The following is a 56,292-nucleotide window of genomic DNA, read 5'->3' as shown; positions in this document are numbered from 1 at the left end:
TGGATGAGCGCCGTGGCGATCTTGCCTGCCGAGTGCGGTGCCTTCGCGAGCGTGTGGACCGCGGCGGTGACTCCTCACGCGTTGGCGATGACCGCGCCTGCCGCCCGCACCACGCCGTTGATCCAGACCGATGCGCCTTCCCGCTGCCAGCTCACCGTGCGGGAGTGCCCAGCGCCGGGCTCGAGCGCCCAGTCGGCGTAGCGGCAAAGATCGGCACGGGTCGGCGAACAGGCGGTTGCGCATCATTGCCGGAAGCCGAGGCAATCCCGAGGTGTGGTGGATGAGATCACCAACAGTCATCTCGGCATCGGGGACGCTGGGGAGGTAGTGCGCGACCGGCCGCTCGATCTCGAGTGCGAGCCAGGCCGTCGTCCCCACGAGTCCCTTTCGTGGTGCTCCCCCACTCGAGCATCGAAGCGGTGGCGTACGGCCCGCGGGGGTCGCGGGGGTCGCGGACAGTTCGCCAGCCGTGGGCCGTACGAAGACCTGCGCGCCAGCGCCCGGAGCTCTCAAGCGGACTCCGCACCGCGCCCCTCCCTCTGCGAACGGGCCAGAACCCCACCCTCGAAGCACTGCTCGCGATCGCCGGCAGCTTCCCCAAGTCATCATCGGTCGTCTTCTGCATCGGCACCCCAGTCGTCGTGATCGGGGCCGGCCTCGGCGCCAAGTTCGTCCAGAAGACACGGAGGAGCCAGCGCACTCACCAGCGCTGACCTGGCGCCTGGACAGACCGGGGCCCGGCAGCACTCGAATACGCAGCGCTGCGTCATCTGGTCAGACTGGAGGCGCGGTGCCAGCTGGCACCGTGCAACAAGATCCAAGTCGCGTCGGCTCTTCCCGATGCCGACGCGACGGATAGTGCGATGCCGAGAGGCGCGGTCACCAACCGATGCGACGAGCACATGAGTGCGTTCTGGCGCGTTCACACCACGCTTGCTCGCGTCCCGAGGAAGCGCCGGTCCTTCGACACGGTGTCCGGTCACCGATGGGTCACCGGGCACCCTTGACCACGCGCAAGGGCCTAAGTGCTCCGCCATCAAGGTTCCCGGCGGTCAGGTGCCCGTTGACGGGGATCTTGATGCTGAGCGCCGTGATAGCCACGCACACGATGCGTGATCATGCGGCGGCGTCCCGTCGGCGCCGCTAACTGTGGTGTCCAGCGGGGATTGGAGATGTGGATGCGCTGGCAACTGCAATCTGGTGCGATTTACGCAAGACGGGGACGCGGACGGGACTTACCGTTCGGTGCGCACGATCGCGGGCGGGGTCCAGCGCCCGTCGAGGACCTCGTCACCTGGCTCGTACATGCGCAGGACCGGACGGAATCGTCCCGCGGGGCTCGGCAACCAGTTCGCATCGGGCGACTCGGGCTGCTGGTGCGCGATGGTGATCGTGAGTGCACCGTCGGCGTCTTGGGTGACGTCCGGCGTGCGGTCGCCGATCGAGTAGCGGTTGATGGGGTTCGCGACGAGGAAGAAGTCCGGCACTCCGTACATCGTGAGTGACCAGAACGCGCCCACCGGTGGTGGTGGTGCGAGGCGGAAGGTGTACTCGTGCGTGCCGTCGAGCTGGTCGCCGTGATCGTCGACGAACGTCATCACGTAGGCCGCTTCGTAGGCGTGGTTACCCCACAACCCGCCGAGCGCCGCACCGGCACGCTCGGCGTAGCGAAGGGTCGGATCCTCGATGCGGAACCGCTCGTCGTCGAGTGCGCCGACCTCGAAGAAGTCGAGGTTGTAGTCGAACACGTGCAGCGTCATCTTCCAGCCGTTCACCTGCGGGCTGGAGCCGGACTCGAGGATCTGCCGCAGTCGGGCCGAGGCCCCCTCGAGTGCGGACGTCAGGGCCGCCACGGCGTCGTCGGGCAAACCAACGTACGGCGACGCCGGCGAATTCACGCCGAGCCCCGCGAAGGACCGTTGCACTGCGGCGTCACGCGGCGCCGGCGGGAACTGCTGCGACCAGACGCGGAAGCGCTCGAGGAACGCCAGCGCGTCCGACACCTCCGGGTCGGGAACGGCCAGCCCGTGCGGTGCAGCATCAGGCGTGCGGGGAGTCAACGTCGTCGCGTCTTGGAGCGCGTGCACCGCCGGGAGGTCGGTGTCGCCGTCGACTGCCCACCGTCCGACGATGGAGGCAACCGTGGTCGGGAACCTGATGACCGTGTCGTCATCGTCAGGTTCGCCGTCCCAGTCCGGTGGCACGAGCAGGTAGTCGCCTGCGGCGGTGCCGGTGGCGCGGTGTCCGACGTAGGCGAAGTTGTTCGTCCAGGCATCGACGAACTGCAGCACGTAGTACCGCCCCGCCGTGTCGGGCACGTGCAACGCCACCGGCCCGCTGCTGAGGTCCACCTGAGCCATCGAGTAGAGCGTGTCGTTGTTGATCGTCACGAAGGTGTCATCGGGGCCGGCAAGGGTGCGTCCGTGACTGAAGGTGTTGAACGCAGCGGCCGGTACTGCGCCGATGCCGTCCGTCGTGAACCGCAGCACCTGGAGCAGGTTGAACACCAGCGGGAACCCGTAGATGTACGCGTTCGTGACGAGCTGCACGTCGATGTCGCCTGTCAGGGGATCGTTCGATTCGGCCATGCCGCTGAGTCCATCCGCCGAGCCCGCCGAGGTCGCCACCCGAAACAGGTGGTCTTCCGTGCGGCGGCCGCGCCGCTGGTCACAGGGAGCGCGGTGCAGATCACCACTCTCCTTGGGTCGCCGGCCAACGCAGAAGGCGGGGGCGAAGCTCGCCTTTAGAAGCCCCACCCCCCTCGGCACGGCACCTGACCACCACCGTGACAGCGCAAGCGACAGTAGGCGGGCAGCGTGTCAAGCGCGGCGACTGTCCGTCGTCCCTCTCGTGAGAATCGAGCCAGCGCATACCGTCCCGGTAGCCGGTCGGCTACCGAACGCCGCCCGGTCGCTCGTGGGTGTCCCGTAAGCCGATCCTCAACCGGGCGGTCTTTCCAACCTGAGATGGGTAGCCCACATGTCAGCATGAAATCGCGCGATGATGGGCACGTGCGTCGCGTCACCGTCGTTATATTCGGAGTGGTCCTGGCCGTCGTCGTCGCCGGGCTGGTCGTCGTGAACGTTCCCGGGCGCTCCGGTCCGCATGCGCCGCTGCCGTCGTCCGGGGCCTCCGCCCGCATGGTCGCACGGGCGTTCCTCGACGCCGCGGTCCGTCGGGACTGTCAAGGCATGCGGGCGCTCTCGGCCCCGGACGACACGGAATGGTGCCCGGCCAGTCTCTGGACGCAGTGGGCTGGCGAGGGAGACCCGACGATGTACTCCTGGACGACGCTGCGTGGCGCCTCGGGCCGCTCAGATCCGGAGCAGTGCTTCGAGTGCGACATGCAGGAGTCAGGACTCGTCGGAATGGATTCCGGCCGCAATAGCTGGGGGCTGTGCCTGCGTCACCACTTCGGCGGCTGGCGGGTGTCGAGCGAGGGAGTCGGCTGACAGGCGGGGAGTCCTTGCCGGGCGCCAAGCTTTACGTTCCGATAGCCGATCGGCAACCGGACACCGTATGTCGACGTTCCGCGTGCTGGTGGTCCTACGCTGGCCGTGTGGACGAGTGGTGGGATCTGGTTGACGCGGCCGGGGCACCGACGGGTGAGACGGTCCGTCGCGGTGGCGCAGGTTGGCCCGGTGGGGCATTCCATTTGGTGGTCACGGTGTGCGTCTACCGAGTCGACGGAACTGTCCTTCTCACGCAGCGGGCTCCGACGAAAGAGTTCGCCTTCGGATGGGAGTTCCCCGGTGGGAGCGCTCTCGCAGGCGAGGCAGGTCCTGCAGCAGCGTGCCGAGAGCTGCTTGAGGAGGCCAACGTCACAGTCGAGCCCCAGGCTCTATGCCACGTCGGCCGATTCACCGAGAACAAGGCGCTCGTAGACCTCTTCGTCGTGCAGGAGCCCAGTGGGTCACAGGTGCGAGCAGATCCGGCTGAGGTGATGGATTGGCGCTGGGTCTCCATGTCGGAGGTCATCGCGCTTTGCCAGAGTGGGGTGATGGCGGACCCTTGGGGGCCGCGGCTGGATGCGCTGTGGCCAGCGGCGGTCGCGTCGATCCTCGCTGCCGACGACCAACGGAACAACACGCCTCGCTGACCGATCCTCTAGCGGCAGTGGAGGATTCGTCGGGTAACTGCGGCTAGCGCTTCATCCGGCAGGATCGGCTGCTCCGTCACGAACGGGAGCGGGTCCCATCCGAGGTACCACTCGCGCATCTGATCCGGGCTGACCTCGGACGCCAGCGATCGTCCCGCATGCCGTCGCAGGGTCTCCTCAAACGAGAGGTTGAAGGCGTAGAAGCGAGCGTCGGTTGATGTGCTCGATATGCGTTGCAGCATCGTCGCGTAGCGGTCGGACTGGAAGATCCCTTCCAGGACGACGTCCTGGCCAGCCGAGAGGCAATGATTCACTGCGACCTCGAGAAGCGCCGCGTGCTCCATGCAGTCAGCGTGACCGGCGTCCTGACGCTCCTTGTATATCGTCCGCCGGAAGTGGTCTTGTCCAAGCACCGCGGTGGGCCAGCCCAGCTCCTGTTGCAGCTGCGCCGCCAGGGTCGACTTGCCAGAGCCAGAGGCGCCGCGGATCACGATGAGCACGACACAAAGGTTAGGACTTCGTCGGCTATCGGCGCCGGCTCGGCTGTCGATCGATCAGCGGTGAGCGAGGCTGAACGCGTCCCGTTAGCCGGTCGGCTACCGAACGCCGCCCGGTCGCTCGTGGGTGTCCCGTAAGCCGATCGGCTAACGGACGCGGTCAGTCGTACTCTCCGATGGAGTGTCGGAGGCGATCAATCTGCGCCTCGAGGGCTTCGTAGCACTCCTGGTCGGTTGGGGCGTGTCTCAGATCGCGAGCGAGGTCGCTGCGGAACCTGTCGGTCATGTGCCGCACGAGTGGGCTAGCGGCGCGGGGATGATCGACCTCGCCGAGGAAGGCAGCTGCGAGGTTCGCGAGGACGCCGATCATGATGCGACGGTCAGCGAAGGTGACAAGCTCGGGATGATCCATGACGGCCTGCCTACCCTGATCCGGCAGTGTGGGTTGAACCCGATTTCGCCCGCAAGCCGATCGGCCCGCGAGACGCCCAGTTGTCCTCGCGTGGTATCGAGGACGCCTGACTGATTCGCCGCACCGATAGGGTCACTCCATGATCCGGTTGCAGAACGTCACCTACCTCGTGCGGGACCTGGATGATGCGATCCGGTTCTTCTCGACGGGCCTCGGCTTCACCGTCCGCCAAGACGAGACCTTCGTAGGCGGGTGGCGTCGGGTGGTGGTCGGGCCGGCCAAGGGCGGCACGGGGTTCGTTCTGGCTGTCTCTGATGTAGACACGGTCGGATACCAGGCAGGAGGTGACGTCGCTTTCTTCCTTGAAACGGACGACTTCACGGCAGCCTACGACCGCCTCGTGGCTGCTGGCGCTCGGTTCCGCGAACCACCCCGCCGAGAGCCATACGGTACCGTCGCCGTCTTCGAGGACCCGACCTGCATGCCCTGGGACCTCATTGAGCCACCGACGACGGCACCGGTCGAATAAGTCCTCGGAGCTTGAGGAGCTCGACCGGCTTTCGGACGAGCTGGGACTGTCGCTCAACATTCGCGACTGAAGCGAACCTTCCGCTACGGCGACCGCAGCGTGCGGTCCCTGGGCGGGAGTCCGCGCTCCCCACTTCAACACCCGTGCCGATCAACGTGTTCGGATCTCAGGCAACACAGGCACGAGGTCGTGCACGTCTCGAATGCCGATCGGCTGTCGGATTCGAGCCTCAACCGAGTGGGACCTCCATGGTTATCACGCGCTTTGCAGGGGAGAGCGACACTTCCTGTCGCACTGTCGTCTGCACGGTGATCGCGGTGTCCGCGACTCGGCGTGAGGCAGTTGGGAACCATGATCGACCAGACGTGACCAATATCAGGAGACCGTCGACGTCTCCCACGGCAGCGAAGTCCTGCGCGGGTTCGTTTCCGTACGGATGGATCCCCGCTGCCTCGAGCGCGTGAACTGCGTTTGGAACGTCGGGAACGGCTACCCCAAGCTCACTCACACAGACAAGGTCGGCCGCGGTGAAGGAGTGCACGGGGCCATGGCTCAGCGCGCGACGTTCGATCAGCTCAAGGACCTGCTCGTCGGGACCATTGAAGTACAGCGACCGCGAATTCCACGAGGCAGGGCCCTCGAACTCGGTCTGCTCATCCACGGACAGCAACGAGGTCCGCTCTTCGATCCACTGCCGAGCATGGTCAAACGTTCCGGTTGGAATCGTGAAGGCGAGGTGGTGCGCGCCGTCGAACTCGCCTTCGAGAAACACAATGCGACTTCGTCCGATGGTTACGGTCACGCGCGAGGTTTCCCCCTGCACGGCGAAGCCGGCGCGGGCGTAGAACTCGGAAACTTCAGACACTGAGCGTACGGGTAACAGGGCTTCGTTGATCTGCATGCGTCAACCTCACATCATGAACCATGGTTGAGATCCAGAGCTCGGACACCTGCCCGTAAGCCGATCGGCTACCGGACGCCGCCGCGAGCGCTACTCTCCGGCTGCATTGACAAGAGCAATTCCGTCAGCGAGTTCGGTCTAGCACTTGGTGGAGTTGTCGGGCTCAATCCAGCTCGGGGACGAGCTGGTTTCCGGACGGAGGCGAGGACATGACGAAGGCCGCCGACAATGCTGTCGGCGGCCTTCGTGCTGTATGGACTGTCGTACTACCTAACCGAAGTGGTATCCAACTGTTGAGCCAGCTATGCCGTCGATGAGCGCGACGGCTAGGTATGCGGCGCTGAGAACAGCGCCGATGGCCAACACGACTCGATCAACACCTCTGCCGAACCACGCGGGGACGAAGAGCAAGCCAAGGAACACGATTCCCAGGCCCGGGAGCGCGAAGTTGCTCGCCAGCTGTACGAGCAGCACGATCCCGAGGACAAGGGCATGCTTTCCCGTTGCCCGGCCGACCCGGCTCGCGTGCTCTAGTTGCATCAGAATCCCACTCCCTCTCCGGCAGACTGCGACCCGCTCTTAGTGAGCGTTGCGTGCATGCTCCCACCATATGTCGGTCCGATCTTGCCGATGCCGTACCGTATGGTGATCTGCTCGTAGAGGATGTCCTTACCCTTCGGCGAGTAGTTGGCGCACTTGTCGACGGAGATGTTCGGGCCGAAGCTGTAGCTCTCCTTAGTCGTGTCCTTTGTGTTGCACCGGATGTAGCCCTGGTAGCCGCGGTACTTGGTCTTCGACCACGCTGACGCGCCGTCGTAGTACTGCAGGGTCTTCATGGTGCTCTTCCAGATCATCGACCGGCTGTTGATATGCACGGACGCGGTCTTCGAGCGAATCTTGCCAGCGGCGCGAACTACCGCACCACCGGTCGAGGCCGTTGCAGCGCTGTCGGTGCTGTCGAAGATCGCTTCCGGGGTCATGACACCCATTCCGTCGTACGCTGCGGCATCCTGGTCGTCGCTCGGCATCGTGGCGCAGACGTTGAAATCATCCGGCTGCGTCGCAGTCCCCGACTGAGCGTTCTGCTGCAGCAGTGCCTCGGCGCAGTAGTTGTCGATCGGAGTGTCCGACGCGGTGAACTTCCACGGCCCGAACGTCGTATCTGCCGGGACGCCAGCAGAGGTGCCGGTCACCCGAGCAGTCCAGTAGTACGTCTGCCCTGCAGTCAGTGAGCTCGCGGGACGGAAAACGTCAGCAGTCCCCGTGCTGGTCTCGATGGGGTCCGACACGCCGTCCGGGTTGGCCGTCAGGGTGTACTGCGTGGTGACGTCATCGGCGAACGAATCGTTCGTGGCTTTGAGGTACAGACCGGTGTCAGTGGAGGCGTATGCGGTGTCGACCGGGTAGCCGGAGACACCGTTGGTGATCCAGTCACCGCCGAGCGTGAAGAGCACGCTGGTGGTGGTGATGGCGTTGCCCGCCTGATCCACGATGGTCGCGTCCACGCGGTGTTCACCGCCTCGAGCGGCGACGGTTGCCTTCGCGGTCGTCGTCTTGGTGGCCGACAGATCGACAACGCCCGCGTCGGCGCCGTCAACGGTGAGGCCGAGCTGCTGGGCCGTTCCCGTTGCGATCGGGGCAGTGACGGAACAGGTGAAGTCCGCGGCCGGGATCTTGTACGTAGTGGAGCCTGCCGCGTAGGGGCAGGTCACCTTCGGGGCGATCGGGTTGGCGTACCAGCCCTGTACGTCGAACACGTAGTTTGTGGCGGCTCCGACATTGTGTAGGTCGAGCTTGCCGTTTGCTCCGAGCGGCACTGTGATGGTGTTGGTGCGGATGGTGTCGTAGTCGTAGTTGATCGCACTCGTGTTGGGTTCGTCAGCGTCGTCTGCCCAGACGCGGGCGTAGCCACCGTTCTGGCCACCGTGCGCGACGGTGAGGGAGAGCACAATCGCCGAAACACCGGAACCGATGACCGGGACGCCAGCTTGCCCGGCGACCTGGATGGCGCGGGTCTCATTAGCACCCACGATCTTGTTACCGGTTGCACGCGAGTCATAGACGCGGCCGGTGCCCGGGGTGAAGACAGCGCCGCTCTTACCCGCGGCGGTGAAGTAGCCCTGCACGTCGACAACCAGGTTGATGGCGCTGGTGCCGTTGTAGATGTTGATCTTGCCGTCAGCAGAGAGCTGAACCTGGGCCTGCATGCCGGTCGTCGTGCTTCCGGCATAGTTGAACGAGTTCGTTGGGCGAGTCCCGTCGGCCGCATATGGGGTGAGGTAACCCACCTTGTCCGTCGTGTTGATCGCGATCAGGTTCACAATCGCCCCTGAAGCGTCAGCCGGGACGCCGGCCGTACCGGACACCTGGACGGTCACGGTCTTGCCGCCAGCAACGGTGGCCTTGGTCGCGCCCAGTCCGGAACGGGTGTCGACGATACGCTTCCCGTTCAACGGGACGAAGCCCCCGGGCGCGGTGCCGTCAGTGTTCGCCGTGTAGTAACCCTGCACGTCGAGGATCAGACGCACGGAATTCTGCGTCTTGACCTGAATCGTGCCGTCAGCTGCCACTGCGAGCACGGAAGAGAACGACGTGTTGTCGTTGTCAATGCCGCCGTAGATGCCCATCGACGTCGTCGAAGCGTTCGTATCCGGACGACCATAGAGGATCGCCTGCGAGGGGATGTCCGCCACGGTTGCGACGAGTGACACGGAGCCGACGGTTCCGTCGTCGGGGAGACCTGCCATGCCGGCGACCTTCACCGTCCGCCAGGTGTCCGCCGGCATCGGCGTGTTGTACCCCCCGATGTTGTTCTTGGTATCCAGCACACGGCCCGTGGCCGCTACGAAGACACCGCCCGTTCCGGTGTCGCTGAGCGCATGCGCCGGCGTCGCGACGAGCAGCGAACCGAGAAGAGCGAGAGCGCCCAGAGCAGCCGCAGCAACGCTGCGTCCCCTCTGGCGTGAAGCGTGCAGCACTGTGCGCACGAGACCCCCTAGATCTGGAGACAGCCCCGTGCTGTCAACCTCGAAAGAGTAATCTTCAGCGCTTCCATAGCCGCTCCCCCAGAGAGGGGGACGACGTGGCTGCCGATGTCGATGCTCCACCGGCCACCGATCCCTTTCGCAAGGATGAGGACGGCACGCTTTTCGACAGGGCCCATCCAAGGAGAACACAACGCCCGAGCTGCGAACGACGTTCCACGTCACACCCGCCCACCGCGGTCGTCTAGCGCGATGCGGCCGTTACGACTCTCGCTCGGATCACCGCCGCAGTGAGGGTGCCGGTCACCGCGGATATCGAAGCCGGGTACGCAAATGACGCAGGCGGCTTCGAGCGCACGGCCCATGCCGTACTCGAAGCCGGTGCGGTCGAGATCAACATCGAGGACGGAGCCTTTCGCCCGTCCGAACTGGTGGAGCGCATCGGCGCTGCCCGACGCACAGTCGACCGTGCCGGGCTGCCGATGTTCATCAACGCCCGAACGGACGTGTACCTCGCAGGTCTGGTCGCCCCGGAGCAGCTCTTCTCGGAGACCCTCGCCCGCGCGAACCGCTACATCGAAGCAGGAGCAGATGGTGTCTTCGTTCCCGGAGTCACCGACGTCGAGGTGATCAGGGCACTGGCGGAAGCAACCGGTGGTCCACTCAACGTGATGGCCGGGCCTGGTTCCCCGAACATCGCGCAGCTCGCCGGGCTCGGAGTGGCGCGTGTGAGTCTCGGTTCGGGTGTGGCGCAGGCGGCGTACGAGACTGCTCGACGAGCTGCTGACGACCGGCACCTACGAGTCCCTGGCGCAGTCCGTCGACCACAGCGAACTGAACTCCCTGTTCTGACGAATCGACTCAGGCGGACCTGAGCGCCGCCCCAAGGAACGCGCCGCCGACGTACTCGACGTCGGCGGCGCCCGTCTCATTGGCGGATCGTTCATCGGACGCCGAAGACGAAGTCCTTCGGTGACCTGCTTCAGCGGAGTGGTGCAGGGGGCCGGCTCCTCCGAGACGGAGCATCTCCGGTCGCTGTGCGTCGCGGCCCTGGAAACGTCAGCGATCCAGAGTCGCATCGGGGACGACCCGGACGGAGAATGAGACGGTGACCACGCACTCGACGGACGACACGCATGACTGCTGCGCCCCGACGGGCCGTTCACAGCTGTTCGCGGACACCCGGGCGCCGGACGTCTCGGCAGGTGCGCCCGTCGCGGGTCCCGTCGCCACGAACGGCCACACGGTCGAGCAGGTGCACGTTCCGGCGCAGGCTTTTCGTATGGGTGACGGTCACGGTGACGGGAAGTGGGGCGATGGTGAGACGCCGGTGCACCCGGTGATGGTGTCCGCGTTCGACATCGACGCCACAAGCATCACGAACGACGACTTCGCCCGGTTCGTCGATGCGACCGGGTACCGCACCGAGGCCGAGACGTTCGGCTACTCCGCCGTGTTCCACCTCGCCCTCGACGCCGACGACACGGACGTCCTCGGGCAGCCGCCGCAGACACCGTGGTGGTTGGGTGTCCGCGGTGCGGACTGGCGTCATCCCGGCGGCCCGCGTTCCTCCGTCGACGGGTTCGGCGACCACCCGGTGGTGCACGTCTCGTGGAACGACGCCCAGGCGTACTGCCACTGGGCGGACCGTGCGCTCCCCACCGAGGCGCAGTGGGAAGCCGCGTCCCGCGGCGGGCTCGACCAGGCCCGGTACCCGTGGGGCGACGACCTGGGGGCGGCTGACGGCGACGGGCGGAGGTGGCACGTGAACATCTTCCAGGGCACGTTCCCCACCTCGAACACCCTGGACGACGGGTTCCCGACGACCGCGCCGGTCCGCACCTACGAGCCAAACCAGTACGGGCTATGGCAGACGGTCGGGAACGTGTGGGAGTGGTGTGCCGACGTCTTCGACGTCGGCACCTACGCCCGCGATGCCGCTGCCGGCGCGGTCGTCGACCCGGCAGGTCCAGCGACGACCAGTCCCGACGCGCCACGCGTCATGCGTGGCGGCTCGTACCTGTGCCACGACTCGTACTGCAACCGGTACCGGAACGCGGCACGCTCGCAGAACACACCGGACTCGTCCATGGGCAACGCCGGCTTCCGGACCGTCTCCCGCCCAGCCGGGCTCACGACAGCGTCAACCCGGGCCGGGGCCATGTCCTGACCGTCGATACGGAGACCCGTCTCGAGGACCGGTGTGCACGGAAGTCACTCGATCCGGGTGACGTCACGGCGGCTGGCGCATCGTACTTTCCTCACGAGGCCCCGCCTGCCGCGGTCTCATCGACAAGAGGGAGCGCGTGTCACGATGACCGACGCAACAGGTTCTGAGCGGAAGCGACCGGTGGACCGCGACACGTATCCGCGTCCGGAGTACCGGTTCCCGGACGTGGACATCGCGACGTACGCGAAGGACTCCACGGCGGACTTCCCACCGCCGCAGGGCGCTCCGGAGGCAGCGCCGAACGTCGTGGTCGTGCTCATCGACGACGCCGGCTACGGCCTGTCGAGCACGTTCGGTGGACTCATCGAGACCCCGACGTTCGATCGGTTGGCCGATGAGGGGCTCCGCTACTGCCAGTTCCACACGACCGCGCTGTGCGCGCCGACGCGGGCGTCTCTGCTCACCGGTCGCAACCACCACACCGCGGCGAGCGGGGTGATCGGCGAGCAGGCGACGGGGTTCCCCGGTTACACCGGCATCATCCCGAAGAGCTGTGGCACCTTCGTTGAGACGCTGTCGCAGAACGGCTACGCGACCGCGTGGTTCGGGAAGAACCACAACGTCCCCGACAACATGACCAGCCCCGCGGGCCCGTTCGACAACTGGCCGACGAACATGGGCTTCGACTACTTCTACGGGTTCATCGCCGGTGAAACCGACCAGTTCTACCCGCAGCTGGTCCGGAACACGACTCCGGTCGAACCCCCGCGGACACCCGAGGAGGGCTACCACCTCACCGAGGACCTCGCGGACGAGTGTGTCCAGTGGATGAGGACGCAGAAGAGCATCGCCCCGGACCGTCCGTTCTTCGCCTACTTCGCCCCCGGCGCGATGCACGCACCGCACCAGCCGCCTCTCGACCGACGGGGGCGTCACGACGGGCAGTTCGACTTCGGCTGGGACGAGTACCGCGCCCGGGTGTTCCAGCGCCAGCTCGACCTGGGCGTCATCCCGTCCGGCACCGACCTCACCGAACGGCACGCGGAGATCCCGGCGTGGGACGACCACACCGAGGATGAACAGCACCTGTTCCGCCGGCAGTTCGAGAACTTCGCGGACTACCTCGCCGCGACCGACGAACAGGTCGGCCGACTCGTGGACACGCTGGAGGAGCTCGGTGAGCTCGACAACACGCTCTTCCTGTACGTGATGGGCGACAACGGGTCCTCCGCCGAGGGCACCCTCATCGGTACCTTCAACGAGATCCACACGCTGAACGGCTACCAGGAGGACATCGCCGACCTCCTGCCGCACTCCGAGGAGTGGGGCATGCCCGGCAGCTCCCCGCACATGGCCGTGGGGTGGGCGCACGCAGGGGACACCCCGTTCCAGTGGACGAAGCAGATCGCGTCGCACTTCGGCGGCACGCGCAACGGGATGGTCGTGCACTGGCCGGCACGCATCACGGACGCCGGCTCCCGGCGGTTCCAGTTCCACCACGTGATCGACGTCGCTCCGACCGTGCTCGAGGCGGTCGGCATCAGCGAACCGACCATGGTCAACGGTGTCCCGCAGACGCCGATCGATGGCACCTCGTTCGCGTACACGTTCACGGAGGACCCGGCGACGAGCCGGCACCGCACGCAGTACTTCGAGATGTACGGCAACCGCGGGATCTACCACGACGGATGGATGGCCTCCTGCCGGCACGGACGCCTGCCCTGGATCGGAGCCGGATCATTCCCATGGGACGACGACACGTGGGAGCTCTACGACATCGCCGACGACTTCTCCCAGGCGCACGACCTCGCGGCCCAGCACCCGGAGAAGCTTGCCGAGATGCAGGAACTGTTCCTGGTCGAAGCATCGAAGCACAACGTGCTGCCGTTGGACGACCGGTTCGCGGAACGGCTCGACGTCCGACTGCGCCCGAGCTACTTCTTCGGCCGGGAACACGTCTCATTCCCCCCGAGCCTGCGCCGGCTCCCCGAGGGCAGCGGGCCGAAGCTCAACAACGTCGACCACGTCGTATCCGTCCCGGTGACCATCCCGGACGACGGTGCCGAGGGCGTCCTCTTCCACGTGGGCGGCGACGCCGCGGGGTGGGTGCTCTACATCCGCGACGGCAAGCTCGTCTACCACTACAACTTCTTCAACCTCCGCCGGCACACGCTTGAGTCCGACCGGCCCGTGCCGCACGGCGACACCACGCTCGGGTTCCGGTTCACCAGTGCAGACGTCCCCGGCGGCAGCGCCACAGTCGACCTCGTCATCGACGGCGAACCCGCCGGACACCTCGACCTCCCGGAACAGGTACGCGCACGGTTCGGGGTCGAGAGCATGAGCGTCGGCGTGAACACCGGATCCCCCGTCGACGAGTACTACCGGACCCGCGGCGGCTTCCCGTTCACCGGCCGGATCCACCGCGTCGACCTCGACTTCGTCTCGGACGTCGCCGACATCTCACCCGAGGAGAAGGTCCGCCAGCACCTCGGCATGGACTGACCGCCGCACACCGACTACTCCTGACATCCCTCCTTAGAGGTATGCGGCGCTGCCCGTTAGCGGATGGGCTATAGGGCACTGCTAGTTTCCAGAGCACCAGCGGGGAGCGCTAACGGAGGGACGTCAGAGGACCGTGAGTGCAATCAGGTGGACCTGGCGTCGTGAGCATCAGCCCCGGCCCTGTGCTGATTCGAGCGCCACGCACCCCATCGGTGGAGTTCTTGGAAGACGGTTTCGAGACTTCGTCCCTCTGCCGTGATGCGGTAGGTGACCTGCGGCGGGACAGTCGGGGTGACTTCGCGTTCGACGAGGTTGGCTCCGACGAGGCGACGGAGCTCGCCGGAGAGAACTTTCTGTGAGATTCCGTGGACGCGGCGCTGGAGGTCGGCGTACCGACGTTCGCTCTGCAGGAGCTCCCACAGCACGAGCATCGACCACTTCCCTCCGATCAGGTCGGTTGTCCGTCGGACCGTCGACTCGCAGAATCCGCCCTGTCGCTCGCCCGTGTCCATGCGTCCCTTCCTCGAGGTGCGTTCCTAACGGCAAAGTGCCGTCTTCCGGAGCTGGCACTGACTGACGCAAGCTCGTCAGGTCGAACCAACGAAAGGACCGCACCATGCCCATCATTCACGTCGACATCGTCCCCGAACTCATGCGCGGGGACCGACAGGTCCAGTACAAGACCATGGCCGCCGGGATCACGGACGCGTTCGTCGCGAGCACCGGAGCGCCCGTCGAGTCGGTGCACGTCCTCATCACCGAGGTCTCCGACACGAAGTACTCCGTCGGCGGCGTGCTGCTCCACGAGAAGATGGCGTCACCCGGGGTAACCGACTGATCGGCAAACGGGGCGCGCGGCCAACATGTGCGCGCGGCGACCGCCGTCGGGTGGTTCACCCGGCGGAGGTCGGTCGCTCGTCTGAGACGAGTGCGACCAGGATGGTGCCAGAGCGTCTCCTGGACCGTCCCGGTAGCCGGTCGTTTAGCGGACGAGCTTGCTCGAAACTGCCTGGCCGCGTCCGTTACGGTTCCGGTCGCAGGTGAGGCTCCGCTCTCGAACGCCTGCGTTTGAGAGCGGAGCTGAGGGATTAGCGGTTGGGGTGTGCTTGTCGTTCGATGCAGCGGTAGACAGTGGCTCGTCCGATACCGAACAGCTCGGCGAGTTCAGCGACCGAGTGAGTGCCGGCTTGGTGGACCTCAAGGAGGTGGCGTTGTTGCGCGTAGCTGAGTTTGGGTTGCCGGCCGCGGAGATGGCCCTTGGCTTTCGCGATCTGCATCCCTTCCCGTGTTCGGGCTCGGATCAGGTCGGATTCGAACTCGGCCACCATGGCGAGGACGTTGAACAGTAGCCGGCCGACGGGGTCGTTCGGGTCGTGGACGGAACCGCCGATGTTCAGCTTGACGTTCTTCGCAGTGAGCTCGTCGACGATGTCCTTCGCGTCGCGGAGGCTTCGTGCGAGCCGGTCGAGCTTCGCGATTACGAGAGTGTCCCCGTCACGACAAGATGCGAGCGCTTCGCGCAGCCCTGGTCGAGATCTGTTCGTGCCAGTCAGGCCATGATCGGTGTGGATGTTGGGCGGGAGGACTCCAAGCCGTTCAAGCGCGACTCGCTGAGCGGTGAGGTCCTGTTCGTAGGTTGAGACGCGGGCGTACCCGATGAGTAGAGCGTTCATGGCGCGAGGATCCGCCGACTTCCCGAGTCCGCCTCGTCTCGCACCGCGATGCTTAAACGGTCGCTGACCTTGAGTCCGACGGTTGATCGCTCGCACGAAGCGGGCTCAGATTCAGTTGCGACGGGTCCTGTCCACGGGTACTACTCGGAATCGCGCAGCCGAACGATCATTCGGGCCGTTTGGACTGCAACGTCGCCGCAACCTGCTGTAGCTCTGCGAACGTGTCATCGAGTTCGTGGTGCAGGTCGGTCGACCCGGGCGTCCAGCGTCGGATCGCGGTACTGAACGTGTCCATTCCGACACGGGCGCAGAGCAGCGCTTCGCGTTCGGAGATTCCGCGGGCGACCAGGCCGGCCGCGACCAGATCGACCAGTGCTGCGGCCTTCGCGTGCTCGCGTTCGAGGAGTGCAGGGGCGGACCGGATGATCGGCGCACGCAGCTCTGCCAGTGGCCGGTTCCGTTCGATGAGCGGCACGACGTCATGGAACGCGTGTAGCAGTGCCGGCAGTGCCGGCAGGTCGCTCGGCGCCGCGGCGAGGGCCCCCGCGGTGACTTCGCGGAGTTCGTCCTCGGAGGCGAACAACACCTCCCGCTTGTCGGGGAAGTGCCGGAAGTACGTGCGCTCGGTGACGCCTGCCCGCGCCGCGATCTGCTCCGTTGTCGCACCATCGAAACCCCGCTCGCGGAACAGCTCGAGCGCAGCGCGCTGGAGTCGCTCCCGCACGATCCGTCCATCCCGAGGCATGCCCAGATGCTAGCAGGTTGCGTCAGCGACTGACAGACCGTAAAGTCAGCGACTGACGATTCGTTGCGTCAGCCGCTGTCGCAACGCTTGACAGACCAGGAGACTCCGATGACAGACACGATGCGTACCCTGCGGTTCCACGAGTACGGCGAGCCGGAGGCCGTCCTCCGGTTCGAGACGGCGCCGGTACCCGAGCCGGGATCCGGCCGGATCCGTGTACGCGTGCACGCTGCCGGACTCGCACCAGCGGATTGGGCGCTGTGCGGTGGCCTCTTCGCGGGGACCCTGCCCCGGGGCGTCGGCTGCGACGTCGCGGGCACCGTCGATGCCGTCGGCGACGGCGTCGGGGGTGTCGCGGTCGGCGACGTGGTGTTCGGCACCGCCGACTGGGCGAACTCGCCGTCCGCGGGCGCGTCCGACTTCGCGGTGATGAACCGTTGGTTCCCCGTCCCGGAGGGGCTCGACCTCGTGCAGGCCGCGGCGCTGCCGATGACCGTCGACACCGCGTACGCGCACCTGCGCTGGCTCGCACTCGAACCGGGCAAGACGATCCTCGTGCACGGCGCCGGGAGCACGATCGGGTTCGCGGCCGTGCAGATCGCCCTCCTCCGGGGCATTCACGTCATCGCCACCGCGGGCGAGACCTATGCACAGCAGCTGCGCGACCTCGGCGCCACCGTCACCTCGTACGGCGACGGCATGGTGGAGCGCGTCGCGGAACTCGCGGACGGTCCGGTCGACGTCGCCCTCGACACCGCACCGGTCGGCGGCTCGCTGCCGGACCTCATCGGCCTCGTCGGCGGCGACCCGAAGCAGGTCCTGACGATTTCCGATTTCGCGGCGGCCGCCGAGCTCGGCACCCGTTCCTCCGCCACCGAGGACATCACCGACCGCGTCGAGGCCCTGCCGGAGTTCGCCGCACTCGCCGCCGAAGGACGCTTCCGGGTGCCGGTCGCCGCCACATTCCCCCTTGAAGATTGGCAAACCGCGCTCACGATCAGCCGCAGCAGCAACGCCCGCGGCAAGCTCGTCCTCCTCCCCAAGGGCGCGGACGTCGCGTCGTAACCCGCGGGATGCCCTCGAGCGACACATACCGCGTCACTCGAAGGCATCGGCGACAAATCGAGTCTCCAGCCGCTCGTATCTACCGCCCGATAGCCGGTCGTCCTCCGGACGACTCGCGCCGTCCGGTCTCACATAGGTGGTCCGCAGACCCTTTGAATCCGGGGTCCCCTATCCGGACGCCCCCCCCGACAACGACGAGAACGCCCCGCCGGCCAAAGCCAGCGGGGCGTCCTCGTAAGTCAGAGCAGGATCAGAAGTCCCAGTCCTCGTCCTCGGTGCTCTCCGCCTTGCCGATGACGTACGACGAGCCGGACCCCGAGAAGAAGTCGTGGTTCTCGTCAGCATTGGGCGACAGTGCCGACAGGATCGCCGGGTTCACGTCCGTCGTCTCCTTGGGGAACATCGGCTCGTAGCCCAGGTTCATCAGCGCCTTGTTGGCGTTGTAGTGCAGGAACTTCTTGACGTCCTCGGTCAGCCCGACCTGGTCGTAGAGGTCCTGCGTGTACTGGACCTCGTTCTCGTAGAGCTCGAACAGCAGGTTGAACGTGTAGTCCTTGATCTCCTGCTTGCGCTCCTCGGAAAGGCCTTCGAGACCCTTCTGGAACTTGTACCCGATGTAGTACCCGTGGACGGCTTCGTCGCGGATGATCAGGCGGATCAGGTCAGCGGTGTTGGTGAGCTTGGCGCGCGAGGACCAGTACATCGGCAGGTAGAAGCCGGAGTAGAACAGGAACGACTCGAGCAGCGTCGAGGCGACCTTGCGCTTCAGGGGGTCGTCACCCGTGTAGTAGTCGAGGACGATCTGCGCCTTCTTCTGCAGGTTCGGGTTCTCGACCGACCAGCGGAAGGCGTCGTCGATCTCCGGCGTCGACGCGAGCGTCGAGAAGATGGACGAGTAGCTCTTGGCGTGCACCGACTCCATGAACGCGATGTTCGTGTAGACGGCCTCTTCGTGCGGGGTGACGGCGTCGGGGATCAGGCTGATCGCGCCGACGGTGCCCTGGATCGTGTCGAGGAGCGTCAGACCGGTGAAGACGCGCATGGTCAGCGTCTGCTCGGCCGGCGTGAGCGTGTTCCACGACTGCACGTCGTTCGACAGCGGCACCTTCTCGGGCAGCCAGAAGTTGTTGACGAGGCGGTTCCAGACCTCGACGTCCTTCTCGTCCTGGATGCGGTTCCAGTTGATCGCGCTGACCGAACGGATCAGCGGGACGGCTTTGCCGGTGGCGTGGACCGGGTCGGTGAGAGTCATTGCGTTCTTCCGGAATTCGTGGATCGGAACAGGTGTCGGACCGGAGGCGCGGTGCGGGCTGGCACCGCGCCTCCAGTCAGGAGAAGGTCAAGACCAAGGTCACAGCATGCACGACGCCGAAGGCGTCACAGCATGCACGAAACGCAGCCCTCGACCTCGGTGCCCTCGAGCGCGAGCTGGCGCAGACGGATGTAGTAGATCGTCTTGATGCCCTTGCGCCATGCGTAGATCTGCGCCTTGTTGATGTCGCGCGTGGTGGCGGTGTCCTTGAAGAACAGCGTCAGGGACAGGCCCTGGTCCACGTGCTGCGTCGCCGCGGCGTACGTGTCGATGATCTTCTCCGGGCCGATCTCGTACGCGTCCTGGTAGTAGTCCAGGTTCTCGTTCGTCATGAACGGCGCCGGGTAGTAGACGCGACCGAGCTTGCCTTCCTTGCGGATCTCGATCTTCGACGCGATCGGGTGGATCGACGAGGTGGAGTGGTTGATGTACGAGATCGAACCGGTCGGCGGCACGGCCTGCAGGTTCTGGTTGTAGATCCCGTGCTCCTGGATGGACGCCTTCAGCGCCTTCCAGTCGTCCTGCGTCGGGATGGTGATGTTCGCGTTGTCGAAGAGCGAAGCAACACGAGCCGTCGCGGGCGTCCACGCAGCGTCGGTGTACTTGTCGAAGAACTCACCGGACGCGTACTTCGAGTCGCGGAAGCCGTCGAAGGTCTCGCCGGTCTCGATGGCGATGTTGTTCGAGGCGCGCAGGGCGTGGAACAGCACCGTGTAGAAGTAGATGTTCGTGAAGTCGATGCCCTCTTCGGAGCCGTAGTACACGTGCTCACGAGCGAGGTAGCCGTGCAGGTTCATCTGGCCGAGGCCGATGGCGTGCGACTTGTCGTTGCCGTCCTCGACGGAACGCACCGAGTTGATGTGCGACATCTGCGAGACCGAGGTCAGGCCGCGGATCGCCGTCTCGATGGTCTTGCCGAAGTTCGGCGAGTCCATCGTGAGCGCGATGTTCAGCGAGCCGAGGTTGCAGGAGATGTCCTTGCCGATCTCCTTGTACGAGAGGTCCTCGTTGAAGGTGGTCGGGGTGTTGACCTGCAGGATCTCCGAGCACAGGTTGGACATGTTGATCCGGCCCTTGATCGGGTTGGCCTTGTTCACCGTGTCCTCGAACACGATGTACGGGTAACCCGACTCGAACTGGATCTCCGCGATGGTCTGGAAGAACTCGCGGGCCTTGATCTTCGTCTTCTTGATGCGCGAGTCGTCGACCATGGCGCGGTAGTTCTCGGAGATCGGGACGTCACCGAAGGGGACGCCGTAGACCTTCTCGACGTCGTACGGCGAGAAGAGGTACATGTCCTCGTTGTTCTTCGCGAGCTCGAACGTGATGTCCGGCACGACGACACCGAGCGACAGCGTCTTGATGCGGATCTTCTCGTCGGCGTTCTCACGCTTGGTGTCGAGGAACTTCATGATGTCCGGGTGGTGCGCCGACAGGTACACGGCACCGGCACCCTGGCGGGCACCGAGCTGGTTGGCGTACGAGAAGGAGTCTTCCAGCAGCTTCATCACGGGGATGATGCCCGAGGACTGGTTCTCGATCTGCTTGATCGGAGCGCCGGCTTCACGGATGTTGGAGAGCAGCAGGGCCACGCCACCGCCGCGCTTCGAGAGCTGCAGCGAGGAGTTGATCCCGCGAGAGATCGACTCCATGTTGTCCTCGATGCGGAGGAGGAAGCAGGAGACGAGCTCGCCGCGCTGTGCCTTCGCGGTGTTGAGGAACGTCGGGGTCGCGGGCTGGAAGCGCCCGGCGACGATCTCCTCGACGAGGTCGATCGCGAGCTGCTCGTTGCCCTGCGCGAGGCCGAGGGCGGTCATCACGACGCGGTCCTCGAAGCGCTCGAGGTAGCGCTTGCCGTCGAACGTCTTGAGCGTGTAGCTCGTGTAGTACTTGAACGCCCCGAGGAACGTCTGGAACCGGAACTTCTTCGAGTACGCCAGGTCGTTCAGACGCTGGATGAAGTCGAGCGAGTACAGGTCGATCGTCGCCTGCTCGTAGTACTCGTTCTCCACCAGGTAGTCGAGCCGCTCCTTCAGGTTGTGGAAGAAGACGGTGTTCTGGTTGACGTGCTGCAGGAAGAACTGCTTGGCGGCTTCGCGGTCCTTGTCGAACTGGATGTTGCCGTCCGCGTCGTAGAGGTTGAGCATCGCGTTGAGGGAGTGGTAGTCCATCCCCGTCGTCGGCGACGTCAGATCGACGTCTGCAACTGCTGCGTCCAAAATGCATCCAATCCTGAGTTGACCGCGGACACGTCGTCCGGCGTGCCGAAGAGTTCGAAGCGGTAGAGCACGGGCACGTGGCACTTCTGTGAGACCACGTCGCCCGCGAGGCCGTAGGCCTCACCGAAGTTCGTGTTCCCGCCGACGATGACGCCCCGGATCAGTGACCGGTTGTGTTCGTCGTTCAGGAACTTGATGACCTGCTTGGGGACCGCTCCCTCGCCGTTCCCGCCACCGTAGGTGGGCAGGACGAGGACGTACGGTTCGTCCACGTGCAGGAACGGTTCGCCCGGGTAGAGCGGGATCCGGTCCGCGTCGCGGCCGAGCTTCTCCACGAAGCGTGCGGTGTACCCGGACACGCTGGAGAAGTAGACGAGTCGGCTCATGCTGCGCTCCTCGACAGAAGGTGCGGACTGACGGACCGGAGGGGTGTCCGTGGGCGGTGAGTCGAGCCTCCTGATCGAGTTCGAGTCACCGCCCACCGGACGGGAGACGCCTTACGCCAGTTCGGCGCTGAGCGTCGCGATCTTGTCGGGGCGGAAGCCCGACCAGTGGTCGTCGTCGGTCACGACGACGGGGGCCTGGAGGTAGCCGAGGCTCTTGACGTGCTCGAGCGCGGCTTCGTCCGTGGAGACGTCGTGCACCTCGTACTGGATGCCCTTGTTGTCGAGGGCCCGGTACGTCGCGGTGCACTGGACGCAGGACGGCTTGGTGTAGACGGTGACGGCCATGTTTACCCCTGGTTCTGGGCCTGATTCCAGGTCCGAAGTTCGTGTGCTGTGCTGAGCACGACGCTACTACATGTAGTGCTCGATCGCGGTAGTGACCACAAGAGGAAGTGTTACACCCCTGTAGTTCTCCACAACACCCTCCACAGTCTGTGGATTCCCCACAGCCCCGGATTTCCGCCAGTCTCGCACCGGCCACCGACACTCCCAACAGGCTGTGGAGGCGGTTCTCCAGAGGTGTGGAAACCGGACGTTCGTACCCCTGCATCGGCGTGTCTGAGAACCGCGTTCCGGACCCCCTCCCCCGGAGTGGTCACACGGCCCGCGCCGTGCCCCGTCCGGTCCGTACACTCGGAGCGTGAGCGCGTACGGCAACCTCCTGAAGACCCCCGGCGTGGGTCGTGTGATCGCCGCGCAGCTCACCGCGAGGTTCCCCTTCGGGATGCTCTCGCTGGCGTACCTGCTGCACGTCGAGCACGTCTTCCACTCGTACGGATCCGCCGGGCTCGTGCTCGCCACCACCAGCGTCGGCCAGGCCATCGCCGGCCCGCTCACCAGCCGCTGGATGGGCAGCTGGGGCATGCGCCCCGTCCTCATCCTGACCAGCCTGATCGCGCTCGTGAGCATGGGCGTGATCGCGTTCGCCACCATGCCCCTGTGGGCGTACGTGGTCGTCGGGTTCCTCGGCGGCCTTGCGGTCCCGCCCGTCCAGCCCGCCGTGCGCACCATCTACCCGAAGATGGTCACCTCGACGCAGCTGACACCCCTCTTCTCCCTCGACGCCAGCGCGCAGGAACTGATCTGGGTCGCCGGACCCGTCATCACGACGTTCGTCGCGACGCAGATCGGCACCGTCGAGGCGATCGTCCTCGCGATGGCGTTCCTCGTCATCGGCGGCGTCTGGTTCATCGCCTCCCCCGAGCTCGGCCGCGTCCGCATCCCCCGCTCCAAGCGCGCGTTCGGCGTCGTGCTGCAGCGCCCGTCCGTGGTCGTCGCGACCCTCACCGGCATGCTCCTCATCGGAGCGTGCGCCGCGGTGGAGGCCGGGGTCACCAGCGCCTTCGGCGAGGGCAGCCCGAACGCCGGCATCGTCCTGGCGATCTTCGCGGTCGGTTCGCTGGTCGGTGGCCTGGCCTTCGGCCACCGACCGATCTCGCCGAACACCCTGTGGACGCGGATGCTCATCGTCTTCATCGGCCTGGGGCTCGCCACGTTCGGCACCGGGTTCTGGTGGCTCGCGTTCGCGCTGCTCATCGCGGGCGGCGGGATCGCGCCGGCCCTCGCCGTGATGTTCGGGTCGGTCTCCGCCACCGTGAAGTTCTCCGACACGGCAGAGGCCTACGGCTGGATGGGCACCGGCCAGCTCATCGGTGCCGCGCTCGGTTCCGCGGTCGCCGGCTTCCTCATCGACATGCACGGTGCGACGGGCGGCATGGTCGTCGGCGCAGCCGCCGCCTTCGTCGGTGTGCTGCTGCCGCTGGTCGCGAAGCGTTGGCTCCCCGACCTGCGCGGCCGCGACGCGAGCCCCATTCCCGACACCGAGCCGGTGAACATCCCCACATAGGCGCCGGGTCGCGGGTCGCGGGGCCCCGCCGGGTCGTCCTCGCTGGCCCGTCCCCCGCCCCGCCTCCGCCGGGTCGTCCCGCGCGTAGGAGGTCGAATCGCGCGTAGGTGGTCGATTCTTCCGACCCCCTACGCGCGATTCGACTTTCCAGTGCGGGCGCGATGGGTGAGAACGGGCCTCCTCCACAACTCGGAGCGCGCGCCCGGTTGTGCACAGATCGGACGGGAGGCCCGACTCGACTCCGCCAGGACCGGCAGGATGGTCTGCATGGTCACCTCCATCCCCCTCCGCGACGGTCGGTCCGTCCCCGCCATCGGCTTCGGCGTGTACAAGGTCGACGACGCGGAAGCAGCGGTCGCGGTCGGAACCGCACTCGACGCCGGGTACCGCCACGTGGACACAGCCGAGATGTACGGCAACGAAACCGGTGTCGGGAAGGCGATCCGAGCCTCCGGACTGGATCGTGACGACGTCTTCGTGACCACGAAGGTGTGGAACACCAACCAGGGACGCGACGAGACCCTGCGGGCGTTCGACGCCAGTCTCGACCGACTCGGGCTCGACGCGGTCGACCTCTACCTGATCCACTGGCCGGCCGCTGCGAACGACCGCTACGTCGACACCTGGCGCGCGCTGGTGGAACTGCGGGAGTCCGGTCGTGCGCGCAGCGTGGGCGTCTCGAACTTCCAGGTGCCGCACCTCGAGCGGATCATCGCCGAGACGGGCCAGGTGCCCGCCGTGAACCAGGTCGAGCGGCACCCCTGGCTCCCCCAGCGCGAACTCATGGACTTCCACCGGCGGCACGACATCATGACGGAAGCGTGGTCACCGCTCGGTCGCGGGCGGCTCATCGAGGACCCGGTGCTCGTCGGGATCGCGGATGCCCACGGGGTGAGCGTGGCGCAGGTCCTCGTGCGGTGGAACGTTCAGCAGGGGGTCGTGGTGCTGCCGAAGTCGGTCACACCGTCGCGGATCCGGTCGAACATCGACGTCGACGGCTTCGCGCTGACGGACGACGAGCTCACGGCGATCGCTGCGCTCGAGTCCGGCCAGCGCACGGGGTCGCACCCCGATTCGGTGTCCTAGCGCCCGCTAGCCGCGTCGGTCGTCCTCGGACTGCCACGGCAGGTGGAGGTCCTCCGGCGCGGGCTCCACGTCGCCCGCGTCGTCGGCGCCGCCCGTGCCCGGAGCCGCGGTGATCTTCGACGGGTCGATGCCGTCCTCGCGCAGGTCGTCGTCGTCGCGCTGCTCGGTCTGCGACGAGACGCTCTCCCGCTCGCTCGACGGGCTGTAGGAGGTGTCCGCGGCACGCTGCTGACGCTCGCTCGCGCCCGCCACGTCGTCGCTGTGCGCGGCGGCGCGCAGTGCGTCGTTCCGGTCCCGGTCGTCCGCGTGCTCGGGTCCCGCGATGTCGTTGCTCATGCGCGTGACGGTAGGCCGCCGCACCTGCGCGCCCTCGCACCGTGCGAGCACGCGGTGCCGCGCCGTCGCACTGCGCCGCTCCGCGCCGCCCCGCTCTGAGCGCAGCGTGCGAGGTTCCGTCCACTGTGCGAGCACCCGCGCCTCCCACAGTGTCGGCAGCCTCGCACAGTGAGAGCACGCGGAGCCCCGCGCCCGTCCGCTACCGTTGTCGGGCACTCGCCCCACCTCAGGAGGTCCCCCGTGACGATCGTCGCAGCAGCTGACGGCTCCGCCCTCGGCAACCCCGGCCCGGCCGGCTGGGCCTGGTACGTCGACGACGACCGCTGGGCAGCCGGCGGCTGGCCGAACGCCACGAACAACCAGGGCGAGCTCACCGCCGTGCTGCAGCTGCTCCGCGCCACGAAGGACTCCGGCGAACCGCTGCACATCCTCTGCGACAGCCAGTACGCCATCAAGGCGTGCACCGAGTGGCTGGCGGGGTGGAAGCGGAAGGGATGGCGGAAGGCCGACGGCAAGCCGGTCATGAACGTCGAGATCATCAAGGAGCTCGACGCCGAGCTCCAGGGCCGCAAGGTCACCTTCGAGTGGGTCCGGGGTCACGTCGGCCATGAGATGAACGAGGCCGCCGACGTCCGCGCCCGTGGTGCTGCGACCGCGTACCAGAACCACACCGAGGTCCCCCACGGCCCGGGCTGGCCCGGCGTCGAGGTGACCGAGCCAGCGCCGCTGCCCGAGGCGACGCCGCCCGCGACCCTGTTCTGACGTAGAGAACGCTTCGGTATGACGGCGCCTGGGTGGCGGAGCGTGCGCACACCGCTCGTCGACCTCGTCATCCCCGACGGATGGCAGGAGGTCGACGCGCACGGGCAGGTGCTGGCGGTCGCGGCGCCGGACGACGGCGCCTGGACCTTCCGCCCCAACGGGGTCCTCTCGGTCCGAGCGAGCACCGAGCCGATCCACGTTCTCGGCGCCCGCGCGATCAGCGAGGCGCGCGCCCTCCCCGTCTGGTCGCACGTCGTCGCCGACCAGCCCTGGTTCCTCGAGGGCGGCGAAGGGCGCGTCGTCGAGTCGCTGTACGAGACCGACGGGGTGTGCGTTTCGGTCACGCGGTACGTGATCGCGACAGGGTGTCACGCGATCGACCTGACGATGAGCGCCTCGATCCGCGATCGGTTCCTCGTCGAGGACCAGTTCGACATGATCGCCGGCGGCATGGAAGTGAAGGACGCAGCATGACCGACGTCGCGATCGACCAGGCCGCCACCGAGCGCCAGGGGCTCCCGCGCGAGTCGCTCGCACGGGTCGCCGTGGCGCAGCCGTACCCCGCTGGCCGCGTCCGCCTCTCCCAGGACAGCTGGGAAGCGCTGTGGAAGGCACGGAGAGGACGCTTCTTCCGCGTACGACCCTCGACGCCGGCATTCGAGGAGTTGCGCGCCGCCGGGATGATCACGGACGCCGGAGCCCCCAGCCCCGCCGCGCAGGAGTACCTCGACGTCCGCGCGGACACGGTGATCGCCCTCGGCGCGGAAGCACGGAGCGGCGGGGTCACGAGCAAGTGGTCGTGCTGGCTGTCCCGCGACGGCGCCGTCATCGCGGCTGGACCGCAGTTGCTCTCGACGGAGCTCCCGACCGATCAGCGGGTGACGCTCGCCCTGACGACCGAGTCGTTCGCGCTCGGCCTCCTCATCTCGTGGATGGGGATCGGTCCGACCTGGACGTTCGAACACGGCGACGATCCGAGTGCCTACCCTCGCGACGCCGTCGAGGCCCGGATCGCCGCGGCCTCGTCCACCCCTCCCGCCCCCGAGCCCGCGAGCTGGAGTGTCGGCCGGGCGTGGCAGCAGGGCCGTTGGACGGAGTTCGAGTTCGGCGTGCCCCGCACCGGGATCGGGCAGAAGCTGATCCGCGCGGGCGACCTCGACTGGTTCCGCCCCGAGAACCGTGACGACGGCCTCGTCGAGCTCGGGACGTCGGCCACGAACGACGTCATGCGCGAGGTGCTCGCGGTCTACCAGGAGTCCGTCGACGCCCTCGTCCGTCGCTGAGCGTTGAGCCGTCACCCGAGCTCCTCGATCCCGTGGGAGACCCCCGCCGCGGTCGCGCTCGCCAGCCTCGTGCTCACCTGGCACAGGCGCTGGCCCCGTCTATATACTCGCTTATACAAACGATGGGAGTCGGTATGGCAGTCACGACGATCGACCTCGATCAGCGCGTCCTCGACGATGCGAAGCAACTGACGGGGGCGCGTTCGAACCGCGAAGTCGTGCAGCGTGCTCTCGAGACGCTCATCGCAGTACGGCGTCAACCGGCGGCAGTCGAGCGGATCATCGCGAGGAACTTCGCTGACGAGCCCGCGGCGGCGGACGAACTGCACCCCTGATGGCGACCTACATCGTCGACAACTCGGTGTGGTGGAAGGCGGGCCGGGCTCCTGGGATCGCGGAGCGTCTGCGTGCCATCGCCACACAGGACCTCATCCTCACCTGCCCACCCCAGGTCCTCGAGTACTGCCACTCGGCCCGCTCGAGCTCGGATCACGACGAACACTGCGGGGACATGGAAGCCTTCCTCGAAGCATCAGTGCACCCCGACGTCGACGATGTCACGGCGATCCAGAGTGCTCTGTGGAGCAACGGGTTCGCACGAGGAGCCGGGCCGATCGACGTCCACATCGCGGCGTACGCGATCTGCAACGGGGCGACGGTGCTGAGCGCCGACCGCGACTACGAGCACATCGCGGCGAGTGTCCAGGGTTTCCGGCACGAGTACCTGCCCGAGCATCCCTGAGCGAGCAGCGTCAGACCGCGACGGTCGACGCCAGCAGCGCCAGCTTCTCCGCGTCCGCCGTGCCGGGGTCGGCGTGGTAGATCGCCACGGTGAGGTCCTGCGCCTCGGCGACGATGAGCTTCTCCCGGTGCAGCTGCAGTGCTCCGACCACGGGGTGGTCGAACCGCATCACCGCGCCCCGACGCCCGCCGATGTCGTGCCGTCCCCAGAGCCGCTGGAACCGCGGGCTCGCGATGGAGAGCTGCCCGACGAGCTCCACGCACCGCGGGTCGTCGATCGAGGTCCCGACGGACTGCCGGAACGACGCCACGAGCCCCTCGGTCGCCAGCTCCCAGTCGACGAACAGCGCTCGCTCCTCCGGGTCGAGGAACACGTCACGGAGCCGGTTCGCGCCGACGACCAGCCGGGGTGAGAGCGCGGCCGCCATCGGGTTCGCGGCGAGGACGTCCAGGTAGCGGCCCTCGACGAAGGCGGGGGTGCCCAGCCCGTCGACGAACGCACGGAGTCCGGCGGGCACGACCTCGCGCACGGGTCGGCGCTGCCGGTGCGCCCGGGGCTGCTCGACCACGAGCCCGAGCAGGTACGCCGTCGTGTCCTCGTCGAGCTGCAGCACCCGCGCGACGGACTCGAGGACCTGCGCCGACGGGTTCCGGTACCGCCCCTGCTCCAACCGGAGGTAGTACTCGCTGCTGATCCCGGCGAGCATCGCGACCTCTTCCCGCCGCAACCCGGGGACCCGCCGGACCCCTGCCACCGGGATGCCCGCGCGTTCCGGGGTGACCAGCTCGCGCCGGGCACGGAGGAACTCGCCCAGGGGGTTCGTCTCGTCGGTCATGCTCCCCACGGTAGGCAGATCCGTGCGCCGCTGCCTGGTCGCCGCGCTACCAGGAGCGGAGCGGTCTGGAACGGCCGCCGACACCGCTGGAGGGTGGGACCAGACACCAGGAGGTCCACATGTCCGACACCACCCGCATCCTCGTCACCGGCGGCTCCGGCTTCATCGCCGGACACTGCATCCTGCAGCTCCTCGACGCCGGCCACGACGTCCGCGCCACGATCCGCTCGCTCGACAAGGAGGCGGCGGTGCGTGCAGTCCTGACCGACTCCGGCATGACGGCCGGCGATCGGCTCGAGTTCGTCGCCGCCGACCTCACCGCGGACGACGGCTGGGCCGCTGCGACCGCCGACGTCGACGTCGTCCTGCACGTGGCGTCCCCGGTGATGCCCGGACACGTCGAGGACGAGGCGACGGTCATCGAGCCCGCGGTCGAGGGCACGGTCCGTGTGCTCCGCGCCGCCAGTGACGCCGGCGTGCGTCGTGTCGTCCTGACCTCGGCGTTCCACGCGGTGAGCTGGGGCCACCCGCACACCGACCACGTGTTCACCGAGGACGACTGGACCGTGCTGGACGGCCCCGGCGTGGACGCGTACGGCAAGAGCAAGACGCTTGCCGAGCGCGCGGCGTGGGATCTCGTGGCCGGCGCCGACGCTGCCGGGACGCCCGAACTCGTCACCATGCTCCCCGTCGCCGTGATGGGTCCCGCGATGGGCAGCAGCGTCTCCGGCGCCAACCACATCCTGCAGTCGATGCTGAACGGGTCGATGCCGGCGACCCCGCAGCTGTTCATCCCGATCGTCGACGTCCGGGACGTCGCAGCCGCACACGTCGCAGCGATCGATGTCCCGGAGGCTGCCGGCAAGCGGTTCCTGCTCTCGAACGGGCCGGCGCTCGAGATGGCCGAGATCGCTGCGACGCTCCGCGAGCGCCTCGGCGAGGCTGCGACGAAGGTGCCGAAGCACTCGATGCCGAACGCCGCGGTGCGTGCAGCGGCGAGGTTCCGTCCGGAGTTCCGGGCGTCCGTCCCCGACCTCGGCTACGCCAAGCGCACCTCGAACGAGCGCGCCCGGACGGTCCTCGGCTGGACGCCGCGGGACCCGAAGGACGCGATCACCGCCGCCGCGGAGAGCATGGTCGCGCGCGGGTTGGTCGGCTAGGGCCGGGCGCCCACGACGACGGGTGTCAGTACGACCCGTCGCGTCGGTCCTGCCGGGTGATCTGCTCGCCCGATGCGGGATCGACGCCCGACCGGGTGGTGGTGGTCGACCGACGACCACCGAACGCGACGGCCAGGCTGATGATGAGCAGCACGACGCCGGCCGCCATCAGGATGTACCCGATCAGCCGCAGGTCGACGCCCGCGAGCTGGAAGTCCAGAGCGAAGGCGACGATGGCGCCGATGACGATCAGGGCGATGCTCGATCCGATGCGCATGGTGGTTCCTTCCGTGGGGTCACGCCGAACGTACCCGGACGGGGCACCGTGTGTTCCCGGCGTCAGTCGACGTCGACCTCGGCCCACCCGTCGAACCGCCCGATCTCGGTGACCCGCACGACGGCCTCTCCGGCTTCGTCCGAGGCGTCGAGGTCGATCGTCGCCGAGAACCCGAAGTCCTTGTCCCCGGACGGGTCGGCGAAGATCTGTCGAGCACGCCACGTCCGGCCCTGCTCGGACAGCACCAGGTACTGCATCGACCGCGCTTCAGCGTCCGTCCCGACGTCGTCGTGTGACTCGTAGTACTCCTCGAGCACGGCGTCCCACGCGTCCGCGTCGAACCCGGCGGCACTGTCGAGTTCCGCCAGACCGTCCACGTCGTCGCGCGCGGCGAGCAGCACCCGCTGGAACAGCGCGTTCCGCACGAGCACCCGGAAGGCACGGACGTTGCCGGTGAGTCGTGACGGCTGCGGCGGGGCGATCTCCTCGTGCTCGGCGGCGGCGAGCGACACGTCCCCGTTGACCAGGGCTTCCCACTCGTCGACCAGGGACGAGTCGACCTGCCGGACGAGCTCGCCGAGCCACTCGATGAGGTCGTCGAGCTCGGGCGTGCGCTGGTCTTCGGTGATCGTCTGCCGCATGGTCCGGTACGCGTCCGAGAGGTACCGCAGCACGAGTCCCTCGGAGCGGGTGAGCTGGTAGAACCGCACGAAGTCGCCGAAGGTCATCGCGCGCTCGTACATGTCGCGGACGACGGACTTGGGCGAGAGCGTGAAGTCGAGCACCCAGGGCTGCTCGGCCGCGTACGCGTCGTACGCGGCGGTCAGCAGTTCGTCCAGCGGCTTGGGCCAGGTGACCTCTTCGAGGAGCTCCATGCGCTCCTCGTACTCGATGCCTTCCTGCTTCATCCGGGCGACGGCTTCACCGCGCTCCTTGAACTGCTGCTGCGAGAGGATCGCCCGCGGGTCGTCGAGGGTGGCTTCGACGATCGAGACCATGTCGAGCGCGTAGGTCGGCGACTCGGGGTCGAGCAGTTCGAACGCGGCGAGCGCGAATGGTGAGAGCGGCTGGTTGAGCGCGAAGTTCGCCTGCAGGTCGACGGTCAGGCGGTAGGTGACGGGAGGCCCTGGCACCCGCTCGATGACCTGCGCGTTGATGAGCGTGCGCGCGATCGTGAGTGCGCGCCGCGCCATGGCGAGCTGCCGCGCGCGGGGCTCGTGGTTCTCGAAGACGAGCGACCGCACCGCGGCGAACGCGTCTCCCCCGCGCCCGACGACGGCGAGGACCATCGCGTGCGTGATCCGCATCCGCGACACCATCGGCTCGGGTTCGGCCTGGATCAGACGCTCGAACGACGCCTGTCCCCACGAGACGAACCCGTCTGGCGCCTTCTTGCGCTTGATCTTGCTCTTCTTCTTCGGGTCGTCGCCCGCCTTGGCCACGGCGCGCGCGTTCTCGATGTCGTGCTCGGGCGCTTCGGCGACGACATCACCCTCGGTGTCGTACCCGGCACGACCGGCACGTCCGGCGATCTGGTGGAACTCGCGCGCGGAGAGCTGCCGCATCCGGGTGCCGTCGAACTTCGTGAGACCGGTGAGCAGCACGGACCGGATGGGCACGTTGATCCCGACGCCGAGCGTGTCCGTCCCGCAGATCACCGGCAGCAGGCCGCGCTGCGCGAGTTGCTCGACGAGGCGCCGGTACTTCGGCAGCATGCCCGCGTGGTGCACCCCGATGCCGGCGCGGATGAGCCGGGAGAGCGTCTGCCCGAACCCGGCGCTGAACCGGAACCCGGCGATCGCCTCCGCGATCTGGTCGCGCCGTTCGCGTGTGGCGACCTTCGCCGACATGAGCGCCTGCGCGCGTTCCAGCGCGGCGGCCTGGGCGAAGTGCACGATGTAGATCGGTGCCTTGCCGTCGTCGAGGAGCCGCTCGACCGTCTCCTGCACGGGCGTCATCACGTACTCGTACTCGAGCGGCACGGGTCGTGAGACGCCGGTGACCCGGGCGGTCGGCCGGCCGGTGCGCCGGGAGAGGTCGTCGGCGATGGTCGTGACGTCCCCGAGGGTGGCCGACATCAGCAGGAACTGGGCCCGCTCCAGCACGAGCAGCGGCACCTGCCAGGCCCATCCGCGGTCGGCGTCGCCGTAGAAGTGGAACTCGTCCATGACGACCACGTCGACGTCGGCGTCCGGGCCCTGGCGGAGCGCCAGGTTCGCCAGGATCTCGGCGGTGCAGCAGACGATCGGGGCATCGGCGTTGACGCTCGAGTCCCCCGTGACCATCCCGACGTTCTGCGCACCGAAGAGGTCGACGAGCTGGAAGAACTTCTCCGAGACGAGCGCCTTGATCGGTGCCGTGTACCAGCTCCGCTTGCCCTCGGCGAGCGCCGCGAAATGCGCACCGGCCGCGACGAGGGACTTGCCGGTACCGGTGGGGGTGCTGAGCACGACGTTCGCCCCGGACACGAGCTCGATGAGGGCTTCGTCCTGCGCCGGGTAGAGGGGCCGACCGCCGGCTTCGGCCCAGTCGGCGAAGGCCTGGTAGACGGCATCGGGGTCGACGACACCGCCGGGGGCCGCCGGCAGCGCGGCGACGAGTGGTGGCTGGGTGGTGACGTCGGTCATGGACCCATCCTCCCAGCATGCTGACGAGCGACGCTCGGGAGGCTCGGCACCTGTGGAGGAGTGGCGAACGTTCCACAGACGGGAACCATGGCCCCGTTGCATACAGGCGCATAGACTCACCCCGTGCGCGAACTCGGCTTCCTCTCCTTCGTCCCGAATCACGGCGGCCCCGCCGGCGCGGCCGCAGCACTCGAGGACGGCCTCCGCCTCTTCGAGACGGCCGAGCGCCTCGGCTACGGCACCGGTTGGGTGCGTGGTCGGCACTTCGAGCCGTTCCTCACCAGCCCGATGACGTTCTTCGCGGCAGCCGCGCAGCGCACCAGCACGATCGGGTTCGGCACCGCGGTGCTCGGGATGCGCTACGAGGACCCGGTCCGGCTCGCCGAGGACGCCAGCACGGTCGACCTCCTGAGCGGCGGCCGGGTGCAGCTCGGCATCAGCACGGGCATCGCCGGCTACGGCCCGATCCTCGACCCGGTGTTCGGCGGCGTCGAGCGGAGCTTCCGGGACGAGGCCGAAGCCCGCGCCGCCCGCTTGCTCGAAGTCCTCGACGGTGAGCCCCTCGGCACGGCCGGCAAGGGGTACGAGAGCATCCCCGCCGGCGCCGACCTGACGTTGCAGCCGCTCAGCCCCGCCCTCCGCAACCGCGTCTGGTGGGGCGGCGGCAGCATGGGCACCGCCCTCCGCACGGCCGAGAAGGGGCTGCTGCTGCACTGCTCGACGCTGAACACGGAGGACACCGGTGAGCCCTTCGCGGTGGCCCAGGCTGCGCAGATCGACGCCTACCGCGCACGCTTCGCGGAACTGCACGGCGCGGACGGCCGCACCCCGAAGGTCGCCGTCGGGCGCATCGTCGTCCCACTGCTCGACGACCACGACCGGGCCGTCCACCAGGAGTTCCTCACCGGCTACGCCTCGGGCATGGACGACGAGGGGCGTCCGCTCTCCGGCACCCCGCCGTTCCGCTTCAGCAAGGTCGTGTCCGGGGAACCGGCCGCAATCGTGGACGCGCTCCGGGCGGACCCCGCCGTCGCGGCGACGGACGAGCTCGTCATCACCCTGCCCGCCAACGGCGACGCCGCGTCCCACGAGCGCATCCTGACGGTCATCGCCGAGCAGATCGCCCCGCACCTGAACGACTAGCGCACGGGTGACCAGGGCATCCGGCGGGGCCCGCGGTGTGGTGAGTCCCGGGGCTCCGCGCCGGATGACCATCTCGTCCCTGATCCGTACGGGATGGTGAACCCATCGTTCCACCTGGTGCGTTGTTTGTCACAACTCGACGCCCGTGCATTCAGGAAACCGTGACAATTCGTCAGCAGATATTCCGTAGACGAAATATGCCCCCGGGGACGGGACGGGGCCGGACGGGCAACAGGGATGCGCCCCCGCGAGAACGCGGGGGCGCATCGTGACGCACCAGGATCATCGGGGCTCCATCGGCCGGATCAGGAGGCCGTGTCGCGCTCACGGTGATCCTCGTCGGTGCGCGCGTCGACGGTAACCAGCCGCCTGACGCATGATCAATGTTACTGAATGTATCCCCGGGGCGCGCGGAAACCGGATCAAACGGCCTCAGACGAGTTCGATCTGCACCGTTCCGGCCGCATCGACGACCGAACTCCCGACGTGCAGGGCGAACGTGCCCGGCTCGTACGCCCACGCGCCGTCCCAGTACGCGAAGGCCCGTGCCGGCACCTCGATCGACACCTCGGTGCTCTCTCCCGCGTCGAGCCGGACGGGCGCGAACCCGACGAGCCACCGGACGGGCCGGTCCACCGCGGACGCCGCGCGCGACGCGTAGACCTGCACGACGTGCTTCCCGGCGCGCGAGCCGGTGTTCCGCACCGTGGCGGTCACGATGGCCGCGTCGCCCTCGCGCACCTCGGGCGAGCCCGAGACGCCGTCGATCGTCCACGTCGTGTAGCCGAGGCCGTACCCGAACGGGTAGGCGGGTTCGGCGCCGGCGCGGAGCCACGCGCGGTACCCGATGTGCACACCCTCGTCGTACCGGACGACCCCGTCGACCGGGGTGACGTCGAGCACGGGCACGTCCGCCATCGCGGCGGGCCACGTGGTCGGGAGCCGGCCGCCCGGCTCCCGAGCGCCGGTGAGCACGTCCGCGAGCGCGTTCCCGTACTCCTGTCCGCCGAACCAGGTGAGCAGCACCGCGGCGACGTCGTCCCGCCACGGCATCTCCACCGGCGACCCGGCGTTGACGACCACGATCGTGTTCGGGTTCGCAGCGGCGACCGCGGCGACGAGCGCGTCCTGGTGGCCCGGCAGCGCGAGCGACGAACGGTCGTACCCCTCGGACTCCACCTTGGAGTTCGTGCCGACCACGACCACGGCGACGTCGGCGTCACGAGCGGTCGCGACGGCAGCGTCGATCAGGACGGACGGGTCCTCGTCCGAGGGCTCGGTGCCGAACTGGTAGGCGAGCACCCCGCCGAGCGCCTCGTCCTGCACGATGTCGTGCTCGATCCGGATCGCGAGCTCCTGGCCAGCGGTGACGGTGACCGGGACGGACCGTGCCGGGGGGTTGAGGAAGGCAGCACCGAGCTGGTCACCCTCGACGGCGACGTCCTCGTCGAGCACGAGCGAGCCGTCGATCCACATCCGCGATCGACCGGACGCGCCGACGCCGATCCGGATCGTGCCCGGGGTCTGCGCCGTGTACGTCGTGGTGATGTCGAGCCGGTCGGCGGTCCGGGTCGGGGCGTCGCCGCCGAACCAGAACAGCGCCGTGGCCTGCCGGTCCTCGACGAAGACCTCGGACCCGTCCTGCACGAACGCCACGCGCGCGCCGGGCTCGCCGGTCGCGGGGTTGGTGATCGTCGCCAGCGGGAACTCCGCGATGCCCTCCTGCACGACGGCGCCGATGGCGTAGTCGACGGTGGCGCCGGGGAGCGCTGCGCGGATGCCGTCGAGCGGCGACACGACCTGCGACGGCACGACCGTCGCCGAGCCACCGCCCTGCGTGCGCGCCTGGTCGGCGTTGTGGCCGATCACCGCGATGCGGGACACGGCCGGCGCGGACAGCGGCAGCACGCCGGTGTTGCGGACGAGCACGGTGCCCTCCGCCTCGGCCTCGCGCACGAACGCGACGCCGTCCTCGACGTGCACGGGCGAGGACGCGACGGCATCGAACCCCGTCAGTGCCCCGACGCGGGCGGCGAGCGTCAGGATCCGACGGACCTTGCGGTCGATCGCCTCGACGGGGACGGAGCCGTCCTGCACCGCGGCGAGCAGCGGTCCCTCGCTCCACCACGGGTTCGGCCCCGGCATCGCGACGTCCTGGGACGCCTTCGCCGAGTCGACGGAGCGGACGCCGGTCCAGTCGGAGACGACGATGCCGTCGAAGCCCCACTCGGAGTTCAGCGGCGTCTCGAGCAGGTCGTTCTCGGACGCGGTGACGCCGTTGATCGCGTTGTACGAGGACATGATCGCCCAGGTGTGTGCCTCGGTGACGGCCTTCTCGAACGCCAGCAGGTACAGCTCACGGAGTGCCCGGTCGGACACCTCCGTCGAAGCGGTGAAGCGGTCGGTCTCGTAGTCGTTCGCGATGTAGTGCTTCGGCGTCGCGGCGACGCCGTTCTCCTGCACGCCCGCGACGTAGGACGCGGCGAGGTCCCCGGTCAGCACCGGGTCCTCGCTGAACGCCTCGAAGTGGCGGCCGCCGAGGGGTGACCGGTGCAGGTTGATGGTCGGGCCGAGGACGACGTCGACGCCCTTGCGCCGGGCCTCGACTGCCGCGGCGGCGCCGTAGCGCTTCGCGATCGCGCGGTCCCACGAGGCGCTCAGCGCGGTGGCGGACGGCAGGTTCAGCGACGGGTCGCGTTCGTCCCACACCTCGCCACGGACCCCCGACGGGCCGTCGGACATGAGCATCCGGCGCAGCCCGATCTTCTCGATCGGCCAGGTGGTCCAGAAGTCACGCCCGGTGAGCAGCTGCACCTTCTCCTCGATGGTCAGCTGGTCGACGAGCGCGCCGATGCGCTCGTCCAGCGGGGACGGACTGGAGGCTGTGGTCACGTCGTTCGCGGTGGTCACGGTGGTGTGTCCTTTCGTTCAGAGCCGGGGTCGGGTCGTCAGCGCACGCCGCGGATGCGCGAGACCGAGACGATCCCGAGCAGTCCGACGACGGCGCCGGTGATGAAGAAGCCGCTGTACCCGCCGGTGAGGGCGATCACGCCGGGGGCGGACGCGGGGACGATCGACTGCGGCAGGGCCTGCGCGATGTTGACGACGCCGAGGTCCTTCGCATTGTCCTCGTCCGAGGGCAGCACGTCCGTGATCAGGGCGAGGTCGACGGCGTAGAAGACGCCCATGCCGGCGCCCATCACGAACTCGCCGACGAGCACCATGCCGAGGGACGGCGCCATGGCGATGAGCACCAGGCCGACCACGCCGACGATCCCGGCGATGGCGACGAAGAGCTTGCGGCGGCCGAGCTTGTCGGACAGCCACCCGGCGATCAGCGAGGTGAGGACGATGCCGACGACGTTCCAGAGCGTGCCCTGGAAGACGGCGTTCGCGACGTGCGCGTCCGCGATGCCGATGTCGTCGCGCAGGAAGTAGGTGAGGTAGCTGACGGCGGTGTACTGCGCGGCGACCATCATGAAGCGCGTGAGCCAGGCCCAGCCGAGGTCCGGGTGCTTCACGGGGTTGAACACGAACGAGCCGAACAGCTGCCCGACGCCGAGGCGCGAGGTGGGGCGCTCGACGAGCACCCGGTCGCGGAACAACAGCGCGTAGAGCACCACCACGGCGGACCCGATCGCCCCGGGGACGATCATCTGCGTCGCCGACGTCGTGAACAGCTGCACCAGGAACGTGCCACCGACGAGCGCGAGGTTCTGCGCGAGGCCGAGGAGCGCCGCGACCCGGCCGCGCTGGGACCGCGTGACGTGGTCCGGCATGACGGCGGTGAGCGCCGCGATCGTGGCGTTGAACGCGATCTGCGTGACGCCCCAGGCGAGCACCAGGACCAGGGTGGAGGACGTCGTCGCGACGACCACGAGGCCCGCGAAGCCGACCACGGTGCCACCGATGATCCACGGACGACGCATGCCGAACCTCCCGGCGGTCCGGTCACTGAAGCGACCGGCCAGCGGGTTGGCGACCATCGCGGCGAAGGCGCCGACGCCGAGCGCCAGGCCGAGCACGCCGGCCTGGTCGTCCGGCGCGATCTCGGCGACCTTGAGCGCCATCGCGACGAGCACCGGCGGGAGCAGGGCGATGTACAGGCCGAGCATCGCGATCGGCATGCCGAGCGTGTACATGAGCGAGCTGCCTCGGCCGCGCGTGGGTGCGACTGCGGTCGGGGCGTCGGAAACGGTCAGGGCGTCGTTGGCCACTGCAACCTCCATCGGGTGCGCCGCCGGCGTCGGCGACTCGCACGCCTTCGTCGGCGGCTCCTGCCACGGTACCACCAAAACCAAGCGCTACTAGGTTTTACCGGAACGAGCCAGGCGGTACAGTCCTGCCATGGCACGACGGGGTTCATACGCGAAGGGCATCGCGAAGCGCGACGAGATCCTCACGGTGGCGCTCGAACTCGTCGCCCAGCAGGGCTTTCGGCGCACCAGCATCAAGGACATCGCGGACGCGGTCGGCCTCACGCAGGCCGGGCTGCTGCACTACTTCGACTCGAAGGACGAGCTCTGGGTGGAGATCCTCCGGCGCCGCGACGAGCTCGACAACGCCACCGAGTGGAACGCCGCCGACCCGGCCGAGCTCCTCGCCGCGATCGTCCGGCACAACGCCGAGGTCCCCGGGCTCGTGCAGATGTTCGTCAACCTCTCCGCCGCGGCCGCGACCGACCCGGAGCACCCGGCGCACGAGTACTTCCGCCAGCGCTACGAGAACTCCCGCCGCGACATGGCCGCCGACTTCCGCGCCATGCAGGAGGACGGCCGGCTCCGCACCGACGTCGACGCCGAGGAGCTGACGAGCGTGCTGCTCGCGGTGTCGGACGGCATGCAGATCCAGTGGCTCTTCGACCCGTCGCGCGACATGGCGGCGCACGTCGAACTCGTCGCCAGGCTCGCGCTCGCCCAGGTCGCATCGGGCAGGATGAAGGCGTAGGACCCTCACCCGACGGTCCGACAGACTCGACGACGAGCGGAGGCGCGATGACGCGCGTAGTGGTGACCGGCGGCAGCGGCAAGCTCGGACGAGCGGTGGTGCGCGACCTCGACGAGCACGGGTACGACGTGGTGCTCCTGGACCGCGTGCCCTCTCCGGACAAGCCCGAGGACGTGCAGTTCGTGCGCATCGACCTGACCGACTACGGGCAGGTGCTCAACGCCCTGCTCGGCATCGACGACCGCTACGACTCCGTGGACGCCGTCGTGCACCTCGCCGCGGTCCCGGCACCCGGGCAGGTCCCGGACGTCGCGCTCATCACGAACAACGTGACCGCGTCCATCAACGTCTTCCATGCCGCACGCGCGGCGAAGATCACGAACGTCGTGTGGGCGTCGAGCGAGACCCTGCTCGGCATCCCGATGGGCGAGCACCACCCGCCGTACCTGCCCGTCGACGAGGAGTTCCCGGTGCGTCCGCAGTCCTCGTACTCCCTCGGCAAGGCCGTGGAGGAGGAGATGGCCCGTCACTTCACGCGCTGGGACCCGACGCTGAAGATGATCGGCCTGCGGTTCTCGAACGTGATGGACGAGACCGACTACCCGTCGTACCCGTGGGACGCCACCCCGGAGGCGAAGACCTTCAACCTGTGGTCCTACATCGACTCCCGCGACGGTGCGCAGGCGGTCCGGAAGGCCCTCGAGGCCGACCTCACCGGCTTCGAGGCGTTCGTCATCGCGAGCCCGGACACGGTGATGGACACCCCGACGATCGAGCTCGTCGAGCGGTACGTGCCGGACATCGAGCGCCGCTCGGACATCGACGGCGTCAGTTCACTGCTGTCGTCGGAGAAGGCCCGCGAGCTCCTCGGGTACGACCCGCAGCACTCCTGGCGCGACCACCGCTCCTGAGCGACGGCGACGGCGACGGCGGGGCCGGTCACTGCCGGCCCCGTCCGTTCACGCGGGGGTGAGGAGCCCGTCGAGCACCAGGTCACGGGCGGCCGGCAGCAGGTCCGCCGCGAGCGCCTGTTCGTCGACGCCCGTGATCTGCGCCAGCGCGCCGATGATCGCCGCGACGGACAGGTCGCCGTCGCAGGCACCGACGAACGCGGCGAGCGCCGTGTCCGCGTCGACCCGTCGACCGAAGCCACCACCCTGCACGAGCGTCATCACGGTCGGGTCGTCGTTGCCGGGCCAGTAGTACCGCTCCTCGGTGACGTCGCCGGCGGTCCGCAGGTGTGCGGCCGCGAGCGCCTCGTCGTCGTGCGCGGCCAGCCACTCCGCGGCGTCGAGGACGCGAGCGACCGTCGCGCCGAGGCCTGCGGGGTTGGAGCCGAGCGTCTCGGGGACGCGCTCGAACCGGCGGAGGTGCGCCGGGCCTCCCGTCCGGCCCTTCCGGACCACGACGTAGCCGAAACCGACCCCGGTGACCTTCCGCGCCTGGAAGTCGTCGAGCCACGCGCCGACCAGCTGGTCGAAGTCAGCGGTACCGGGCTTCGTGCCGCCGTCCCGGATCCACGTCTCGGCGTAGGCGGCCGGGTCCTGCCGCTCCCGCTCGATGACCCACGCGTCCAGGTCTGTCCGCTCGAACCAGGAGCGCACGCGATCGAGGCCGTCGACGCCCCAGTGGTACTCCCAGTTGCCGAGGAGCTGCGCGGTCCCGCCGGGTTCCAGGTGGTCCTCGAGCCCGGTCAGCACGGTCTCGACCAGGGCGTCGCCGACCATGCCGCCGTCGCGGTACTCGTAGGACGGGACGCCCTCGGTCCGGGGCGTGATGACGAAGGGCGGGTTCGACACGATCCGGTCGAAGCGCTCACCCGCGACGGGCTCGAACAGCGAGCCGAAGCGGAAGTCGATGCCGTCGATGCCGTTGAGCTGCGCGTTGAACCGGGCGATGTCCAGGGCCCGCCGGGAGATGTCGGTGGCGACGACCTCGTCCGCGAAGCGCCGGGCGTGCATGGCCTGGATCCCGCAGCCGGTACCGAGGTCGAGCACCCGGTGGACGGGCACGGGGACCTGCAGGCCGCTGAGGGTCGTCGTCGCACCGCCGATGCCGAGGACGTGCTCCTCGTCGAGCGCGGCACCGAGGGCGAGCTCCCCGAGGTCCGAGACGATCCACCAGCTGCCGGCTCCGGCGTCGTCGACGAACGCGTACGGGCGCAGGTCGACCGTCGGGACGACGTTCGGCTCGGTCAGGTGGGCGATGCGCTCCGGGTCGCTCTGGTCGACCAGCGCACGGGGATCGACGTCCGCGTCCTCGAGCCGGACGAGCCCGGCACGGACGAGTGCATCGACCCCGACCCTCGGCAGCGCCCGCTCGGCCTCGCTCAGTGGCATGCGGAACCCCAGGACGAACATCCCGGCGAGCGTGTACCGCGGGAGCAGCGCTTCGGTCACGCGGCCGCGCGCGGCACGGACGGCCGCCATCCGGTTGCCCCGGTGCAGCGCCGCGGCCGCGTCAGCACCCCAGAGGGCGTCGACGCCCTCGACGGTGAACCCGGCGGCGGTCAGGTCCGCGGCGAGCGCGTCGGTGACCGCGGGGTCGGCGGTGATCCTGGGCAGCACGTGGGTGCTCGCGCTCACAGGTCGATGTCCGACCGCATCAGTGCGGCGGGGACCTGCCACGCGAACACCAGGTCCAGCAGGCCCGGGAACCGCTCCTGCACGTCGTCGATCCGCGCACGGCTGCTCCGCGTCAGGCCCTCGCGGTGCTGTTCGAGCAGCCCGGCCTCGCGGAGGACGCGGAAGTGGTGCGTCAGTGTGGACTTCGGCCGGTCGACGCCGACCCAGCCGCACGAACGCACCCCACCGGCGGCATCGACGAGGTACCGGTGCATGATCGCGAGGCGGATCGGGTCCGACAGGGCGTCCATGACGACGGGGAGGTCCATCTCGGCCACCGTCGGCTGAGGCAGCCGTTCGGGGGCATCCACGCGCTCGGGCATGGACGGGACGCTACCACCGTTCGCCTCACAGTACGACTTGCGTCGTACAGCGAGGTGCGGTACCAATGCCGTACGACTTCACTCGTACAGCGGCCTGCGTCGGCCGCGACGGCCCCTCGGCCGCAACGGAAGGGACGCTCATGCAGTCAGCTCGCTCGGTCGCCGGGTTCTGGATCCTCGCGACGATGCTGCTCGTCTCGGTCGCGTCGTCGGCCGTCCCGTCGCCGATCTACCCCGTGTACGCCGCGGAGTGGCACCTCACCCCGCTCATGCTCACCGGGGTCTTCGCGATCTACGTCGCCGGACTCCTCCTCAGCCTGCTCGTCGCCGGGCGCCTGTCCGACCACGTCGGCCGGAAGCCCGTGCTCGTGGTCGGCGGCCTCGGCGTCGCACTGTCGCTCGGGCTGTTCTCGATCGCGGACGGCCTCGGCGCGCTCATCGTCGACCGCATCGTGCAGGGCATGTCCGTCGGCCTGCTCATCGGCGCACTCGGTGCCGCGCTCATCGACAACTCGCTCGTGCGGTACCCGTCGCTCGCCGGCGTCCTGAACGGCGTCATCCCGCCGATCGCCCTCGCCACCGGCGCACTGTCGAGCGGCGCACTCGTCGAGTGGGGCCCGGCACCGGAGCAGCTCGTGTACGTCCTCTTCGGGTCGCTGCTGGTCCTCATGGTGATCGCGCTCGTCGTCGTGCCCGAGCAGGTCACCCGCCGTCCGGGAGCCCTCCGTTCCCTGCGCCCGACGATCTCCGTCCCGCGCTCGTCCCGTCGTCTGTTCCGCGGCGTCGCCGGCTCCCTCATCGCCAGCTGGGCGCTCGGTGGACTGTTCCTGTCGCTGGTCCCCTCGGCACTCGGCGCCGTCTTCGGCATCACGAACCACTTCGCGGCCGGGGCGCTCATCGCCGTGGTCACCGGGGTCGGCGCGCTGACGGGGCTCGCCATCCAGCGGCTCGACGCCCGGATCGGGGTCCTCATCGGCCTCGTCGCGCTCATCCTCGGACCGATCGTCACGGTGTCGTTCGTGTTCGCGCACTCGCTGCCGGGGCTCGTCGTCGGCAGTGCGATCGCGGGAGTCGGGTTCGGCGCGGGCTTCCAGGCGCCGCTCCGGATGCTGCTCGCCACCGCCGCGCCCACGCACCGTGCGGGGCTGCTCTCCACGATCTACGTCGTGTCCTACCTGGCCTTCGGTGTGCCGGCAGTGATCGGTGGCCTGCTCGAACCGACGGTCGGCCTCGTGCCGGTGCTCGCCGGGTACGGCGCCTTCATCGTCGTCGCCGCGGTCGTCGCCCTCCTGCTGCAGCTCGTGTCGAGGGACGCCGCCGCGGTCGAGGAGCAGGCGTCCGAGGTCCTCGAGCGCACCGCCACCGGCTCGATCCGCACGAGCGCCGCCGCCGCGGACTAGCCGCGCCGCGCCGCGCGAGCGCCGCGCCGCGCGGGCCCCGCCCGCGCTAGTGGCCAGGCCGGGCCGGGCGCCGCATGCTCCGACGGGCATCGGCGTGTGCCGCGTCGACGTCGGCCTTGCCCCGGTCGGCCGCGTTCCGGAGCCACTGCGGCCCGTGCGCCTTCGCCCAGTCCCAGAAGCGGTGCAGCTGGGCCCTGAGCCACGTGATGATCCGGTGGAAGAAGTGGAACTCGCTCGCCAGGATCGTCAGCCCGATGAACACCACGAGCCACCCGGGCCCGGGCAGCGGCACGAGGATCAGCCCGATGATCACGACGAGCCCGCCGACGATGCCGACCAGCACCTTCCAGAACAGGTGCACGTGCGGTCGGGCGTGGATCCAGGCGCGCATGTCGTGGAACCACCGGAACCGGACGCGCCGCTCGCCGTCCGCGGTGATCGCGGTGCGGTCGTTCGGCTCTCGCTCCATGCCCGGAACGCTAGGGCGCGCGGCTGGGAATCAGCGGCGCAGAAGCCGCTGACGCGGTGGGTGCCGCGGCCTTCGCGACACCGCCCCCACGGATGCGCGGCGCAACCACCCGCCCGGTGTCGCGTTCCCCGCGGACCGGCACCGGGCCTCCCGTCAGCAGCGGGTCACCACACGGCGGACGGGAGGCTCGTCACGCGTGCGCGACGCACGTCGCGGCCCACGGGACCACGGCCAGTCGGGCATCGGGGATCGGTTCGCCGCCAACGGCGCAGATCCCGTAGGTGCCGGCGTCGAGCCGCGCGAGCGCGGCGTCGACCTGGTCGATCCGTCGGCGTGCGTCGTCGCGCACCGCACCGAGCGAGCCGCGCTCCCACGCGAGGGTCGCGCCCTCGGGGTCGTGCTCGTCGTCGGTGTTCGCGCCGTCCCGGGCATCGCTGACGTCCCGCATGCTGCGCTCGACGTCCGCGAGGAGCTTCTCGGCACGCGCGCGCTCGGTCGTGAGTGCGTCGCGGGGATCCTCCATGCCGCCGACCGTAGTCCGGCGGAATGGACACCACCTCGGATGCGTTCGCATGGACATGACCAAGATCGGGTTCCTGTCCTTCGGGCACTGGCGTGACGTCCCCGGATCGAAGGTGCGCAGCGGCCGCGAGGCCCTCGTCCAGGCGATCGACCTCGCCGTCGCGGCGGAGGAAGCCGGCGTCGACGGCGCCTACTTCCGCGTGCACCACTTCGCACCGCAGCAGGCCGCACCGTTCCCGCTGCTCTCGGCGATCGCCGCCCGGACCAGCCGCATCGAGATCGGCACCGGCGTGATCGACATGCGCTACGAGAACCCGCTGTACATGGCCGAGGAGGCCGCGGCCACGGACCTCATCTCCGGCGGCCGACTGCAGCTCGGCGTCTCGCGTGGGTCACCCGAGACCGCCCAGGCTGGTTACCAGCAGTTCGGGTACGTCCCGGACGCGTCGGACCCGAACGGCGCCGACCTCGCCCGGGCGCACACCAGCGTCTTCCGCCGTGCGATCGCGGGCGAGCCGATGGCGAACGCGAACCCGCAGATGACCGGCGCCGTCGGGTCGCTGCCGGTCTTCCCGCTGTCCGACGGTCTCTCCGACCGCATCTGGTGGGGTGCCGGCACCCGGGCCACCGCCGAGTGGACCGCGGAGCAGGGCATGAACCTGATGTCGTCGACGCTCCTCACCGAGGACACCGGCGTGCCGTTCGACGAACTCCAGGCGGAGCAGATCGAGCGCTTCCGGACGACGTGGGCCGAGTCGGGCTGGGATCGTGAACCGCGGGTGTCCGTGTCCCGGAGCATCATCCCGATCATCGACGACGAGTCCCGGCACTACTTCGGGGTCCGCGCGCAGGTCGAGGGCAACGACCAGGTCGGCTACCTCGACGGCGGACTGGCGCGCTTCGGCCGCTCGTACATCGGCTCGCCCGAGGACCTCGTCACCGAGCTCGCCGCCGACGCCGCGGTCCGCGCTGCCGACACCGTGCTCGTCACCGTGCCGAACCAGCTCGGGGTCGACTTCAACGCCCGCCTCCTCGCGGCCGTCGCCGACGTGATGCACGAGGTGGACGCCGCGCCCGCACGCGCCTAGGGTGCCCGGTCCCCCTTCCTGCTGACACCCGGCCTGGGACTGGGACAGATGGTGTCCTCCCCGTACCGTCGGAGGGCACCATCCCCCGTTCTCAGGAGTTCCCGTGACGCTGCCGGCCGCCGGTTGGTTCCCGGACCCCCGGGACGCCGGTCGTCTCCGCTGGTGGGACGGACGCGCCTGGGGCGATGCGACGCGGATGCTCCCCACACGCCCGACCGAGCCGGTGATGCCCATCGTGGTGACCCCGACCGGGCCCTCCTTCTCGGTGCGGACCCAGTCGGTCGAGAGCCGGACGTGGGCGTACGGGGCGAGCACCTCCCGGCGGCTCTGCGCGTTCGCGGTGTCCGCGGTCCTGCTCGCGGGGGCGTCCCTGGTGCTGGACCCGTTCGGCGTCTTCAGCGTGCTGGCGATCATGATGGGCGCGATCGGCATGGTGCGCCCGGGGGCGACAGGCCGTTGGCGCGTGCTCGCTCGGAGTCTCGCCGCGTCGGCGTTCGTCGTCGCCCTCGCGACGGGCCTCGTCGCCCTGAACGAGTACCTCCACCTCGTCTGACCCCCATCGCGGATATGCAACATCTGATGTTGCAGCGAAGGGAAGAGTCCGTCAAGGTGGGCTCGATCAGCAACGGTGCTGACGGGGAGGAACTCTGATGAAGGCACATGTCCACACCGCTCGCCTGCCCTTGGTGGCCGCTGCGACCCTTGGTCTGTTCGCATCGATGCTCGTGGCGACCCCAGCGCAGGCTCGCGGGGAGCTCTCGGATGCGGAGGCCCTGCGAGCCGTTGCAGCCGCCGAAGACGCGCTCGGACTGGTCGACGACGTTGTCGCAGACGGGGGCAGCGTCGTCCGCGACGGCGAGAAGGTGTCTGTGAACGGATCGAGCGTGACCATGGGCGAGGTCGGCACCGCACCGGCAGGGACCGCGCCGCTGTACGCGAGCGATCAGCTGGACGACACGACGACCCGGCTGTCCGCGGTGATGACATCGGCGCAGACGGCCGCGCCCGCCTGGACCTTCGAAGAAGGCACCGAGCTCTCCGTGCTTCCGGACGGACGGGTCAGCGTCGCGGAGGCGGACGGGGACCTCCTGGCCGGCGTCGCGCGCCCCTGGGCGGTCGACGCGAACGGCCGTCGATTGCCGACGAGCTACTCGGCGTCGGGGAACGTGCTGACACAACACGTCGAAGTCGATTCGAGCACAGCGTTCCCGGTGATCGCGGATCCCACCTTCACGGTCTTCCCCGGCTACTGGACGGCCACGCTCAACCGGAGCGAGAGCGCCGCGGCGGTGGGGACGGTCGGCAGTTGTGCCGCCGTCTTCTCCAAGTCCCCGGTTCCCGCACTGCGCGCGCTCACCATCGCCTGCGGTGCGCTCGCAGCGTTCAGCGCGGCGCAGCTGGCTGGCGGCAAGTGCATCAAGATCCACGTGGCCGGTTTGCCACCGTTCGTCGGGACGTGGTGGCCGACGTTCCCGAAGTGCTAGGACGGTGGGTGTGGTCCTCGTCCTGAGCGCGGCCGCCGGCATCGTGTTCGGAGTCGCCTCCGCCAGGGCCAGCCGGGGGGTCGGCACACTGCTCGCGAGCGCGCCGTTCCTCGCGTGGTTCGTCGCGCTCGCGGTCGTCGCCGCAGCGGGCACGACCGATTCAGGCATGAGGGCGCTCGGGCTCGCGATGCTCGGGATCCTGCTCGGTCTGTTCGCGGGACAGGCGCTCGTGCGCCGCAGGCGGAGGTCTCGGCGGCGTTGACGGCGACTGACGCGCCCTGCCTGACGGAGCCCGCGTCAGCGCCGCGCCCGCGGGTGCGACGTCTGGTACACGTCCCGCAGCATGTCCGCCGTCACCAGCGTGTAGATCTGCGTCGTCGCGACGCTCGCGTGCCCGAGCAGCTCCTGCACGACCCGCACGTCCGCCCCGCCCTCGAGCAGGTGCGTCGCGAAGGAGTGCCGGAAGGTGTGCGGCGACACGTGCTCGGTCAGGTCCGCGGCAGCTGCGGCCGCCTGGATCACGAGCCACGCGCTCTGCCGGGAGAGCCGAGCGCCCCGCGCCCCGAGGAACAGCGCCGGCGTCGCGTGCCCCCGCGCGGCGAACAGCGGCCGCGCCCGCACCAGGTACGCGTCCACGGCGGCCCGCGCGTAGCTGCCGAGCGGCACGATCCGCTGCTTGTTGCCCTTGCCGGTGACCCGCACCACGGAGACGTCGGTGTCCTCGTCGGAGTCCTCGTCCACGGCGGCGAGCGTCGTCACGTCGTCCACGGAGAGCCCGACGGCCTCGGAGATCCGGGCACCGGTGGCGTAGAGCAGTTCGAGGAGCGCCCGGTCCCGGAGCTGCACCGGGTCGTCGCCGTCCACGGCCTGCAGCAGCCGCTCCATGTCCTCGACGGAGATCGCCTTCGGCAGCCGCATCGGCGCCTTCGGCGGTCGGACGGACGCGCCGGGGTCGAGCGGCAGCCAGCCCTCCCCCGCGGCGAACGTGGTGAAGGACCGCACGGAGCTGAGCATCCGCGCGATCGAGCGCGGGGCGAGCGGTGCGTCCCGCGTCGCGAGGTGCTCCACGAACCCGGCGAGGTCGGCACGGGCGAGACGCCCGACGTCGCCCACGACGGCTGCGCCGCCGGCCCGGTCGGCGCCGGACGAGTCGACCGTGGGCTGCGTGGCGATCCACGTGGTGAACGTCGCGAGGTCCCGCCGGTACGCCGTCAGCGTGTGGTCGGACAGCCCGCGCTCGATCGCGATGTGCCGCAGGTACGTCTCGGCGGCACGGTCGAGTGGGATCACCCGACGAGGCTAGCGCCGCTCGAGCGCCTCCACGGCGAGCGCCGCGACCAGGAGCGCGGAGTTGTGCAGCCGCCCCTCGAGGATCCCGGCGACGATCTCCGACCGGGGCACCCAGCGCTTCACGATGTCGGCCTCTTCGTCCGACCGCTCGAACGCCGAGTCGGTCGCCCGGACACCACGGGCACGGTAGATCTGGATGAACTCGTCGCTGCCACCCGAGGAGGTGTTGTACCGCACGAGCGGCTCCCACTGCTCGGCTTCGACGTCCGCCTCTTCCGCGAGCTCGCGCTTCGCCGCGACGACCTCGTCCTCGCCGTCGATGTCGAGGAGCCCGGCGGGCAGCTCCCAGTCGCGCAGGTGCACGGGGTGGCGGTACTGCTGGATGACGAGCACGCGGCCCTCGTCGTCCTCGGCGTAGACCGCCACAGCACCGGTGTGGTCGACGTACTCCCGCACCATGCTGCCGTCGCCGTACGCGACGGTGTCACGGCGGATGTTCCAGACGGCGCCCTCGTACACGAGGTCGGACGACGTCACGTCGTAGGAAGCGGTCACATCAGCGATGGGTTCGTCAGTCACCACCCCATCCAACCAGCGCCCGCCGTGGAGGCCACCACCGAACGACGGGAGGCCCGGTGCCGGAACAGCACCGGGCCTCCCGTCAGGACGTGGCCGGGACGCGACTACGCGACGTCGACCGACTCCGTCTCCGACTCCGGGTCGAACAGGCGCGTCGCCTCGTTGCGCGCGATCGCGGCCTCGACGAGGCCCGCGAACAGCGGGTGCGCGTTGTTCGGACGCGAGCGCAGCTCCGGGTGCGCCTGCGTGCCGATGTAGAACGGGTGCTCCGCACGGTCCAGCTCGACGTACTCGACCAGGGTGCCGTCGGGCGAGGTGCCCGAGAACACCAGGCCGGCGTCCGCGATCTGCTGGCGGTACTTGTTGTTCACCTCGTAGCGGTGACGGTGACGCTCCGAGGCCTCGGGCGCGCCGTACAGGTCCGCGGCGAGCGAGCCCTCGGTGAAGTGCGCCGGGTAGAGGCCGAGGCGCATCGTGCCGCCGAGGTCGCCACCGGCGATGATGTCCACCTGCTCCGCCATCGTCGCGATGACGGGGGTCGGGGTCTCCGGGTCGAACTCGGAGCTGGACGCGTCGGCCAGGCCGGCTTCGTGGCGGGCGTACTCGATCACCATGCACTGCAGGCCGAGGCACAGGCCGAGCGTCGGGATGTGGTTCTCGCGGGCGAACTTCAGCGCGCCGAGCTTGCCCTCGATCCCGCGGACGCCGAAGCCACCGGGGATGCAGATGCCGTCGACGTCGCCGAGCTGCTTGGCCGCACCCTCGGGCGTGGTGCAGTCGTCGGAGACGACCCACTTCAGCGTGACCTTCGCGTTGTGGGCGAAGCCGCCGGCCCGGAGCGCCTCCGTGACGGACAGGTACGCGTCCGGCAGGTCGATGTACTTGCCGACCAGGGCGATCGTGACGTCCTTCTTCGGCTCGTGCACGGCGCGGAGCACCGGGTTCCACGAGGTCCAGTCGACCTCGTTCGCCTCGAGGTGCAGCGCGTCGACGATCACGCGGTCGAGCCCCTGCGTGTTGAGGAGCGTCGGCAGGTCGTAGATCGAGGGGACGTCCACGGCGTTCACCACGGCATCCTCGTCCACGTCGCACATCAGCGCGATCTTGCGCTTGTTCGCGTCGGACACCGGGCGGTCGCTGCGGAGCACGAGCGCGTCCGGCTGGATGCCGATCGAGCGGAGCGCGGCGACGGAGTGCTGCGTCGGCTTCGTCTTCTGCTCGCCGGAGGCGTTCATGAACGGCACCAGCGAAACGTGCACGAAGAACACGTTGTTGCGGCCGAGCTCGTGACGCACCTGGCGGGCCGACTCGATGAACGGCTGGGACTCGATGTCGCCGACCGTGCCGCCGACCTCGGTGATGATGACGTCGGGCTGCGGGTCGTTCTCCGCCTGCTCGCGCATCCGGCGCTTGATCTCGTCGGTGATGTGCGGGATGACCTGCACGGTGTCGCCGAGGTACTCGCCGCGACGCTCCTTGGCGATGACCGTCGAGTACACCTGCCCGGTCGTCACGTTCGCCGACTGCGACAGGTTGATGTCGAGGAAGCGTTCGTAGTGCCCGATGTCGAGGTCCGTCTCCGCACCGTCGTCGGTCACGAAGACCTCGCCGTGCTGGAACGGGTTCATGGTGCCCGGGTCCACGTTGAGGTACGGGTCGAGCTTCTGCATGACGACCTTGAGGCCGCGAGCCGTGAGGAGGTTGCCGAGGCTGGCTGCCGTCAGGCCCTTGCCGAGAGACGAGACGACCCCGCCGGTCACGAAGATCTGCTTCGTCACCTTCGGGGTCGGGTTGCTTGCCTGGGTACCGCTGCTGAGAGTGTCCGCCACGGGATTCCATCGTACGTCAGAACTGCCGGGAGGCGCGACCCGCGTTCGCCGTGCGCGTGTCCGCCCGGCCCGTGGCCGGTCAGGCGGACTGGGCTGCGACCTCGAGCAGCTCGCGGGCGTGCTCCATGCCGCTGGCGCTGTCGCCGAGGCCGGAGAGCAGGCGCGCCATCTCCTGGAGGCGGTCGTCCCCTTCGAGGCGACGGACGCTCGACGAGGTGACGGCACCGCTGGCGTCCTTCACGACGTTGAGGTGGTTCGTCGCGAACGCTGCCACCTGCGCCAGGTGCGTCACGACGATGACCTGGGTGCGCTCGGCGAGCTTCGCGAGCCGTCGGCCGATCTCGATCGCCGCCGCACCGCCGACGCCGGCGTCCACCTCGTCGAACACGAACGTGGGGACGGTGGTCGATCCGGCCATCACGACCTCGATCGCGAGCATCACGCGGGAGAGCTCACCGCCGGACGCCCCCTTGCCGATCGGACGCGGATCGGTGCCGGAGTGCGGCTGCAGCAGGATCGCGACCTGGTCACGGCCGTGCCGGCGGTACTCGCCGGCGTCGGTGACCTCGACCACGAGGGTCGCGCCGGCCATCGCCAGGGTCTTCAGTTCCGTCGTGACACGCTTCGCGAGGTCGCCGGCGGCCTTCGTCCGTGCCGCGGTCAGCGCGGTCGCCGCCTGCTCGAGCGCGACCTCGTCCTGCGCGACGGCGTCCTGCAGCGCCACGATGCGGTCGTCGTCGCCGTCGAGTTCCAGCAGCCGGTCGCTCGCCCGCTGCCCGAAGGCGATGACGTCGTCGACGGTCTCGCCGTACTTCCGTGCCAGACCGGAGAGCACCGCACGGCGCTCGTTGATGAGTTCGAGGTCGTGGCCGGCTTCGGGTTCGAGCGAGCCGAGGTAGCTCGACAGGCTCGCCGAGGCCTCGCTCGCCTGGATCCCGAGCTCGGTCAGCTGCTCCAGCACGGGCTGCAGCGTGCTGTCCGCCGCGGCGACGCGCTCGATCGCCCGACGTGCTGCTTCGACCAGGCCGATGACGTCGGTGCCGTCGAGGGACTCGGAGGAGATCGCCTCGTGCGCGAGGCTGGCGGAGAGGCGGAGTTCCTCGAGGTTCCCGAGCCGGTCCGCGCGTTCCTGGAGCTCGGCGTCCTCGCCGGGCTGGGGTGCTGCGGCTTCGATCTCGTCCGATGCGGCGCGGAGCCGTTCGGCTTCGGCCAGACGGTCGTCGCGGTCCCGGGTCAGCGTCTCGAGTTCACCCGCGTGCGCCTGCCACGTGTCGTACGCCGCGCCGTAGCGGCTCAGGGCCTTCTCGACCGCAGCGGCACCGAAGCCGTCGAGCGCGGCGCGCTGGGCGGTCGACGAGGTCAGGCGGATCTGGTCCGACTGTCCGTGCACGGTGACGAGCTGGTCCGCGAGTTCGCCGAGCACCGCGACGGGAGCGCTCCGGCCGCCGACCGTGGCGCGACTGCGCCCCTCGGCGGAGACCGTGCGGGTGAGGATGAGTTCGCCGTCCTCGACGGTGCCACCGGCGTCCTCGACGCGTTCGGCGACCGCGGCGTGGTCCGGGACGACCCAGCGTCCTTCGACCACGGCGCTGGAGGCACCGCGGCGGACCGAACCGGCATCGGCGCGCGCACCGAGCAGGAGCCCGAGCGCGGTGACGATCATGGTCTTACCGGCCCCGGTCTCACCGGTGACGACGGTGAATCCCGGCCCGAGCTCGAGGGTCGCGTCGCCGATCACTCCGAGGTCCGAGATCGAGATCTCCTCGATCACAGGCTGCTCCCGTGGTCGTCGTCGTGCTGCGGGCCGCGCCATCCCGCGACGGGGAGCTGGAACTTCGCCACGAGCCGGTCGGTGAACGGGGCGTCCTTGAGTCGCGCGACCCGGACGGGTTCCGGTGAGCGGCTGACCTCGATGCGCGCCCCCGGCGGCAGGTCGTGTGTCCGGCGACCGTCGCACCAGAGGACGCCGACGCCGCTCGTCCGCCGGAGCACCTCGACCGCGAGGACGCAGTCGGGTCCGACCACGATCGGCTTCGAGAAGAGCGCGTGGGCGCTGAGGGGCACCATGATGAGCGCGTCGACGTCCGGCCAGACGATGGGGCCGCCGCCGGAGAACGAGTACGCCGTCGAGCCGGTCGGTGTCGAGATCACGACGCCGTCGCAGCCGAACGACGAGAGCGGACGCCCGTCGACCTCGGTCACGACCTCGAGCATGCGTTCACGGGAGGCCTTCTCGATGGTCGCCTCGTTCAGCGCCCAGGACGAGTAGACGATCTCCTGGCCGACGACGACGTCGACCTGCAGTGCCACGCGTTCCTCGACGTGGTAGTCACCGGAGAGTGCGCGCTCGACGGTCTCCGAGAGGCCGTCGCGCTCGCTCTCGGCGAGGAAGCCCACGTGCCCGAGGTTCACGCCGACGATGGGCGCCCGGGTGCCGCGGACGAGCTCCGCCGCACGGAGGATGGTGCCGTCGCCACCGAGGACGATGACGATCTCGAGGTCGTCGCGCTGCACGTCGACGCCGAGGATGTCGACCTGGCCGACGGTCGCTTCGGCACGTCGGATGTCCGCGTACTCGTCGAAGGGCATCACGGGCGTCAGGCCGGCCGCGTGCAGGATGTCGCAGACCTCGACCGCAGCGTCGATCGAGTCTCGTCGGCCCGTGTGCGAGACGAGCAGGATGTGCCGTTCGTCGCTCATGGAGCCCCTTCCGCCAGTTCGGTCGCGCGTCCGATCCATTCTGTCGGATTGGACCCTGCGCCCCGCTGGAGACGCGCGAGGTACTCGTGGTTGCCGTGGGTCCCGATGATCGGGGAGGCCACGAGGCCGGCGGTCCCGAGGCCGAGGTCCCATGCCGCCCAGAGCACGTTCATGAGGGCGTCGTTCCGCAGTCCGGCGTCACGGACGATGCCCTCGCGCACACCGCCCCGGCCGACTTCGAACTGCGGCTTCACGAGCAGCACGAAGTCATCCGCCGGAACGGCCTCGACCAGGGCGGGCAGGACGATCCGGAGGCTGATGAACGACAGGTCCCCCACCACGAGTGCGGTGTCCGCGGCGGCGGGGTCGAGCGCCAGGTAGTCCGCGGCCGTCAGGTTCCGGGCGTTCACGCCCTCCACCACGGCGACACGCTCGTCGAGTGCCACGACCGGGTCGAGCTGGCCGTGCCCGACGTCGAGCGCGACCACGCGACGAGCACCACGCGCGAGGAGCACCTGCGTGAACCCGCCCGTGCTGGCGCCCACGTCCAGCGCGACGAGGCCGCTCGGGTCGATGTCGAAGGAGTCGAGCGCGCCGACGAGCTTCAGCGCGGCGCGGGAGACCCATTCGTCACCGGCGTCCACCACGATCTCGGCGTCCGGGCCCACCGGCGTCGAGGACTTGGTGACCGGGGCACCGTCCACGCTGACACGGCCGGCGGCGATCAGCTTCGCGGCAGCGGTGCGGGACTTCGCGAGTCCGCGGGACGCGACGGCGGCGTCGAGGCGCGCCGGGGCGACCTCGACCGGTGTCGTCCCGGTCTGGAGGTCGTCAGGCACTCGCCGTGCCGCCGCTCTCGAGTCGGGTGCGGAGTTCGTCGTGCAGACCCGAGAACACATCGGCGCGATCCGTCAGCGGGAGTGCCTCGGCGTCGTGTGCGCGCCGGGCGACGTCACTGCCGTCGACGTCATGCGGCGCCGCGGGCTGCTGCTGCTGGGGGTCGGTCGGCACGTCCGTCACGCTACTCGCCGCCGTAGAGCTGGGGGTCGACGTCGAGACCGTAGATGGCCAGGCCGGAGTCCCAGATGGCGGTCGCGCCAGCACGGAGCAGGTTCATCGGGTCGTCGCCGGCACGCTCCACCCGGATCACGTGCGCACGCATGCGGACCGTGGCGTCGCCGACGGTCACGAAGCGGGTGCCGTCGTCGCCGTCGTGCCGATGGGTCACCGGGTAGGGTTCGGACAGACCGCGGAGGTCTTCCAGCACGAACGTGGGACGCGAGCGCTCGTCGGCCGCGAGGACCTGCTTGGCCTTGTCGATGCCGGTGAGCACGAGGACGCTCGGGATCCCGGCGTCGTTCGCGCCCTTGATGTCGGTGTCGAGCCGGTCGCCGATGAACAGCGGACGCTCGCCGCCGAAGCGGGCGAGGGCCGCGTCGAAGATCGGGCGCTCGGGCTTCCCGGCGACGACCGGCATCCGGCCGACGGCCTGGTGCACGGCGGCGACCAGCGTGCCGTTGCCCGGGGCGATCCCGCGCTCGACCGGGATCGACCAGTCCATGTTCGTCGCGACCCACGGCACCGCGGGATCGGCGAGGGCGAAGGACGCCTCGGCGAGCTGCTGCCACCCGAGGTCCGGGGAGAAGCCCTGGATCACCGCTGCCGGAGCGTCGTCCGCGCTCGACGTCACCGTGAAGCCGGCCTGCTCGACGATGCTCGTCAGGCCGATGCCGCCGATCACCAGGATCGTGGAGCCCGCCGGCACGAGTGTCGCGAGGAGCCGCACGCCCGCCTGGGAGCTCGTCACGACGTCGTCCGGGCCCACTTCGAGGCCGTAGCGCTCGAGGTGCTCTGCCACGTCGGACGGGCGCCGCGACGCGTTGTTCGTGATGTAGCCGACACGGGCGGTGAGCGAGGCGCGGGTCAGCGCTTCGACCGCGTGCGGGATCGCGTTGCGGCCGCGGTAGACGACGCCGTCGAGGTCGGTGAGGACCACGTCGACGCCGTCCGTCGGCGGACGCGGGGTGTCAGTCGGCTGCGGAGCCGTCGACGTCCCGGGGGTTGTCTTCGTCGATCTCGCCGAGGTCGTCGTCGCCGGGCTCGTCGACGTCGCCGAGGGGCTCGAGCTGGTCGGGTTCGCCGGACTCGTCGGCTGCGGGCTCGTCGAGCTCGTCGTCTGCGCGCTCGCCGAGCTCGTCGCCTGCGGGCTCGTCGAGCTCGTCGTCTGCTGGTTCGTCGTCGAGTCCTTCGACTTCGAACGCTTCCTCGACCACATCAATCGTCTCCCAAGAGTCCTCGTCAGCTGCTTCGGCGAGGGCCTCTGCAGCACGGTCGACACGGGCCCACCACTCGTCGGCCTCGTCCTGGCGGCCGAGCTCCTCGAGCGTGGCCGCGTAAGCACTGTAGAGCGCCGGGGACCAGCTGTAGGCCGTCGACGGGTCGAGCTGTGGAATCTCCAGCTCGCCGAGGGCAGCTGTGGGGTTCCCGAGGTCGAGGCGGGCACCGGACATCGCGATCGCGAGTTCCACCTGGACGCCGGGCTCGAGCGCTGCACGGTCCACCGAGCGGCCGAGCTCCAGGGCACGCTCCGGCCGGCCGAGCCCGCGCTCGCAGTCCACCATCATCGGCAGCTGGTCGTTGCGGCCCGAGATCCGCCGGTAGGTGCGGAGTTCACGGAGCGCGGTGCTGAAGTCGCCGAGCCGGTAGGCCGTGATCGCCGCGGTCTCCCGGACCACCGCGACGCGACCGGCGCGGCGGGCTGCGCTCAGCGCGTGCTGGTTCGCGAGCTCGGGGTCCTCGTCCACCAGCAGCGCGGCGGTGACGAGGTGCTTCGCCACCCAGTCCGCGTTGTCCTTGCTGAGGGTCTTGAGCTCGGCGCGGGCCTGCGGGTGCAGGTCGCGGGCCTGCACCTCCTCGGGGATCTCCGGGTCCTCGTGACGCGGGCGGATCGACTTGGTGCCGTAGGGGTCGCGGTCCTCGAAGTCGTCACGTGCGGCTTCGCCGAAGCGGGCGCCGGGGCCGCGGTTACCGTCGCCGAAGCGCCGACGCTCGTCGCCGCCGCCGCGGGTGCTGAACGAGCCACGCTCGGGACGGTCCCCGTCGCGGCGGGGCCGGTCGGAGTTGTACGACGGACGATCGCCGTCACGCCGCGGGCGGTCGTTGCCCCCGCGGAAGGGACGGTCACCATCACGGCGAGGCCGGTCCGAGTTGTACGACGGACGATCTCCGTCACGGCGCGGCCGGTCGGAGTTGTACGACGGACGATCTCCGTCACGGCGCGGCCGGTCCGAGTTGTACGACGGACGATCTCCGTCACGGCGCGGCCGGTCCGAGTTGTACGACGGACGATCTCCGTCACGGCGCGGCCGGTCCGAGTTGTACGA

General features: G+C 69.0%; 54 protein-coding genes and 2 pseudogenes. 24 read left to right on the top strand and 32 right to left on the bottom strand.

The genetic code is table 11. The annotated features are described in order from the left end of the window. Window positions 1-1,235: 1,235 nt before the first annotated feature. Entirely contained in the window at window positions 1,236-2,588 is a 1,353-nt protein-coding gene (locus EDF24_RS06100) for a DUF1254 domain-containing protein (protein WP_123701549.1), read from the bottom strand. Window positions 2,589-3,011: 423 nt separating this feature from the next. Between EDF24_RS06100 and EDF24_RS06095 the strand changes: the two genes are divergently transcribed. Both EDF24_RS06095 and EDF24_RS19660 read left to right on the top strand, forming a co-directional pair. After that, window positions 3,012-3,452, top strand: coding sequence for a hypothetical protein (locus tag EDF24_RS06095; RefSeq protein WP_123701548.1), 441 nt, complete (start codon window positions 3,012-3,014; stop codon window positions 3,450-3,452). After that, a complete protein-coding gene (locus tag EDF24_RS19660) occupies window positions 3,398-4,099 on the top strand; it encodes an NUDIX domain-containing protein (RefSeq protein WP_395867500.1) in 702 nt (233 codons plus the stop codon). Before EDF24_RS06095 ends, EDF24_RS19660 begins: the two co-directional genes overlap by 55 nt. A gap of 8 nt (window positions 4,100-4,107) precedes the next feature. On the opposite strand, the gene EDF24_RS06085 is transcribed toward EDF24_RS19660, so the two are convergent. Further along, window positions 4,108-4,599: an AAA family ATPase gene (locus EDF24_RS06085; protein ID WP_185021577.1), complete on the bottom strand. Its 492-nt coding sequence runs from the start codon at window positions 4,597-4,599 to the stop codon at window positions 4,108-4,110. 157 nt (window positions 4,600-4,756) lie between these two features. Then, on the bottom strand, window positions 4,757-5,008 hold the full coding sequence (locus EDF24_RS06080; RefSeq protein WP_123701542.1) for a hypothetical protein: 252 nt from the start codon (window positions 5,006-5,008) through the stop codon (window positions 4,757-4,759). Between the two features lie 139 nt (window positions 5,009-5,147). Between EDF24_RS06080 and EDF24_RS06075 the strand changes: the two genes are divergently transcribed. Beyond that, on the top strand, window positions 5,148-5,537 hold the full coding sequence (locus tag EDF24_RS06075; protein ID WP_123701540.1) for a VOC family protein: 390 nt from the start codon (window positions 5,148-5,150) through the stop codon (window positions 5,535-5,537). Between the two features lie 229 nt (window positions 5,538-5,766). Here the strand turns inward: EDF24_RS06075 and EDF24_RS06070 are convergent, their stop codons facing one another. The 3 genes from EDF24_RS06070 to EDF24_RS06060 form a co-directional block, all read right to left on the bottom strand. Beyond that, window positions 5,767-6,438, bottom strand: coding sequence for a hypothetical protein (locus tag EDF24_RS06070; RefSeq protein WP_123701538.1), 672 nt, complete (start codon window positions 6,436-6,438; stop codon window positions 5,767-5,769). A 270-nt stretch (window positions 6,439-6,708) separates the two neighbouring features. Next, the gene (locus EDF24_RS06065) at window positions 6,709-6,978 is read right to left on the bottom strand and encodes a hypothetical protein (protein WP_123701536.1); all 270 of its coding nucleotides are present in this window, start codon (window positions 6,976-6,978) and stop codon (window positions 6,709-6,711) included. Next, the gene (locus EDF24_RS06060; protein ID WP_148070813.1) at window positions 6,978-9,425 is read right to left on the bottom strand and encodes a hypothetical protein; all 2,448 of its coding nucleotides are present in this window, start codon (window positions 9,423-9,425) and stop codon (window positions 6,978-6,980) included. Before EDF24_RS06060 ends, EDF24_RS06065 begins: the two co-directional genes overlap by 1 nt. Before the next feature lie 260 nt (window positions 9,426-9,685). Between EDF24_RS06060 and EDF24_RS06055 the strand changes: the two are divergent. The 3 genes and pseudogenes from EDF24_RS06055 to EDF24_RS06045 all read left to right on the top strand — a co-directional run. Next, window positions 9,686-10,297 (top strand): annotated as a pseudogene (locus EDF24_RS06055) (isocitrate lyase/phosphoenolpyruvate mutase family protein); the annotation flags it as partial. Window positions 10,298-10,704: 407 nt separating this feature from the next. Further along, entirely contained in the window at window positions 10,705-11,592 is an 888-nt protein-coding gene (locus tag EDF24_RS06050; protein WP_123702557.1) for a formylglycine-generating enzyme family protein, read from the top strand. 180 nt (window positions 11,593-11,772) lie between these two features. After that, a complete protein-coding gene (locus EDF24_RS06045; RefSeq protein WP_221181347.1) occupies window positions 11,773-14,097 on the top strand; it encodes an arylsulfatase in 2,325 nt (774 codons plus the stop codon). A 143-nt stretch (window positions 14,098-14,240) separates the two neighbouring features. Here EDF24_RS06045 and EDF24_RS06040 read toward each other — a convergent pair whose 3' ends face one another. Beyond that, on the bottom strand, window positions 14,241-14,609 hold the full coding sequence (locus tag EDF24_RS06040; RefSeq protein WP_123701528.1) for a helix-turn-helix domain-containing protein: 369 nt from the start codon (window positions 14,607-14,609) through the stop codon (window positions 14,241-14,243). A 104-nt stretch (window positions 14,610-14,713) separates the two neighbouring features. On the opposite strand from EDF24_RS06040, the gene EDF24_RS06035 reads away from it, so the two are divergent. After that, a complete protein-coding gene (locus EDF24_RS06035; RefSeq protein WP_123701527.1) occupies window positions 14,714-14,935 on the top strand; it encodes a 2-hydroxymuconate tautomerase in 222 nt (73 codons plus the stop codon). Window positions 14,936-15,185: 250 nt separating this feature from the next. Here the strand turns inward: EDF24_RS06035 and EDF24_RS06030 are convergent, their stop codons facing one another. Together EDF24_RS06030 and EDF24_RS06025 are read right to left on the bottom strand one after the other, a co-directional pair. Then, window positions 15,186-15,770: a recombinase family protein gene (locus EDF24_RS06030; RefSeq protein WP_123701525.1), complete on the bottom strand. Its 585-nt coding sequence runs from the start codon at window positions 15,768-15,770 to the stop codon at window positions 15,186-15,188. 166 nt (window positions 15,771-15,936) lie between these two features. Continuing rightward, complete coding sequence (locus tag EDF24_RS06025) at window positions 15,937-16,515, bottom strand: TetR/AcrR family transcriptional regulator (protein ID WP_185021575.1); 579 nt, start codon at window positions 16,513-16,515, stop codon at window positions 15,937-15,939. A 108-nt stretch (window positions 16,516-16,623) separates the two neighbouring features. On the opposite strand from EDF24_RS06025, the gene EDF24_RS06020 reads away from it, so the two are divergent. Beyond that, window positions 16,624-17,580, top strand: a complete 957-nt coding sequence (locus EDF24_RS06020; RefSeq protein WP_221181345.1) for an NADP-dependent oxidoreductase — start codon at window positions 16,624-16,626, stop codon at window positions 17,578-17,580. Between the two features lie 250 nt (window positions 17,581-17,830). On the opposite strand, the gene nrdF is transcribed toward EDF24_RS06020, so the two are convergent. The 4 genes from nrdF to nrdH all read right to left on the bottom strand — a co-directional run bounded on the left by nrdF (window position 17,831) and on the right by nrdH (window position 21,842). Continuing rightward, window positions 17,831-18,832 (bottom strand): class 1b ribonucleoside-diphosphate reductase subunit beta, encoded by a 1,002-nt coding sequence (nrdF, locus tag EDF24_RS06015; protein ID WP_243698270.1) that lies wholly within the window; start codon window positions 18,830-18,832, stop codon window positions 17,831-17,833. 125 nt (window positions 18,833-18,957) lie between these two features. Further along, window positions 18,958-21,063 (bottom strand): class 1b ribonucleoside-diphosphate reductase subunit alpha, encoded by a 2,106-nt coding sequence (nrdE, locus tag EDF24_RS06010; protein ID WP_123655943.1) that lies wholly within the window; start codon window positions 21,061-21,063, stop codon window positions 18,958-18,960. A gap of 17 nt (window positions 21,064-21,080) precedes the next feature. Then, window positions 21,081-21,497 (bottom strand): class Ib ribonucleoside-diphosphate reductase assembly flavoprotein NrdI, encoded by a 417-nt coding sequence (nrdI, locus tag EDF24_RS06005; protein WP_123701521.1) that lies wholly within the window; start codon window positions 21,495-21,497, stop codon window positions 21,081-21,083. Between the two features lie 111 nt (window positions 21,498-21,608). Beyond that, complete coding sequence (gene nrdH, locus EDF24_RS06000; protein ID WP_022904483.1) at window positions 21,609-21,842, bottom strand: glutaredoxin-like protein NrdH; 234 nt, start codon at window positions 21,840-21,842, stop codon at window positions 21,609-21,611. Window positions 21,843-22,197: 355 nt separating this feature from the next. On the opposite strand from nrdH, the gene EDF24_RS05995 reads away from it, so the two are divergent. Both EDF24_RS05995 and EDF24_RS05990 read left to right on the top strand, forming a co-directional pair. Next, window positions 22,198-23,403: an MFS transporter gene (locus EDF24_RS05995; RefSeq protein WP_123655945.1), complete on the top strand. Its 1,206-nt coding sequence runs from the start codon at window positions 22,198-22,200 to the stop codon at window positions 23,401-23,403. Window positions 23,404-23,670: 267 nt separating this feature from the next. Beyond that, the gene (locus EDF24_RS05990; RefSeq protein WP_123701519.1) at window positions 23,671-24,489 is read left to right on the top strand and encodes an aldo/keto reductase; all 819 of its coding nucleotides are present in this window, start codon (window positions 23,671-23,673) and stop codon (window positions 24,487-24,489) included. A gap of 6 nt (window positions 24,490-24,495) precedes the next feature. Here EDF24_RS05990 and EDF24_RS05985 read toward each other — a convergent pair whose 3' ends face one another. Then, complete coding sequence (locus EDF24_RS05985; protein ID WP_123655947.1) at window positions 24,496-24,825, bottom strand: hypothetical protein; 330 nt, start codon at window positions 24,823-24,825, stop codon at window positions 24,496-24,498. 240 nt (window positions 24,826-25,065) lie between these two features. Here EDF24_RS05985 and EDF24_RS05980 point away from each other — a divergent pair, with 240 nt between their 5' ends. The 5 genes from EDF24_RS05980 to EDF24_RS05965 all read left to right on the top strand — a co-directional run bounded on the left by EDF24_RS05980 (window position 25,066) and on the right by EDF24_RS05965 (window position 27,612). Next, complete coding sequence (locus tag EDF24_RS05980; protein ID WP_123701517.1) at window positions 25,066-25,587, top strand: ribonuclease H; 522 nt, start codon at window positions 25,066-25,068, stop codon at window positions 25,585-25,587. Between the two features lie 42 nt (window positions 25,588-25,629). Continuing rightward, window positions 25,630-26,061 (top strand): hypothetical protein, encoded by a 432-nt coding sequence (locus EDF24_RS19085; protein WP_185021574.1) that lies wholly within the window; start codon window positions 25,630-25,632, stop codon window positions 26,059-26,061. Continuing rightward, window positions 26,058-26,870: a hypothetical protein gene (locus EDF24_RS05975; protein WP_123701515.1), complete on the top strand. Its 813-nt coding sequence runs from the start codon at window positions 26,058-26,060 to the stop codon at window positions 26,868-26,870. The genes EDF24_RS19085 and EDF24_RS05975 overlap by 4 nt, the downstream gene beginning before the upstream one ends. Window positions 26,871-27,004: 134 nt before the next feature. Further along, complete coding sequence (locus EDF24_RS05970) at window positions 27,005-27,205, top strand: type II toxin-antitoxin system VapB family antitoxin (RefSeq protein WP_165931421.1); 201 nt, start codon at window positions 27,005-27,007, stop codon at window positions 27,203-27,205. Continuing rightward, entirely contained in the window at window positions 27,205-27,612 is a 408-nt protein-coding gene (locus EDF24_RS05965) for a PIN domain-containing protein (protein WP_123701513.1), read from the top strand. The genes EDF24_RS05970 and EDF24_RS05965 overlap by 1 nt, the downstream gene beginning before the upstream one ends. A 10-nt stretch (window positions 27,613-27,622) precedes the next feature. Here the strand turns inward: EDF24_RS05965 and EDF24_RS05960 are convergent, their stop codons facing one another. After that, the gene (locus EDF24_RS05960) at window positions 27,623-28,447 is read right to left on the bottom strand and encodes a helix-turn-helix domain-containing protein (RefSeq protein ID WP_123701511.1); all 825 of its coding nucleotides are present in this window, start codon (window positions 28,445-28,447) and stop codon (window positions 27,623-27,625) included. 119 nt (window positions 28,448-28,566) lie between these two features. On the opposite strand from EDF24_RS05960, the gene EDF24_RS05955 reads away from it, so the two are divergent. Next, the gene (locus tag EDF24_RS05955) at window positions 28,567-29,607 is read left to right on the top strand and encodes an aldehyde reductase (protein WP_123701509.1); all 1,041 of its coding nucleotides are present in this window, start codon (window positions 28,567-28,569) and stop codon (window positions 29,605-29,607) included. A 25-nt stretch (window positions 29,608-29,632) separates the two neighbouring features. Here EDF24_RS05955 and EDF24_RS05950 read toward each other — a convergent pair whose 3' ends face one another. After that, window positions 29,633-29,884, bottom strand: a complete 252-nt coding sequence (locus EDF24_RS05950; protein ID WP_123655955.1) for a DUF6458 family protein — start codon at window positions 29,882-29,884, stop codon at window positions 29,633-29,635. A 62-nt stretch (window positions 29,885-29,946) separates the two neighbouring features. Further along, window positions 29,947-32,511: an RNA helicase gene (locus EDF24_RS05945; RefSeq protein WP_123701507.1), complete on the bottom strand. Its 2,565-nt coding sequence runs from the start codon at window positions 32,509-32,511 to the stop codon at window positions 29,947-29,949. A 123-nt stretch (window positions 32,512-32,634) separates the two neighbouring features. Between EDF24_RS05945 and EDF24_RS05940 the strand changes: the two genes are divergently transcribed. Beyond that, the gene (locus EDF24_RS05940; protein ID WP_123701505.1) at window positions 32,635-33,654 is read left to right on the top strand and encodes an LLM class flavin-dependent oxidoreductase; all 1,020 of its coding nucleotides are present in this window, start codon (window positions 32,635-32,637) and stop codon (window positions 33,652-33,654) included. Window positions 33,655-34,086: 432 nt separating this feature from the next. Here EDF24_RS05940 and EDF24_RS05935 read toward each other — a convergent pair whose 3' ends face one another. Beyond that, window positions 34,087-36,564: a glycoside hydrolase family 3 protein gene (locus EDF24_RS05935; protein WP_123701503.1), complete on the bottom strand. Its 2,478-nt coding sequence runs from the start codon at window positions 36,562-36,564 to the stop codon at window positions 34,087-34,089. Window positions 36,565-36,602: 38 nt separating this feature from the next. Continuing rightward, window positions 36,603-37,871, bottom strand: a complete 1,269-nt coding sequence (locus EDF24_RS05930; protein ID WP_243698272.1) for an MFS transporter — start codon at window positions 37,869-37,871, stop codon at window positions 36,603-36,605. A 130-nt stretch (window positions 37,872-38,001) separates the two neighbouring features. Here EDF24_RS05930 and EDF24_RS05925 point away from each other — a divergent pair, with 130 nt between their 5' ends. Together EDF24_RS05925 and EDF24_RS05920 are read left to right on the top strand one after the other, a co-directional pair. Beyond that, window positions 38,002-38,601: a TetR/AcrR family transcriptional regulator gene (locus EDF24_RS05925; RefSeq protein WP_123701501.1), complete on the top strand. Its 600-nt coding sequence runs from the start codon at window positions 38,002-38,004 to the stop codon at window positions 38,599-38,601. A gap of 47 nt (window positions 38,602-38,648) precedes the next feature. After that, window positions 38,649-39,512, top strand: coding sequence for an NAD(P)-dependent oxidoreductase (locus tag EDF24_RS05920; protein WP_165931422.1), 864 nt, complete (start codon window positions 38,649-38,651; stop codon window positions 39,510-39,512). 48 nt (window positions 39,513-39,560) lie between these two features. On the opposite strand, the gene EDF24_RS05915 is transcribed toward EDF24_RS05920, so the two are convergent. Together EDF24_RS05915 and EDF24_RS05910 are read right to left on the bottom strand one after the other, a co-directional pair. Continuing rightward, complete coding sequence (locus tag EDF24_RS05915) at window positions 39,561-41,186, bottom strand: methyltransferase (RefSeq protein ID WP_260233368.1); 1,626 nt, start codon at window positions 41,184-41,186, stop codon at window positions 39,561-39,563. Continuing rightward, complete coding sequence (locus EDF24_RS05910; RefSeq protein WP_123655961.1) at window positions 41,183-41,548, bottom strand: helix-turn-helix transcriptional regulator; 366 nt, start codon at window positions 41,546-41,548, stop codon at window positions 41,183-41,185. The genes EDF24_RS05915 and EDF24_RS05910 overlap by 4 nt, the downstream gene beginning before the upstream one ends. 140 nt (window positions 41,549-41,688) lie before the next feature. Here EDF24_RS05910 and EDF24_RS05905 point away from each other — a divergent pair, with 140 nt between their 5' ends. Beyond that, entirely contained in the window at window positions 41,689-42,948 is a 1,260-nt protein-coding gene (locus EDF24_RS05905) for an MFS transporter (protein WP_123701499.1), read from the top strand. Between the two features lie 46 nt (window positions 42,949-42,994). Here EDF24_RS05905 and EDF24_RS05900 read toward each other — a convergent pair whose 3' ends face one another. Both EDF24_RS05900 and EDF24_RS05895 read right to left on the bottom strand, forming a co-directional pair. Then, on the bottom strand, window positions 42,995-43,417 hold the full coding sequence (locus EDF24_RS05900) for a TIGR02611 family protein (RefSeq protein WP_260233367.1): 423 nt from the start codon (window positions 43,415-43,417) through the stop codon (window positions 42,995-42,997). A 190-nt stretch (window positions 43,418-43,607) separates the two neighbouring features. Further along, window positions 43,608-43,940, bottom strand: coding sequence for a TraR/DksA C4-type zinc finger protein (locus EDF24_RS05895; RefSeq protein ID WP_123701497.1), 333 nt, complete (start codon window positions 43,938-43,940; stop codon window positions 43,608-43,610). Between the two features lie 49 nt (window positions 43,941-43,989). Here EDF24_RS05895 and EDF24_RS05890 point away from each other — a divergent pair, with 49 nt between their 5' ends. The 4 genes from EDF24_RS05890 (at window position 43,990) to EDF24_RS05875 (ending at window position 46,773) form a co-directional block, all read left to right on the top strand. Further along, window positions 43,990-45,027 carry an LLM class flavin-dependent oxidoreductase gene (locus tag EDF24_RS05890; protein ID WP_123655964.1) on the top strand — a complete coding sequence of 346 codons (1,038 nt, stop codon included), beginning with the start codon at window positions 43,990-43,992 and terminating at the stop codon, window positions 45,025-45,027. A 103-nt stretch (window positions 45,028-45,130) separates the two neighbouring features. Further along, window positions 45,131-45,580 carry a DUF2510 domain-containing protein gene (locus EDF24_RS05885; protein WP_123701495.1) on the top strand — a complete coding sequence of 150 codons (450 nt, stop codon included), beginning with the start codon at window positions 45,131-45,133 and terminating at the stop codon, window positions 45,578-45,580. Window positions 45,581-45,677: 97 nt separating this feature from the next. Next, window positions 45,678-46,511: a hypothetical protein gene (locus EDF24_RS05880; RefSeq protein ID WP_148070812.1), complete on the top strand. Its 834-nt coding sequence runs from the start codon at window positions 45,678-45,680 to the stop codon at window positions 46,509-46,511. A gap of 10 nt (window positions 46,512-46,521) precedes the next feature. Beyond that, window positions 46,522-46,773 (top strand): hypothetical protein, encoded by a 252-nt coding sequence (locus tag EDF24_RS05875; protein WP_123701491.1) that lies wholly within the window; start codon window positions 46,522-46,524, stop codon window positions 46,771-46,773. Window positions 46,774-46,808: 35 nt separating this feature from the next. Here EDF24_RS05875 and EDF24_RS05870 read toward each other — a convergent pair whose 3' ends face one another. From EDF24_RS05870 to EDF24_RS19480, 9 genes and pseudogenes are all read right to left on the bottom strand, one after another. Continuing rightward, window positions 46,809-47,798 (bottom strand): site-specific tyrosine recombinase XerD, encoded by a 990-nt coding sequence (locus EDF24_RS05870; protein WP_123702549.1) that lies wholly within the window; start codon window positions 47,796-47,798, stop codon window positions 46,809-46,811. A gap of 12 nt (window positions 47,799-47,810) precedes the next feature. After that, window positions 47,811-48,380, bottom strand: coding sequence for an NUDIX hydrolase (locus tag EDF24_RS05865; protein WP_123701489.1), 570 nt, complete (start codon window positions 48,378-48,380; stop codon window positions 47,811-47,813). Between the two features lie 104 nt (window positions 48,381-48,484). After that, entirely contained in the window at window positions 48,485-50,209 is a 1,725-nt protein-coding gene (locus EDF24_RS05860) for a CTP synthase (RefSeq protein WP_311316792.1), read from the bottom strand. Between the two features lie 79 nt (window positions 50,210-50,288). After that, window positions 50,289-51,980 carry a DNA repair protein RecN gene (gene recN, locus EDF24_RS05855; RefSeq protein ID WP_123701487.1) on the bottom strand — a complete coding sequence of 564 codons (1,692 nt, stop codon included), beginning with the start codon at window positions 51,978-51,980 and terminating at the stop codon, window positions 50,289-50,291. After that, window positions 51,977-52,909 carry an NAD kinase gene (locus tag EDF24_RS05850; RefSeq protein ID WP_123655970.1) on the bottom strand — a complete coding sequence of 311 codons (933 nt, stop codon included), beginning with the start codon at window positions 52,907-52,909 and terminating at the stop codon, window positions 51,977-51,979. The genes recN and EDF24_RS05850 overlap by 4 nt, the downstream gene beginning before the upstream one ends. Then, entirely contained in the window at window positions 52,906-53,748 is an 843-nt protein-coding gene (locus EDF24_RS05845) for a TlyA family RNA methyltransferase (protein ID WP_260233366.1), read from the bottom strand. The genes EDF24_RS05850 and EDF24_RS05845 overlap by 4 nt, the downstream gene beginning before the upstream one ends. Beyond that, on the bottom strand, window positions 53,741-53,920 hold the full coding sequence (locus EDF24_RS05840) for a hypothetical protein (RefSeq protein ID WP_148070811.1): 180 nt from the start codon (window positions 53,918-53,920) through the stop codon (window positions 53,741-53,743). Before EDF24_RS05840 ends, EDF24_RS05845 begins: the two co-directional genes overlap by 8 nt. 10 nt (window positions 53,921-53,930) lie before the next feature. Beyond that, on the bottom strand, window positions 53,931-54,905 hold the full coding sequence (locus EDF24_RS05835; protein WP_123701483.1) for an HAD-IIA family hydrolase: 975 nt from the start codon (window positions 54,903-54,905) through the stop codon (window positions 53,931-53,933). 31 nt (window positions 54,906-54,936) lie between these two features. Continuing rightward, a pseudogene (locus EDF24_RS19480) lies at window positions 54,937-56,292 on the bottom strand (primosomal protein); the annotation flags it as partial.

This window comes from Curtobacterium sp. PhB130, assembly GCF_003755165.1.
GTDB lineage: Bacteria > Actinomycetota > Actinomycetes > Actinomycetales > Microbacteriaceae > Curtobacterium.
Note: the sequence above shows the minus strand (reverse complement) of the source record. Positions and strands in the feature narration are given on the sequence as shown.

Excerpts from the sequence above, each read along its gene's own strand:
- EDF24_RS05910 (WP_123655961.1), bottom strand. The coding sequence starts at position 41,548 with ATGCCCGAGCGCGTGGATGCCCCCGAACGGCTGCCTCAGCCGACGGTG.
- EDF24_RS05880 (WP_148070812.1), top strand. The coding sequence starts at position 45,678 with ATGAAGGCACATGTCCACACCGCTCGCCTGCCCTTGGTGGCCGCTGCG.
- EDF24_RS06020 (WP_221181345.1), top strand. The coding sequence starts at position 16,624 with ATGACAGACACGATGCGTACCCTGCGGTTCCACGAGTACGGCGAGCCG.
- EDF24_RS05960 (WP_123701511.1), bottom strand. The coding sequence starts at position 28,447 with ATGACCGACGAGACGAACCCCCTGGGCGAGTTCCTCCGTGCCCGGCGC.
- EDF24_RS06075 (WP_123701540.1), top strand. The coding sequence starts at position 5,148 with ATGATCCGGTTGCAGAACGTCACCTACCTCGTGCGGGACCTGGATGAT.
- EDF24_RS05895 (WP_123701497.1), bottom strand. The coding sequence starts at position 43,940 with ATGGAGGATCCCCGCGACGCACTCACGACCGAGCGCGCGCGTGCCGAG.
- EDF24_RS05950 (WP_123655955.1), bottom strand. The coding sequence starts at position 29,884 with ATGCGCATCGGATCGAGCATCGCCCTGATCGTCATCGGCGCCATCGTC.
- nrdE (WP_123655943.1), bottom strand. The coding sequence starts at position 21,063 with ATGGACTACCACTCCCTCAACGCGATGCTCAACCTCTACGACGCGGAC.
- EDF24_RS05905 (WP_123701499.1), top strand. The coding sequence starts at position 41,689 with ATGCAGTCAGCTCGCTCGGTCGCCGGGTTCTGGATCCTCGCGACGATG.
- EDF24_RS05985 (WP_123655947.1), bottom strand. The coding sequence starts at position 24,825 with ATGAGCAACGACATCGCGGGACCCGAGCACGCGGACGACCGGGACCGG.
- nrdI (WP_123701521.1), bottom strand. The coding sequence starts at position 21,497 with ATGAGCCGACTCGTCTACTTCTCCAGCGTGTCCGGGTACACCGCACGC.
- EDF24_RS05990 (WP_123701519.1), top strand. The coding sequence starts at position 23,671 with ATGGTCACCTCCATCCCCCTCCGCGACGGTCGGTCCGTCCCCGCCATC.
- EDF24_RS06030 (WP_123701525.1), bottom strand. The coding sequence starts at position 15,770 with ATGAACGCTCTACTCATCGGGTACGCCCGCGTCTCAACCTACGAACAG.
- EDF24_RS06100 (WP_123701549.1), bottom strand. The coding sequence starts at position 2,588 with ATGGCCGAATCGAACGATCCCCTGACAGGCGACATCGACGTGCAGCTC.
- EDF24_RS05965 (WP_123701513.1), top strand. The coding sequence starts at position 27,205 with ATGGCGACCTACATCGTCGACAACTCGGTGTGGTGGAAGGCGGGCCGG.
- EDF24_RS06065 (WP_123701536.1), bottom strand. The coding sequence starts at position 6,978 with ATGCAACTAGAGCACGCGAGCCGGGTCGGCCGGGCAACGGGAAAGCAT.
- EDF24_RS05850 (WP_123655970.1), bottom strand. The coding sequence starts at position 52,909 with ATGAGCGACGAACGGCACATCCTGCTCGTCTCGCACACGGGCCGACGA.
- EDF24_RS05970 (WP_165931421.1), top strand. The coding sequence starts at position 27,005 with ATGGCAGTCACGACGATCGACCTCGATCAGCGCGTCCTCGACGATGCG.
- EDF24_RS06025 (WP_185021575.1), bottom strand. The coding sequence starts at position 16,515 with ATGCCTCGGGATGGACGGATCGTGCGGGAGCGACTCCAGCGCGCTGCG.
- EDF24_RS06050 (WP_123702557.1), top strand. The coding sequence starts at position 10,705 with ATGGGTGACGGTCACGGTGACGGGAAGTGGGGCGATGGTGAGACGCCG.
- EDF24_RS05925 (WP_123701501.1), top strand. The coding sequence starts at position 38,002 with ATGGCACGACGGGGTTCATACGCGAAGGGCATCGCGAAGCGCGACGAG.
- EDF24_RS05955 (WP_123701509.1), top strand. The coding sequence starts at position 28,567 with ATGTCCGACACCACCCGCATCCTCGTCACCGGCGGCTCCGGCTTCATC.
- EDF24_RS05900 (WP_260233367.1), bottom strand. The coding sequence starts at position 43,417 with ATGGAGCGAGAGCCGAACGACCGCACCGCGATCACCGCGGACGGCGAG.
- EDF24_RS06080 (WP_123701542.1), bottom strand. The coding sequence starts at position 5,008 with ATGGATCATCCCGAGCTTGTCACCTTCGCTGACCGTCGCATCATGATC.
- nrdH (WP_022904483.1), bottom strand. The coding sequence starts at position 21,842 with ATGGCCGTCACCGTCTACACCAAGCCGTCCTGCGTCCAGTGCACCGCG.
- EDF24_RS06040 (WP_123701528.1), bottom strand. The coding sequence starts at position 14,609 with ATGGACACGGGCGAGCGACAGGGCGGATTCTGCGAGTCGACGGTCCGA.
- EDF24_RS06070 (WP_123701538.1), bottom strand. The coding sequence starts at position 6,438 with ATGCAGATCAACGAAGCCCTGTTACCCGTACGCTCAGTGTCTGAAGTT.
- nrdF (WP_243698270.1), bottom strand. The coding sequence starts at position 18,832 with ATGACTCTCACCGACCCGGTCCACGCCACCGGCAAAGCCGTCCCGCTG.
- EDF24_RS05890 (WP_123655964.1), top strand. The coding sequence starts at position 43,990 with ATGGACATGACCAAGATCGGGTTCCTGTCCTTCGGGCACTGGCGTGAC.
- EDF24_RS06035 (WP_123701527.1), top strand. The coding sequence starts at position 14,714 with ATGCCCATCATTCACGTCGACATCGTCCCCGAACTCATGCGCGGGGAC.
- EDF24_RS05945 (WP_123701507.1), bottom strand. The coding sequence starts at position 32,511 with ATGACCGACGTCACCACCCAGCCACCACTCGTCGCCGCGCTGCCGGCG.
- EDF24_RS05920 (WP_165931422.1), top strand. The coding sequence starts at position 38,649 with ATGACGCGCGTAGTGGTGACCGGCGGCAGCGGCAAGCTCGGACGAGCG.
- EDF24_RS05975 (WP_123701515.1), top strand. The coding sequence starts at position 26,058 with ATGACCGACGTCGCGATCGACCAGGCCGCCACCGAGCGCCAGGGGCTC.